The organism is uncultured Bifidobacterium sp. (genome assembly GCF_945269915.1).
In the GTDB taxonomy this organism is placed as follows: domain Bacteria; phylum Actinomycetota; class Actinomycetes; order Actinomycetales; family Bifidobacteriaceae; genus Bombiscardovia; species Bombiscardovia indica.
This window is the reverse complement of record NZ_CALYOY010000005.1, coordinates 1-57,671: the sequence shown is the minus strand read 5'-3', so window position 1 is coordinate 57,671 and position 57,671 is coordinate 1. Positions and strand designations below refer to the sequence as shown.

Here is a 57,671-nt window from a genome sequence, read left to right as displayed (position 1 = left end):
ACCGGGCTGTTCCCATCCGTCTGGACGGTCCTGACTGACCGGGTGTGATTCGTCAGACTCCCCTGTCCGGTCTTCAGGATGGAAGATGGCGGCCAGGAGGAGGGCCTGGGTGGTGGAGGTGTCCTGGTATTCATCCAGGAACACGTGGGTGAACCTGCGGCGGTAGTGGGCGCCGATGGAGGGGAAACGGTCGACCAGTTGGAAGGCGGCCAGGGTGAAGTCGCCGAACTCGGCCATGTTGGCCTGACGCTTGGCTTTCTGGTAGTAGTCGGCCAGGGTCAGGAGCTTCTCCCGGGTCCGGGCGGTGCGGAGCAGACGGTTGGCCTGATAGAGCCGGAAGTCCAGACGCTTCTTCCTCATCTTCTCCAGCTTGAGGGCATAGTCCTCGTCACTGTCCTTCTTCGCTCTTTTGGGACGATTCATGGAGGGATCAGAGGGCTCGGCGTCCGGTATGGGACGGCCGTCGATCAGGGCCTCGGTCCGGTCGATGAAGGCCTGGTCCCAGGCCCGCACCCGGGCCAGCGCCCGGTCGAAGTCCGGGCAGTCCCTGCTGATCATGGAGGAGGTCAGGGCCTGGGTGATGCCCAGGACCTGGTTGACCGTGGTCTCAAAGGTGCCGGACCCCACGTCATCCTGGTCCCCGGCCCTGATCCGGGCCAACCGTGCCGCCTGGTCCGGCCCGCCGACGGTGGCCGCCGAGAACCCCGACAGGGGGTCATCCACGTCCAGACCACCCTCGACCTGGTCCATGACCTCCTGGCGGTCGGGGAAGACCAGGTCGATGTGGTCGGCCACCACCCCGGCGGCCAGCTGGAAGGCCCCGGGTGCGCTCAGGGGCTGGGTGTCCTGGTCCATGCCGACCAGGAGTCCATACTGGCGGACGATGGACTGGAAGAAGGCGTCGTAGGTGAAGACCGAGGGCTTGAGGAAGTTCCTCTCCGGGTCCACCGCTCCGGATTGCGAACCCGGGCGGTTCCTGATGACGGCCGCGGAGACCCTGGAAAGGAGCTCGGAGGCCGCCTTCCGGGTGAAGGTCAACCCCAGGATCTGCTCCGAGGGGACCCCCTTCTCGATCAGTGCGATGATGCGTTGGGTCATGGTCATGGTCTTGCCGGACCCAGCCCCGGCCACGACCAGGAGGTCCTCACCGACCCCGGCATCGATGATGGCCGACTGCTCTGCTGTCTGTCTCATTCCTGATCCTCCAGAAGATTGGGCGCCAGCTGCTCCCAGGCCGCGCAGACCCCATCCCTGCCATGCTTGTGGCAGCGGGAGGGGTCAAAGAGGGCATCGGGGTGGTTGGCCGAGAGTCTGACCCCGGCGGCGAAGAAGATCCGGGCCACCATGGTCAGGTCCCAGGCGATTTGATCCCCGCCGGCATGGTTGCGGACCATGTCCCAGACCTCCTGGTCAACCCCCTGGGGAGATTCGACAGGCAGGTCTTCCAGGTCGGCCAACTTGGAGGGGTTCGGTACTCCGGTCCTGGCCTGGTAGTTGGAAGTGAAGGCCCCATTATGGAAGATGGGCGGCTGGTAGCGGGCCTCCTCGGGTCTGGTCCCCCTGTCGGGGTCCTTGGGAGGTTTTGCCACATCGAAGAGGATGGACTGGCTGATGGGGAGACCACCCCCCTTCCCCGGGTCGGGGGCTCCGGGCAGGGACCAGCCGGCCTCGGCTCCCGCCTGAACCCCCTCCTCGGAGGTCTGGAAGGCCAGTCCAAGCTGATAACAGACCAGCTGAAGGTCGTTGAAGAGCTGGGTGCCGCTGTGAACACGGCCGGTCTTGTAATCCACCAGCCGCAGGTAGTGCCGGCCCTCTATGCACCGCGATTCCAACCTGTCGATCCTACCGGTCAGCCTGACGGCCGTTGCAGGGGTGAGCGCCTCGGGGAAACCACCGACCAGACCGGAGAGGAGGCTGAAGAACCGTTCCCGGCTCAGGGGCCTATCGGGGAAGGTGGCCCTCCAGACCCCGGAGAGGTCGTCCATGGTTATGGTCACGTTGAAGGAACGCTCGCTCTGGACCCCCTCCAGGCTACCTACAGGAACCGGTTTGTTCCCTCCGCACCCGTACCCGTCGGTTGAGCCGTGGACGAAGTAGGAGGCCAGGGTGTCGATGATCCCCTCGACCTGGTGCTCCCGACTGTGGATGTCATAGAGCCCCTTGGGGTCCAGGCCGTCAGGAGGATTCTGGGCGAACTCCTGGTATATATCCAGCAATTCGGCCGATACCCTGGCCTTGCGGTCCGTCAGGGATCGGGCATCCTGACCCAGCTCTCCCTGGTCCGGCTTGTCCAGCCCGCGATTGGTGCCCTCCTGGGCGACCCGGTGGATCAGGGAACCGAAATCGGTGGCCACCCTGCTCGGCTGGGGGCCGGAGTACCGGTCACTCATGACCCATTCCAAGGGGCATTGCCAGATTCTGTCCACGGCGGACGGGGAGAGGGAGACCACCTGAGGCAAAGCCTGATCCGATGCGTCCGGCTCTTGGGCAGGAGACTTCCCCATCGTCGGCACCGATGTCCCGACCTCTCTGATCTTGGATACCGACAAGACCGACTCCGATGCATCGGAAGGGGCACGGTCGTGACCGCCAGGACCCGAATCAGCGAGGTTCGAACCTTCCTCGACGGAATCGACCGAGGGGGATTGCCCTGTCTCGAATTGGTCTGAGCCATATTGACCTGAACCGGACTGGTCTGATCCGGACCGCATTGCCCTGGTTTGGTCTGAGCCGGACCGGTCCGCATGTTCCTCCGCTTCAAAGTCCGCATACAGGAAGGGCCAGCACCTGGGATCGGCCTCCTGCAAACCCGACTTGGAGAGCAGGCGCAGGGTATCGACGGCATCATCGATCCTGGCCTGATCGGCACCATCCTCCCGGAGGGCCTGTCTGGCCAGGAGGGAGCGGGCGGCGGCGGTCAGTCCCCTGGGTGAGACCTCCAGGCCGCCGTATTCCCGGCTCTCCTCGGCACCGGCCCCCACCTGGGTGAAGTCGGCCTGGGCCATGTCGGAGGTCCGCTCATAGAACTCGGGCAGGTAGCCATAGAGAAAGTCCGAGGGGACCGTGTCGTCGTTCCAGACGGCGCTGACCCGCACCTGCTCCCCGGCCCGGGTCACCGCCTCCAGGAACCCCTTCTTCTCGGCGTAGAGGATCGACTGGAGCCTGGGGTCATGGCTGAAGGAGGACCGGTCGGGCTCCCCGATGCGGTTGTGGAGGACCAGGTCGGCCAGGTCCTCGGCCCCGAACATGGTGTCACGGGGGGTCAGGTTGGGCCAGACCCCATCCTGGATGGCCGGAAGCCAGACCAGGGGCCAGACCCTGGCCAGGGCGGCGGCACCGGCCGGGGTGGTCAGGGTGACCGCATGCTCGATGGGGCCGATATGGGCCAGGGAGTCCGCCTCGATCTGCATGCTGCGCACCTGGTCCATGAAGGCCTGGACGGTGCGGAACCGTTGGGAACCGGCCGCATACTGGAAGAGACGCATCAGGGCGTCCAGACGGTCGTTGACCTCCTCGCCCTCCTGGGTGGCCACCAGGGCGCGCCGCTGCCAGTCATCGGCCAGCCCCAGGCTCCGCCAGGCCTCCCAGAGCACGTACTGGGGCTGGGAATCAGGCAGGGCGGCAATCCTGTCGGCGGTGGTCGTGACCACCTTCAGGGCATGGCGGAGGGCGTGAACATCCGGATCCTCCATGCGGCCACCCGCGATGGCGGCCATGACGGCCAGGATCGTCTGCGAGGAATCCTGCGGATCCAACAGGAGCATGGTCTGGAGGGCGTCCACACTCAGACCGGACGCGGAGGTCGGTGCCTGCCCGGTCCCGGAAATCAGGGAATCATCGACCTTGATGCCCCTCTGCCGGGCGGTGTCGGTCTCCTGGGTCCGGATGGCCCGGGCCCAATCCTGCCAGGCCGCGACCAGACCAGGCAGGGCCGACAGGGTCTCCTCGGCGGGATCCGCAGCCGCCGTGGTCGTATCCGTGTCCCGGGAGGATGTCTCCCCGCATGTCGGATCCGAGTCTCCGGAGGACCGGACCCGGGACAGGACGGCCATGGAGTCCATCAGGGATTCCAGGTGTTCCATCCGCACGGGTCGTTCATGCCGACCCTCCCCCACCTTCGCGCTGATCAGGGGACTGACCATCAGGGTGCGCAGATGCCGCCTGACCCAGGAGGCGACTGCGGCGGGGCTGGTTTCGTCGGTGGGCAGTGTGGATGGGTCCTGCACGGCCTGGGCCAGCTCGACCAGGGCGAAGAGCCCCTGGATGGTCGGGTCCTCACTGAGTGGCCGGGTGACCGACGAATATCGGACCGGGACCCCCTGGACCCTGAGTTTGCGGCCCAGGGCGCGAATGGTCGCATTGTCGTGGGCGATGACGGCCATCTCGTTCCAGTCCCTGCCCTGGGTCAGGAACTCATGCTTGACCTGCCAGACCAGGTCGTCCTCCTCCTGGGCGGGGGTATGGAAGAGCCGGGCCCTGACCGAACCGTCGGCAAGGAGGGGGTCGGCCGAGGCCAGGGGTGCCACAGGTCCGGCACCGGGCCAGGCCGGCAACTTGCCTGGTCTGCCGGGAAGGGGCCTGTCGGCCTCCTCCAGGCTGGCGATGCCGAGGGAGATACGGGCGGCCACCAGGTCCGCATAGGAACCGGGACCGTCATGGGATTCCCGATCGGGCAGGGCCGATGCCGAGTCGTCACCTGGCCCCTGACCGGAGGCGGCCGATGTCCGATCCGGACCGGATGCACCAGCTTGGCCGACGCCCCGACCATCCATGTAGGGGACCACGATACGACGCGGTTCCAGGACCATCTGCCTTGCGTCGAGGCAGGCGAAATCATCGGCCAGCATGGGGGCCGCATCCCCCTGGATACGCGCGCTGAGGCCGGTCAGCCTGGTCGCCAGGAATTCCGGATAGGACCCGCGGAAGGATTGGACCGACTGGTCGCAGTTCCCCACCAGAAGCAGACGGCACCCGGCCCGGTTCAGGGTCTGGAGGAATCCCATCCCGGCCAGGGTGACATCCTGCCAATCATCCACGACCAGGAAGCGCGGCAGAGTCAGTCCGTCGACCCTGCCGACTCCCTCGGCCGCCCCGACCATCAGCAGGGACGGGTCCAAACGGAATTCGCCGGGGTAGGTCCGGTCGATGCACTCCAGGTATTCGTCGTTCAGGGCGAAGGCCAACCGCCATTGCAGGCCGAGACGCTCCTTCCGGTCCAGGTCGATGGACTGGGTTTCCAGGGCGGACAGGAGCTGGTCCCTGTCGCCGGAGGTGACCCCCAGCTCGGTCATCCGGGCGAACATGTCGCGCAACTGGGCGATGAACCGGTTGCTGACCCCCTCGACCTGGCCGTCCGCCTGGGTGACCAGGACCGAGGACCAGCCTGATTCGCTTTGGAAGTAGCGCTCCAGGAGCCTGCATACCGCGCAATCATCACCGGCCCGGACATGCTCGATGTGATCGGCCATGACCTGGCGAAGGAGTGCATCCTGTTCTGCCCCGTTCAGAAGTCTGGGAAGCGACGCCCCCTCTTTTCCCGTCAACGAAGCGGCCTGGGTCAGCACCTGGAAGGCCAGGGCCTGTAGGGTTCCCACGGGCCGGGTCCTGCCGGCGCTCCCCCGTTCCAGGATGACCTGGCGGCTGATCCGGTCCGCGGCGGTGCGGCCCGAAACCACCATGAAGGCATCACGGTCACCGAACGTTTCCATGCCGACCAGGAGGGCACGGGTGGCCACGGTGGTCTTGCCGCTGCGTGGCGGCCCGGCGACGACCAGGGTCGAGGTCCCCTCCCCATCGGGGCCCCTGAGCTCGCCGTCGATCAATTCCCGGACCTCGGCAGGGACCTGATCCGCGTCAACCGGTCTGCTTTCGTTCATGCCTTCAGGGTAGGCCCCAGGCTGGTCCTGTCGCGGAACATCAACCGCCCCATGGCGAGGGATGTATCCGCAACCCACGGTCCGTCAATCAGCGACCAGGGCCTTCCTGAGGTCGGCGATGTCGCTTGGGTCGGCACCATTATGGAGGAGGTACTCGCGGACGGAACCGTATCGGGTATCGATCAGGTCCAGGATCTCACGGATCAGGGCGGCCGGGGTGATGGTGATCATGGGCACCAGGCGCTTGGGGAAGTCGACACCTGAGCGGGCGATCATGGCCAGCATGGCATCCTTCCAGGCCCCCGACAGGTTGGCCTGGGAGGAGGCATAATCAGCGATGACCTGGTCACGGTCGGCTCCCGCCATGTCCAGCAGGAAGGCGATGGACGTACCGGTCCGGTCCTTGCCCGCCGAGCAGTGGATCAGGGTTCCGCGCCCCTGCCGGGCCATGCCGGCGGTGCGGTGGAGCACCTGCACATAATCCGGGCCGTTGTGGGCCACCAGGGACAGGTAGGACCTCCGGAGCGTGGCCTCGGCGTCCATCTCCTTGCCCGACTCAATGGACCGTTCCCTGTCGGCGTCGATGGGCATGGCACCGTCCAGCATGGGGATGTGAACGTCCTTGATTCCTGCGAGCTCGGGATCGGGCATGGCCCTGGCCTCGTCATCGGTACGCAGGTCCAGGACCAGCCCTATCGGGGAATCCTCCATCTGGTGCCTTCCCTGGGCGGTCAACCCATACAGGGCCTCGGACCGATAGAGGAGACCGGACCTGATCCGACCGTCAAGGGTCTTGATTCCGCCAAGATCACGGAAATTATAGAGTCCATCAATGTGTTCCATGTCTTCCCACCTTCATCTGCAACATTCCTTGCCCGAATTTAATCAGCAGGCCCCTACCCGGACCTGGGCCATTCCTTTTACCATATCCCGGACCGTTCAACCCGGGAGCTGATTATGCAGGACGCGAGCGTGACGGGACCGACCTCCCCATGCCCCACCACGAGTCACCGACCCCCCGGCTTTCCCCTATACCTGTCGGGCTTACACAATTGCCGATATATTGTGGTGCTATGACGAGCCAGCCTTCCGCAGCCCTGCCGACAGACGTTCCGGACCTGCAGGGATACCGCTATGTCCGTTTCCTGGGCCGGGGCGGAACCTCATCGGTCTATCTCTACGAGCAGGAATCACCCTCGCGCCCGGTGGCCGTCAAGGCGAATGCACACAGTCAGGCCGCCCATGAGCTCTTCCTGAAGGAGGCCGACTACCTGGCCAGGCTCTCCACCCACCCCTACATCCTGACCATCCACCAGGCGGCGGTCAGCGGGGATGGGCAGGATTGCCTGATTCTGGAGTACGCCTCGGGGGGCAGCTGCAAGACGATCATGCACTCGGGGGGGCTGGACCAGGAGCAGACGCTCGACCTGGGGGTGCGGATGGCGAGCGCCCTCTACAGCGCCCACACCAAGGGCATCATCCATCGCGACATCAAGCCCGGCAACTTCCTGATCACCGAACAGGGGCTCCCCGTCCTGGCCGACTTCGGCATCTCGGCCTCCACCTACGGCACCTCCCGGGCCAAGGGGCTATCGATCCCCTGGGCGGCGCCAGAGGTCCTGGCCCATCGGTCTGGAGGATCGGAGGCCAGCGATATCTACTCCCTTGGGGCCTCCCTCTTCGGTATGCTGACCGGACGGTCCCCCTATGAGTACGGGTATCAGGTGGCCGACGAGGACCAACTCGCCCAGGCCATCATCCTCCAGGACCTGCCGACCCTGCTCAGGGGCGAGGCCTCGCCCGAGTTCGAGCGGGTCCTGGACAGGGCCATGGCCCACGACCGGGACGACCGCTACTACACGGCTCTCGACTTCGGGCGGGATATGCAGGAGATACAGCAGGAGTTCTACGGTCATATGACGCCGTTCGTCGGTGATGGGATCGACCCTTTCCCGGACGGGGGCCATGGCGGGCAGGGCACCGGACAAGGGACCAATGCGGACCTGAGCGGCCTGCGGGGCGGTACAGGCGCTCGCGGCAATGGCGGACGGCCCGGAAGGGGGGACCTGCGCGGCGGATCAGACAGACCATCCGCCCTCACGGAGAAGAAGACACCCGGAGGATCCAAGAAGAGGGGGCCACTTTCTCGAGGATGGGCACGTCCGGCCCTGGTGGCGGGTGCGGCAATCCTGGCGGCGGCTCTGATATCCCTGGTGGTGGGGCTCGTCGTCCTGCCCGGCCGCGACAGCATCAAGGCCGGAACGACCACGACCGCGCCCGGGAATGAGACCTCGACGGCGATTCCGGAGGAGCCCGGCACCCGGGGCGATACCGGGGACCACGCCCCGGTACCCTCGGTCGTCGAGGGGAAGGGGACCTACCAGGGGTCTACGGTCACCTTCACCTGGCGCAACCCGGATCCCAAGGCCGGTGACACCTATACCTGGCATCTGCTCGGCGACCAGGGCGGCGGGCACGGATCCAGCGCCCAGACCGGGGAGACCAGGGCCGTGATCCCCCAGGCGGAGGGCGGGCAGACCTGCATCTCGGTCAGTCTGGTACGGGCCGATAGGCGGGTCTCCCAGGAGCCGACGACGATTTGCGCCACCCAGGAGCAGGGATGAGGCCCTGATCGTGGTTCGGCCGGGCATGGTTGACCACATTGTTCTCCGAGCCGATTTTCCCGGGTACGGGAAGTTAGACTCGAATCACCGGGGACCCGAATGGGCGGGCGATGAAAAAGAAGTCCCTTCCGCCAACGCGGGAGCGCCCGGGATGGCACCATGAATGCATATCGGAAGCATCATCACAAGGCAGGAGCAATGATGGGTAGTGGGAGCGGGTCCTCGTGGCTGCACCGGACCAGGCGACGGGTCCGCTCCCTCATGTCCGGGGCGCGCAACCCCTGGGCCATGCCGGTCATGGTTCTTCTGGCCATGCTCCTGATCGGGACCGGGGCCATCCTCCTGAACACGATCAATCGGCGGCAGGTGCAGGTTGATGACGGGAGTGTCTGGATCAGCTCCCAGGATGAACGCAAGGTGGCCCGGTTCAAGCCGGCGATAGGCGAGGCCGACGTGGCCCTGTCAACCAATACGAACAGGTTCGACCTGGCCCAGAGCGGGTACACCACCATCCTGGGGCAGGATGGGGCCATGTCGGCCATCAGGGCCTCGACCGCCAGCATCGGCGACCGGACCAGGCTGGGTGCCCAGGTCGAGCAGATCGTCAACGGGCCCACCGTCGCCCTCTTCCAGAAGACCACCGGCAAGGTCTGGGTGGGCAGGGCGGACACTCTGAAGACCATGGACCCGGATCAGAGACAAGCAGTATTGACCCTGGGCCGGGGCGGGGCCGTGGCCGTCACCCCACGGGGGTCCGTCTATGCCTTCCGCCCCTCCGATGGGGCCGTTCTGGTGGTGGATGGGCCCGACGGGAGGACCCATCATGCCCTGGATTCGATAACCGGCGGCAGGGCGATCAGGGCCGACGGGATGGCCGTGGTCGGCGACCAGGCGGTGGTCCTTTCCGGCAGGACCCTGTACTGGTCCAAGGGGTCCACCCGCCTGCACAGTTCAGGCGATCCAAGGCTGCAGGAGACCCCGGTCGACCAGGACCAGCAGGGTACCTGGGTGGGGGTCGGCGACCAGCAGGGTGTCCACCTGGTCGACCTGGACGCACCCGGCACAGATCCCACCCTGATCGCCACCGGAGGGAGCGGCCAACCTGCCCGTCCGGTCTCTTCGGGGGGCTGCCTCTGGGCGGCCTGGTCCTCTCCGGGCAGGAACTTCACCCGCCTGTGCGGCACCAGGGGTGGCATGCCGGCCGGTCAGAGCCGGGGTCATGGGTCCAGGTTGGATAGCCGTCTGGTCACCCTCCAATCCATCTCCCCGACCACCAACCTGGTCTTCCGGACCAACCACCGCCAGGTCATCCTCAATGACGTCCAGGCCGGGAACGTCTGGAACCCGCGCAAATCCACAAAGATGATCAAGATCCAGTGGCAGACCATGGAGGTCAAGGAGACGCAGGCCTCGAACCAGAAGGAGGACTCGGCCAACAACCAGCAGCGGTTCGCCCCCACCTGCGACACCCGTTCAGGGGCCATCAGGGCCGAAGACGACCAGTTCGGCATCAGGGCAGGGTCCCAGACCATCCTGGACCCCCTGCGCAACGACCACCAGACGGACTGCTCGGTCCTGCAGATCAGTGACGCAAGAACCTCCAGCGGCGAGATCACCCTGGCCCCGGTATACGATGGCCGCTTCCTCCAGGTCGATGCGGCCCGGGCCCATCCCGGCACCGTCAGGATCAACTATTCCATCACCGACGGTCACGGGCAGGTCTCCTCGGCCGGCATCGACCTGGAGATCACCCCGGGCGACATGGGCGGTGAGGACAGGGCCCCGGAGCAGGTCGACACCCCATCCGAGTACGAGGTGGAGCAGGGGGCCACCATCGATGTCAACGCCCTGGCCGGTTTTGTGGACCCCGACGGGGACCCCATGACCCTGGTCTCGGCCAACCCCACCAACTCCGACCAGGTATCGGTCTCCACCCGGACCGACGGCAGGCTGACCCTGGCCGCGGGGTCCGCCACATCAGGCCGGATCAGTGTCAAAGTGACCGTTTCGGACGGAAAACTGAGCGGGGAGGGACTGGTATACTTCTCCATCAGGCCGGCCAACACCCTGAACCCCCTGGTCGACCCGGTCATCCGGCAGGTCCAACCCGGACGGACGGTCAGGATAGGCCTGAAGCAGGCCGTACACGGCAATTCGGCCCAGCCCCTGCAGCTGACCAGGGTCGAACAGCCCAAGGAGACCCGGGTGGAGACCAACACCGAGGACCTCTCCTTCACCTTCAGCTCACAGACGCCGGGCACCTACTACCTGCCCTACGCGGTGGCACAGGGCGACCATGCCACCCAGGGGTTGGCCCGGTTGGAGGTGGCGCATATCAAGGGGGATGCGGCCAAGCCCGTCGCCGTCAACGACGTGGCCCTCCTGGGAGCCGACCAGACCGCGATCGTCGAGCCCCTGGACAACGACCTGGACCCCATGGGCGGGGTCCTCTCCCTGACCTCGGTGTCGGTGGACCCGGCCCTGGGCATCAAGGCGGGCATCGTCAACCACAAGCGGGTCTACCTGACGGCACGCCAGGTACCCACCCGACCGGTCAGGATCTCCTATACCGTCACCAATACAGCCGGCGACGCCCAGGGGACCATCACCCTGCAGCCGCCGCCCCTGGACAGGAGCGCCTCAACCCCCAAGGCGGGCAACATCAGCGCCCAGGTCCGTCAGGGAGGCCTGGTCACGATCAGGGTCATGGACCACGTGACCTACCCCGACGGCACCACGGTCAGCCTGGAGCCCGACCTGGGCAGGGACCAGGGGACCTTCAGGGGGTTGGTCTTCGTCTCCGGCGACACGGTTCGCTACCAGGCCGGGCAGGAGACGGGCGCCTACCCCGTCACCTACACGGTCAGGGACAACCTGGGCAATACCGCCTCGGGGACCATCACCTTCAAGGTCCATGCCGACAACCAACGTGACAAGCCGGCGCCGACCCCCGGTGACGTCCAGGCCCAGGTGGCCGCCGGTGCCAAGGTCCGCATCCCCATCACCCTGACGGGCATCGACCCGGACGGTGACTGCGACACCCTGTCCGGACTGGGAAACCAGGCGCCCAAGCTGGGCAGGATCACCCAGGTGGGAGCCGACTACATGGTCTATGAGTCCTATGCCGACTCCAGGGGAACAGACGACTTCACCTATGCCGTCGAGGATTGGGTCGGACAGCGTGCCCAGGGCCACATCCGCATCGGCGTCTTCCGGGGTCCCACCGGCGGGAACGTATTCAGCCGTGACGACCATGTGACCCTGAGACCGGGGACGGCGGTGGACGTGCCCGTGCTGGCCAACGACATCTCGGGAGACGACACCGTGCTGGACCTGGACCCCCACCTGGAAGCCACAGGGGTCTCCGATGCCAAGGTTGTCGGCGACATGATCCGCCTGACCACCCCGGCCCAGGCCGGCACCTCGTATGTGGTCTATCGGGCCAGGAACCGGGCCGGCATCAGCGACCAGGCCACCCTGACCATCACCACGGACCCCAAGGCGCCGATACAGCCGCCAACCGTCCAGGACTACGACGTGGCCCCTGCCGACACGATCGACAAACGCACGGTCGAGGTCAACCTTGCCGGCTCCATGGCCAACCCCTCGGGGACCATGGATGACCTGAAACTGGAGGTGCACCCCAGCGCCAGCGACCATGCCCGGGTCAAGGGCGGCCCCGGGTCCACCACGCTCAGCATCGACCTGACGGGCCAGGCCAGGGCGGTGCCGTACACGGTCACCAACACCCGGTACAAGATCACCTCCACGGCCTTCGTCAAAGTGCCGGCCTACGGGGTCTTTCCCCCGACCCTGCGCCCCAAGGCGCCCGCCCTCCAGGTCCGGGCCGGGCAGAGCATCACCATCGACATCGCCGACCAGGTGCGGGTAGGGGCCGGCAAGACGGCCAGGATCGCCTCGGCCGATTCCGTTTCGGCGACCAAATCCGACGGGTCCGACCCCTATGTGGACCCGACCACCCTCAAGTTCACCGCAGGCAAGGACTATTCAGGCCCCGCCTCACTGACCTTCACCGCGCAGGACGGGGTCCCCGACGGGAAGACCATCGTCAACTCGGCCGTCCTGACCCTCCCCATCACCATCGAGGGCGGACGCGAGGAGCCGCCCTATCTCTCGGCTCCCACGATCGACCTGGTGGCCGGTGATCCGGCGCAGACCATCTCCCTGAGGGCCCTGACACAGGTTCCAGAGGGGAGCCGGTCCAGCTCGTACACCTATGCCACCAGCGGGGCCAACGGCCCCATCCGGGCCACGCTCACCCCCCAGGGTCAGCTCTCCGTCAGCGCCGACAAGGCCGCCACACCCGGAGCCAAGGCCACCCTCCCCGTCACCATCACCTATGCGGGCGGCAACGTCGGGGGCGGGCTGACCTTCAGGATCGTCAAGACCACCCGTCCCCTGGCATCGGTACCCTTGCGCGCCGTCAGGGCCAAGGCGGGCCAGAGTCTCGATGTCAACGTCCTGGAGGGGGCCATGAATCCCTTCCCCGACACCCCCTTGAGAGTGGTTGGCGTGGTGACCGACGACGCATCCAAATTGACCGCCTCCTCCGGCGAGGACGGCCGGGTAACCATCAGGGCCGACAAGGACATCGGCGCCTCGACCAACACCGTCCTGGTCACCGTGGAAGACGGCACCAGGGACAAGGACAGGCGGGTCAGCGCCGCCATAACGGTCAGCATCATCGACAGGCCACAGGCCCCCAAGGTCCTGGCCGGGTCACCGCGCACCGGGGACGGGACAGTCTCCCTGGCCTGGGAACCGGGGAACGCCAACGGAAGCCCCATTGACGAATACAGGGTCTCCTACCAGTCGGATGCGGGCTCCGGGCAGCAATCCTGTTCGAGGGCCACCACATGCACCGTCACCGGCCTGACCAATGGTCGGGACTACAGCTTCACGGTCCAGGCCCACAACGAGGTCGGGTGGTCTCCGGCCTCCTCCCCCCTTGCCGCCAGGCCTGACGTGATCCCCGGCGGCGTCCGCAACCTGTCGATGGACGGCAGCGCCAAGGAAACCCTGACGGTGAGGTGGGACCAGCCCGAGAACCGCGGTTCGTCCATTGACCGATACTCGGTCCAGGCCAACGGCCCCGGATGCGGATCCATGCGCAATCGCGCACCCACATCGACCAGCGCGGTCTTCTCCGTCGATCATCAGGATGCAGGGCAGGCCTGTTCCGTCACCGTCATCCCCTCCAACATGGCCGGGGCCGGGGCGGCCGAAACCGCCTCCGGGTCCACCTGGTCCCACCCCGACCCGCCCATTTTCGAGAGGGCCGAACAGAGCGACCCCACCGACAATCCCGATCAGGTCGACCTGACTTTGACCCCGGGCGCCAGCCATGGCAAACCCTGCGGGGACATCCTGGTCACCATCGAGGGAGTCGATCCCTCGAGAGCCTCCTGGACGCTGGGATGCACCCTGCAGACGGCCACGGAGCAGATCACCCTTCCCGCCTCGGTGGCCAACCCCGGAGACACCATCCGATTCAAGGCCGTCAGCCGGATCGGCGGCATGGGCAGCGAGGGGATGTCACCGCCCACCACCAGGGAATTGACTCTTGCAGGAGGGCAACCGTCCACGATGCGCACCCTGCGGAACCGTCGAACACCAACCACCCGTAAGACCGGATATGCCCCGTCAGACGCCCGGAACCGCATGGCGGGCCGGGTCATCGGAACCAACCAGGTCTCAGCAGAGGACAAGGATTGACAGACATGAATGACCAATTCCAGGATGATGCCACCCAGGATGAGCGCAGCCCTCTCAATGATGCGACCAGAGTGGGCGGTCCCCGATCCGGATCCGGCCAGATGCCGCCATCCCTACCCGACCCGGACCAGCCCACGGACCAGGCTGACCGGGGCGAAAGGAAGGGAGGATCCGCGGACCTGGAAGACAGCACCAGACTGGGCACCTATCAGGCCAGACCCCTGGCGGACGGCAGGCCCCTGATCCTGGACGACGGGGACGAGGGCCCGGAAGACAGACCCTCACGGTCCAGCCGCATGAAAATCCTGCAACGACAACGCGAGGCCATGCTGGGCGGTCTCGGACACAACCCGAAACAGACCAATGGTCAAAAGCCCCTTGGAGCCGGTGAGACCCAGGCACGATCGATTCCGGCCAGGCAGCAGGATGGAACCGATCCATCCCAGGCCGCAGCAGCAACCAGGAGAGCCCCTTCCCCGAGTATCTTCCCGACGGGGACCAATTCGCCCAGGTCCACGAACGCAAGAGAATCGGCTGGGTCTTCGGCACCGTCCGCGGAACAGTCCAGCCCGAACCTGTCCACGGACAAAACCGGACTGTTCAAGTTCACAGATGACGACAAACCGATTGACGCTCCGGAACAGTCCATGGAACAGTCCGCGGAACAGTCCAGCCCATCCTGGTCCGAGGAAGAAGCCGGTCACTCCCGGTTCACAGGTGGAGCCAGGCCGATCAAGACACCAGGGAGGACCGAAACATCCCTGTCCGACGAGACCTATGCCAGCCCGATCATCGCAACAGGCGAAGCAACCGGACACCATGGCGGGCAAACACCCACAGCCAGACAACCACCTGCAACAGGCGGCCCCACAATGGACCGCGACGACTTTGCCCGTACCTTCCGCTCCATCACCGAGAACGTCGGCAGGGCGGTCGTCGGCAAGGAGAGGACGGTGGAGTTGTGCGTCACGGCGCTGATTGCGGGTGGCCACATCCTTCTGGAGGACAACCCCGGCACCGGCAAGACCCAGCTTGCGCGAGCGCTGGCCAGGTCCATCGATGTCGAGTTCAAGCGGATCCAGTTCACCCCCGACCTCCTTCCCTCGGATGTCGTCGGTGTCACCTTCTACGACCAGGCCGAGGGGAGGTTCTCCTTCAGGCCCGGCCCGGTCTTCGCCTCGATGATCCTGGCCGACGAGATCAACCGGGCATCCCCCAAGACCCAGTCCGCCCTCCTGGAGGTCATGGAAGAGGAGAAAGTCACGGTTGACGGCAACACCTACCGGGTACCCCACCCCTTCATGGTCCTGGCCACCCAGAACCCGATTGAGCAGTTGGGCACCTACAGCCTGCCCGAGGCCCAGATGGACCGCTTCCTGATCCGGACCTCCATGGGGGCTCCCGGTCATGAGGCCAGCATGCGCATCCTCCAGGAGGCCGACATCAGGGACAGGGCCGGACTGGTCACCCCGGTGGTCGGAGCCGACGAGATTGCAGACATGGCCCGGTACGCCTCCAGCGCCTACTGCGACCCATCGATCATGGAGTACATCATCCGAATCATCGAGGCCACCCGCCACAGCAAGGCCATCAGGGTCGGCTCCTCCATCCGTGGAGGCCTGGCCCTTATTCGTTGCGCCCGCATCAGGGCCTGTTCCCAGGAGCGGGATTACGTCATCCCCGACGATGTCAAGGAGCTGGTCGACCCGGTCCTGGCCCATCGCATGGTCCTGGAGACCGAGACCAGACTCTCCGGTGTCGATGAGCACCAGGCACTGGCGAAGGCCCTGGCGACGGTCCCCGTTCCCACGGCGGAGCGCTGAAGACCATGGCCGCAGAGAGTTCAGCCAAGACCTCCAGGCGTATCTCGGAGGCAGACCGGCCGCATTCGGACCGCGTCCCCTTGCGCCAGGCCCTTTCCATGGTGACACCACTGGGATGCTGGATGGTCACGGTCACGGTCATCGCCGGTCTTGGCCTGGCCCTGGTCGGCTGGACCGAGCTTCTGGCCTTCCTCCTGGCCGGTGTGACCCTGGTGGCCACCGGTCTGGTCATGAGCATGGGGAACCTGGGCTGCCGGGCGGAACTCGACCTGGACCAGACCCACCTGAGCGTGGGCCAGGAGTCGGAACTCTCCATAACCCTGTCCAATCCGGGCAGGCGCGCCACCCGCGGCGGCAGAATCGGCATCCTGATCGGAAGCGAGCCCTCCTATCTGGCCCTTCCGGCCCTCTCGCCCGGCCAGTCCGACCATCTGCACCTGAAACTTCAGGCCCTGCACCGCGGCACCATCCCTGTGGGCCCGGTCACCATGGAGACCGGAGACCCCTTCGGCACCATCCTCAGGCAGCGGATCCTGGCGGACGGGGACCAACTCTATGTTCATCCGAAAACCGTTGACCTGACCCCGATCACGGCCGGACTGCAACGGGACCTGGAAGGGCGGGTCGCTTCGGGAATCGTCGATGACGACCTGGAATTCCACGCCCTGCGCGCGTATGAACCCGGGGACGACATCAAGCGCGTCCACTGGCTTTCCACAGCCAAGACCGGCTCCCTGATGGTCCGCCAGTACGAGCCGACCCTCCGCACGGACACAGTCCTATGGATGGATACCGACCCGTCCTCGTATTCCAGCGCCGAGGAATTCGAACTGGCCGTCAGCATCTTCGCCTCCCTGGGGGCACGATGCCTCCTGGACGGCCGCCGTCTGGTGGCCATGGCCCCCCGCGACTTGACAGGAAACCGGTCTGACTCCCCTTCCGGCATACGTTCCACTGACCCCGTGCAGGGTCGACGCACCCAGGAAACCGACATTCTCCGCACCGACTCCCCCCGCGCCTTCCTGGATGATTGCAGCTCCATCCTCCCGGTCGAGACGCCCTCGGGAGAAGGCCCCGACCAGACTTCGGCCGCCTGGCTCGACATGATGGAGACCCAGGTTCCCGATGCCTCCCTGATCCTCCTGGTCTCCGGTTCCCAGACCGATCAGCAGGCAACCCAGACCATGACCGCGGGGGTTCCCGAATCCATCCAAACCATGGTCCTGAACGCCGCGCGAGGAGAACAGCGCTCCATCCAGGGCCAGGGAAGACTGACCCGAGCCCGCCTGGCAGCCCTGGAGGATCTCCCCCTGATCATGGAGACCCTCGCATGAGGACCACCACGACCTGGCAGGCCCAGCCGGCCCCCTCGCCGGTCCATGTGCTTTGGCGAAACCAGCCGATGCCCCTGGAGGGCTCCAGGAGCCGTGCCCTGGGTCTCCTCTCCACCCTGGCCCTGGTACCGCTCAATCTCCTGGCCGCGATCCAGCTGCTCCCCGTGTACGGCGACCTTGCAGGATGGCTCCTGGTGGGGCTCCTGGCCAGCCCGGCCGGAACCCTGATCGCCCTGACCTGGTCCCGCCATGCCCCACGCCCTTGCATCCAGGCCGGGTTGCTGGTGCTGGCCCAGTTCGTCCTGGGCCCGATCATCACCCTGAACGGCACCACCATCCTCCATCTGCTGCCCACCACGCAAACCCTGATCCAAGGGTGGACGGCCACCTTCGGCTCCTTCAAGGCCCTGGTCGCAATCGACCCCCCACTGGGCTGGGAGGCGGGCGGTTTCATGGCCCTGTGGACCCTCCTCCTGTGGACCTCATTCCTGGCGGCCTTCCTGGCGCGGATACGCCCCTACGACCGGCCCAGGCGGCCTGACGGCAGGATTGACCCCGCCCCTATCCTGGCCACCCTGCCGATACTCATCACCATGTCGGCATCGGCCCTCCTGGGCACCAGCCATGGATGGCACCCTGAGATCATGGGATGCTGCCTGTGGGTCCTGCTTCTTCTCTGGGCATCCTGGCGTCTGCACCTGATCCAGTCCGGCAGACCCCTTGCCAAGGCCCTGACACTGGTACTGACCCTGGGCATCGCCCTGGGCGGGACCCTCCAGGTCCCTCTTGACCGCCTGGTTCTCCGTGACCGCTACCAGCCCCCGATCGACCCCTGCCAGTTCACCAGCCCCCTGAGCGACTACCGGTCCTACATCAAGGACCACAAGGATGACACCCTGGTCACCGTACACAACCTGCCGGCCGGCACCCCGGTCCGGATGGCCGTCATGGACCGGTTCGACGGCAAGGTCTGGAATCTCTCCGACAGCGCCACCCCCGGGCAGTCGTCCGATTACCGGCGTATCGGCAGCGCCGTCTCCCCCAGCCGGGATGACGGGGGTGACACCAACCGGACCCAGGGCCCGACCTTCAAGGCCTTGTTCACCATCCACCAGGGATTCGGACGCTCCTGGCTGCCCACGGCCGGTCAGGCCTCCTCCATCAACCCCGGCAGGAATCTGAGCAGGGAGGACCTCTACTACAACAAGGGAACCGACTCCGCCCTCTCGGCGACCCCCCTGGGCGCCGAGACCACCTACACGGTCCAGGGGACCCTGAACGTCAGACCCGACCGGGAGGCCATCAGGAACAGCCAGGTGGGAGCCGCACAGGTCCCCCAGATCTCGGACCCCCCGGATTCCCTTCCCCAGGCGGCGGCCCTGATGACCTCCCTCCAGGACAAGCCCGGCACCAGGGCCCTGGCCATCGAGACAAGACTCCACCAGGACGGCTGGTTCTCCCATGGCCTGGAGGGTGACTACCCCTCCCCCTCCGGACACGGGGACTATCGGGTCAGCCAGCTCCTCCAAGCCCAGGCCATGGTCGGCGACAGCGAGCAGTACGCCTCCGCCATGGCCCTCCTGGCCAGGCAGATGGGACTCCCCTCCCGGGTCGTCCTGGGTCTCATCCCCAAGGACAAGCAGGGAGACATCAGCAAGGCCCGTACCCGCCAGGACCCCGATGGCGGCACCACCGTGGACTTCAGGGGCGGGGATGTTGAGGCCTGGGTGGAAATCAACCTGGCGGGCCTGGGCTGGGTGCCCTTCTACCCCACCCCCCAGGAGACCAAGACACCGGACAAGAACCTGAATCTGACCCCGCCCAACCCCAAGACCCTGGTCAGGCAGCCACCGCCTCCCCTGGTCGATCCTCCCCGTGATGACCAGCGCACCAACGGCAGGACCCGAGTCGGCGGTCAGGATGCCGACCAGACGGCAGGGCCCTCCCTCTGGACACGATTCGGCCCCCTGGTCGGGAGGGTCCTTGCCTACTCCTCACCGGTATGGGGTGTGGCCCTGCTGGTTCTGGCCATCCTGGCCCTCAAGGCCTGGATCCTGAACCGTGCCAGAACGAAGGGTTCCGCCGAGGAACGCATTGAACAGGGGTGGAGGCAGGTCGGCAACCTGGCCTGGCAGTCGGGGCTCAGGCCCCAAGGAACCCGAAGGGAGCAAGCCCGGACCATCGGACGGGACCTCCTCGGCCAAAGCACGTTCAAGGCGGGACGAGACACCGACAGGGACAAGCTGAATCGGCTCTGCACGCTTGCCGACCGGGCCACCTTCGACAATCGCCGCGTATCGGACCAGGATGCACTTGAATACTGGCGCCTGACCGATCAGGTCCGCCGGTCCATACTGGAGGGCCTCCCCCGGTCCAGGCGCTGGAGGACGAGGCTCTCCCTGCGTCACCTCTTCTGAATCCCATCCGGGTTCAGATTCCGACCACACCCGAACAAGACCAGGGGTCCCGTCCGGCATGGTGCCGGACGGGACCCCTGAGTCATCCACCCCTGGCAGGGGGTGGATCTCAACTCACCGAATCATTGATTGGCATCCTGGTCCGAGGAGGAGAAGGTTGCCGCGGTTCCCTGGTCGCCCGTCGAATCATCCCGGGAGGCATCCTGGTCGGTGCCGGGCTGGTCCAAGGACCGGCCGGCATCGCCATCGACCGGAACATCCCCGTTGGCGTCCACGTGGCCCTGGCCACCCTGGTCGTTCAGGAAGTCGTCCGGGTTGAAGTCGTCGCCCAGCTTCAGGTCCCCGAAGTCGATGTTGGAGAAGTCCACATCGTTCAGGTCGGCGTCGCTCAGGTCCACACCGTCGCCACCCAGCCCGAAGTTCGGGTAGATGGTGTCGCGAATTGCCTTGTCGGGCTCCACGGTGGCGTTGCGGTACCTGGCCAGGCCGGTGCCTGCCGGGATCAGCTTGCCGATGATCACGTTCTCCTTCAGGCCCTTCAGGTCGTCGACCTTCTGGTTCAGGGCGGCCTCGGTGAGGACGCGCGTCGTCTCCTGGAAGGAGGCGGCGGAGAGCCAGGAGTCTGTGGCCAGGGAGGCCTTGGTGATGCCCATCAGCTCGGGGCGGCCGGCGGCGGGCTTGCCACCGGCCTTGACGGCCTTCATGTTGGCGGCCTTGAACTTGGCCTGGTCAACCAGCTCACCGGGCAGGAGGTCGGTGTCGCCGGAGTCGATGACCGTGACGCGACGGAGCATCTGGTGAACGATGACCTCGATGTGCTTGTCGTGGATATCCACGCCCTGGGAACGGTAGACCGTGTGGACCTCGTTGACGATGTTCACCTGGGCCGCACGCGGTCCGAGGATGCGCAGGATCTTCTTGGGATCCACGGAACCCTCGATCAGCTGGGTGCCTGCCTCGACGTGCTGCCCATCCTTGACCAGCATGGGGGCGCGCCTGGTGACCGGGTAGGTCAGGGCCTCGACGGAGTTGTCGTCCGGGGTCAGGGTGACCTGACGGCCGCGGTCGGTGTCCTCCACCTTGACGGTGCCGGGGAACTCCGCAATCGGGGCCTCGCCCTTGGGGGTACGGGCCTCGAAGAGCTCGGTGACACGGGGAAGACCCTGGGTGATATCGGAGGCCGATGCCACACCACCGGAGTGGAAGGAACGCAGGGTCAGCTGGGTGCCGGGCTCGCCGATGGACTGGGCGGCCACGATGCCCACGGCCTCGCCCACGTCCACCAGCTTGTTGGTGGCCAGGGACCAGCCGTAGCACTTGGCGCACACGCCGCGGGTGGACTCGCAGGTCAGGACCGAACGAGCCTTGACCTCCTCCACACCATGGGCGACCAGGTCACGCAGGACATCCATGGAGAGGGCATCACCGCGCTTGTAGAGCACGGTCTTGCCGTCGGCCGGGTCGACCACGTCGGAGGCCAGCAGACGGGAGTAAGGACCACCGTCGGCGGCCTTGACCAGCACCAGGTTGCCCTGGTCGTCGCGCTCCGCCACCTGCATGGGCAGACCACGCATGGTGCCGCAGTCCTCCTCACGCACGATCACGTCCTGGGAGACATCGACCAGACGACGGGTCAGGTAGCCCGACTCTGCCGTACGCAGTGCCGTATCGGCCAGACCCTTGCGGGCGCCGTGCTGGGAGATGAAGTACTCCAGGACGGACAGGCCGTCGCGGTAGTTGGACTTGACCGGTCGGGGGATGATTTCGCCCTTGGGGTTGGCCACCAGGCCTCGCATACCGGCGATCTGGCGGATCTGCATCCAGTTGCCACGGGCTCCGGACTGAACCATGATGTTCACGTTGTTGTCCGGGGTGAAATGCTCCTGCATGGCGTCCGCCACCTTGTCGGTGCACTCGGTCCAGAGGTTGATCAGCTCCTGGCGACGCTCCTCGTCGGTCAACAGACCCATGTCATACTGGGAGTTGACCTTGGCGGCCTGCCCCTGGTAGTCGTTGACGATATCGGTACGCTCCGGGGGCACCACGATGTCCGAGAAGGCCATGGTGACACCGGACCACTGGGCCCGGGTGAAGCCCAGATCCTTCAGGGCATCCAGAGTGGCCGCCACCTGGGCTGTGGAGTACCTGGTCGCGATGTCATCGACGATGCCGGCGAGCTTGCCCTTGGCCACCTGCTCGTTGATGAAGGGGTAGTCCACGGGCAGGGTCCCGTTGAAGAGGACACGGCCGTAGTTGGTGGCGAAGAGCCTGGAACCGTCCTTGAAGACCTCCTCCTTGACCACGTCGGGGCTGCCGGGCTCGGGGTCGACGACCTTGAGCTCTCCGGGCTCCCAATCATTGGGCATGACGAAGTCCTCGGGCACACGCAGCAGGACCTTGGCCTGCATGTCGATCTCACCCAGGTCCAGGGCCATACGGGCCTCGGCCAGGCTGGAGAAGATCCGCCCCTGGCCCTTGGCCCCGTCAACGGCGGAGGTCAGGTAGTACAGACCCAGGATCATATCCTGCGAGGGCATGGTGACCGTGTGGCCATCGGCCGGCTTGAGGATGTTGTCGGAGGCCAGCATGAGCGAACGGGCCTCGGCCTGAGCCTCTGCCGACAGGGGCAGGTGGACAGCCATCTGGTCGCCGTCGAAGTCGGCGTTGAAGGCCGCACATGCCAATGGGGGCAGGTGGATGGCCTTGCCCTCGACCAGGATGGGCTCGAAGGCCTGGATGCCCAGACGGTGCAGGGTGGGTGCACGGTTGAGCAGGACGGGATGCTCGGAGATGACCTCCTCCAGGACGCCCCAGACCTCGGCATCGCCTCGGTCGACCAGACGCTTGGCGCTCTTCATGTTCTGGGCGTAGTTCAGGTCCACCAGGCGCTTGATGACGAAGGGCTTGAAGAGCTCCAGGGCCATGGGCTTGGGCAGACCGCACTGGTGCATGCGCAGGGAGGGACCGACCACGATCACGGAACGGCCTGAGTAGTCCACGCGCTTGCCCAGCAGGTTCTGACGGAAGCGGCCCTGCTTGCCCTTGAGCATGTCGGCCAGGGACTTGAGCGGACGGTTGGAGGCCCCGGTGACGGGACGGCCACGACGACCGTTGTCGAAGAGGGAGTCCACGGCCTCCTGGAGCATGCGCTTCTCGTTGTTGAGCATGATCTCGGGGGCACCCAGCTCGATCAGCCTCTTCAACCTGTTGTTGCGGTTGATGACGCGACGGTAGAGGTCGTTCAGGTCGGAGGTGGCGAAACGGCCACCGTCCAGCTGGACCATGGGCCGCAGGTCGGGAGGAATGACCGGGACGACGTCCAGGACCATGGCCTCGGGCTTGTTGCCGGTGTTCAGGAAGGCGGAAACCACCTTGAGCCGCTTCAGGGCCCTGGCCTTGCGCTGGCCGGAGCCTGAGTCGATCTCGTGACGGAGCTCCTTGGCCGCGCCCTCCAAATCGAAGTCCTGCAGGCGCTTCTTGATGGCCTCGGCCCCCATGCAACCCTCGAAGTAGTCGCCGTAGCGGTCCTGCATCTCCCGCCACAGGTCCACGTCGCCTTCCATGTCTCCGGGCTTCAGGGCCTTGAACCGGTCGAAGACCGCCGTGATCCGCTGAATCTGGTCGTCATAGCGCTTGCGGATGGAGGTCATGTCGCGCTCTGCGCCGTTGCGCAGGCGGGACTTGAGGGACCCCTTGGCCTCGTCGGACTTCTCCAGCTCGGCCAGGTCCTCTTCCAGCTTCTTGGCGCGCTTGTCGATCTCCAGGTCGCGCTTCTTCTCCAGCTGGGCGACCTCGGTATCGAACTCGTCCTGGAGGTCGGGCAGGTCCTGGTGACGCTGCTCGTCGTCCACGCTGGTGACCATGTAGGCCGCGAAGTAGATGACCTTCTCCAGGTCCTTGGGGGCGATGTCCAGGAGGTATCCCAGTCGGGAGGGCACACCCTTGAAGAACCAGATGTGGGTGACCGGGGCCGCCAGCTCGATGTGGCCCATGCGTTCACGACGCACGCGCGAACGGGTCACCTCGACCCCGCACCGCTCGCAGACGATCCCCTTGAACCGCACGCGCTTGTACTTGCCGCAGGCGCATTCCCAGTCGCGGGTGGGTCCGAAGATCTGCTCGCCGAAAAGGCCGTCCTTCTCGGGCTTCAAGGTACGGTAGTTGATGGTTTCGGGCTTCTTGACCTCGCCATAGCTCCAACCGCGGATGTCGTCGGCGGTGGCCAGTCCGATTCTCAGTTTGTCAAATGCATTGACGTCCAGCACTCTATGTCCTGTCTCTGATCTTGTAACTGCTGTGAAGTTTCCGTCTTGGTCAGGTCCCCTGGGGGCCGGTGCCTGACGGCCGCCGGCCACGGGGGATCATATGGACACGCTGACTCAGCGATACTCCGGCTCGGGGGCCGACTGGTCGGCCTTGGCCGAGGCATCCGGCCGGGCACCGATGTTGAAGCCCAGGTCGTTGGACGCGGCGTTGGGGTCGTCGTCCTCGTCCTTCATCTCGATGACGTTGCCCTCGGCGTTCAGGACCTCCACGTTCAGGGAGAGCGACTGCATCTCCTTGAGGAGGACCTTGAAGGACTCCGGGATGCCGGCCGCCGGGAGGTTCTCTCCCCGGACGATGGCACCGTAGGCCCGCACACGGCCATCCACGTCGTCGGACTTGGTGGTCATCATCTCGTGCAGGGTGTAGGCGGCACCGTAGGCCTCCAGGGCCCATACCTCCATCTCCCCGAAGCGCTGGCCGCCGAACTGGGCCTTGCCGCCCAGCGGCTGCTGGGTGATCATCGAGTAGGGGCCGGTGGACCGGGCGTGGATCTTGTCGTCCACCAGGTGGTGGAGCTTGAGCATGTACATGTAGCCCACGGAGATCGGCTTGGTGAAGGGCTCGCCGGTGCGGCCGTCATAGAGCACGGCCTTGCCGTCGTCGCCCACCAGGCGCTCACCGTCGCGGTCGGGCAGGGTGGTCCTGAGCAGGCCGTTCAGGGCGTCCTGCCGCACACCGTCGAAGACCGGGGTGGCCACGGCGGTACCGGGATCGGCCTTCTCGGCCCCTGCCGGGATGTGCTTCTTCCACTCGTTCTCCAGGTTGGGGTCCAGGTTGATGTCCCATCCGGAATGGGCGATCCATCCCAGATGGAGCTCCAGGACCTGCCCCAGGTTCATGCGCGAAGGCACGCCCAGGGGGTTGAGCATGATGTCGATCGGGGTGCCGTCGGCCATGAAGGGCATGTCCTCTTCGGGCAGGATCCGGGAGATGACGCCCTTGTTGCCGTGGCGACCCGAAAGCTTGTCACCCTGGGTGATCTTACGGTGCTGGGCGATGTAGACCCGGATCATCCGGTTGACGCCGTTGGGCAGCTCGTCGCCGTCCTCCTCGGCATCCTCTCGGGTGATCTCCTTGACCTCGATGACCGTGCCGGTCTCACCGTGGGGCACCCTGAGGCTGGTGTCGCGCACCTCGCGGCTCTTCTCGCCGAAGATGGCCCGCAGAAGACGCTCCTCGGGGGTCAGCTCGGTCTCGCCCTTGGGGGTGACCTTGCCGACCAGAATGTCGCCGGCCTCGACCTCGGCGCCGATGCGGATGATGCCGCGCTCGTCCAGGTTGGCCACGGCGTCCTCGCCCACGTTGGGCAGGTCGCGGGTGATCTCCTCGGCGCCCAGCTTGGTCTCACGGGCGTCGGTCTCGTACTCCTCGATGTGGATGGAGCTGAGCGTGTCGTCCTGGACCAGGCGCTGGGAGATGATGACGGCATCCTCGTAGTTGTAGCCGTTCCAAGGCATGAAGGCCACCAGGAGGTTCTTGCCCAGGGCCATCTCGCCCTTCTCCGTGGCGGGGCCGTCGGCCAGGACCGAACCGGCCTCAACCCGCTCCCCGTCCTTGATCAGGGGGACCTGGTTGTAGCAGGTGGTCTGGTTGGAGCGCTGGAACTTGGCCAGCTTGTAGGAGGACTGGGTCCCGTCGTCGTTCATGACCCGGATGATGTCGGCGGACACGTAGGTGACCACGCCGGGCTTCTCGGCCAGGATGACGTCGCCGGAGTCGATGGCGGAACGCCACTCGGACCCCGTGCCCACCAGGGGCCTCTCGGACTTGACCAGAGGGACGGCCTGACGCTGCATGTTGGTGCCCATCAGTGCTCGGTGGCCCTCGTCGTGCTCAAGGAAGGGGATCAGGGAGGCGCCCACGGAGACCATCTGCCTGGGCGAGACGTCCATCAGGTCCACCTGGGAGATCGGAACGTCCTTGGCCTCGGCCTCGGCGTCACGCACCAGGGCCTCATCCTCGACGAAGTGCCCGGTATCGTCGATCTCCTGGTTGGCCTGGGCGATCGTGTGCTCGGCCTCCTGGTCGGCGGTCATGTAGACCACATCGTCGGTCACCTGGCCGTCCACTACCTTGCGGTAGGGGGTCTCGATGAAACCGAAGGGGTTGACCCGGGCGAAGGTGGCCAGGGAGCCGATCAGGCCGATGTTGGGGCCTTCAGGGGATTCGATGGGGCACATGCGTCCGTAGTGGGAGGGGTGCACGTCGCGCACCTCCATGGAGGCACGGTCGCGGGAGAGGCCGCCTGGGCCCAGGGCCGAGAGACGACGCTTGTTGGTCACTCCGGCCAGGGGGTTGTTCTGATCCATGAACTGGCTCAGCTGGGAGGTTCCGAAGAACTCCTTGATGGTGGCGTTGACCGGGCGGATGTTGATCAGGGACTGCGGGGTGATGGCCTCCGCGTCCTGGGTGGTCATCCTCTCACGGACCACACGCTCCATACGGCTCAGACCGGTACGCAGCTGGTTCTGGATCAGCTCGCCCACCTGACGGATGCGGCGGTTGCCGAAGTGGTCGATGTCGTCCACGTCCACCCGCAGCTCGATGTCCTGACCATCGCGCTTTCCGGGGAAGGTCTGGTCGCCTGCGTGCAATGTCACCAGGTACTTCAGGGTGGCGATGATGTCCTCGGGATGGAGGCTGCGGTCGTTGTAGTCGGCCTCCAGGCCCAGCTTGCGGTTGATCTTGTACCGGCCCACACGGGCCAGGTCGTACCGCTTGGTGTTGAAGTAGAAGGAATCCAGCAGGTTCTTGCCGGCCTCGGGCGAGGCGGTGTCGGCGGGCCGGATCTTCCGGTAGAGGTCGGTCAGGGCCTCATCCTGGGTCTCGATGGTCTCCTTCTCCAGGGCATCAAGCACCAGGGGGTATCCCTTGAAGGCCTTGCGTATCTGGGGCTTGGTCATGCCGATGGCCATGAGGAAGACAATGGCGGACTGCTTGCGCTTGCGGTCGACACGCACGCCCAGCACATCGCGCTTGTCGATCTCGAACTCCAGCCAGGCACCACGGCTGGGGATGATCTTGGCCCCGAAGACCTCCTTGTCGGAGGTACGGTCCGGGGTGCGGTCGAAGTAGACACCCGGGGAACGGACCAGCTGGGAGACGATGACCCGCTCGGACCCGCCGATGATGAAGGTGCCGTGGGGGGTCTGCAGGGGGAAGTCGCCCATGAAGACGGTCTGCGACTTGATCTCGCCCGTGTCGCCGTTCTCGAACTCGGCGTTGACGTAGAGGGGTGCCGAGTAGGTGTAGTCCTTCTCCTTGCACTCCTGGACGGTGTGGCGGGGCTCCTCGAAGTATGGATCCGAGAAGGTCAGGCTCATGGTCTGCGCGAAGTTCTCGATGGGGGAGATCTCCTGGAAGACCTCATCCAGCCCGGAAACCGTGGGGACGGTGTGGGTCCCGTTGACCTCGTCCTCCTCGACCCGCTTCTTCCAGCGCTCGTTGCCGACCAGCCAGTCGAAGCTGTCGGTCTGGACGCCCAGCAGATAGGGCACCTCGATGGGTTCGCGGATGGAACCGAAGTTCACACGATCCGTTGCCTTGTGCAGCTTGATCTGATCCTCATCAGCGCGTGCGTATGTAGTGGTGGTACTTCTTGCAGCTTTATTGGCAGCCAAAATGGACTTTCCTTATCGCTCGCCGTACTCGATAATTCCTGTTTCCCTGGGAGACACCGAACGGCCGCCATATGCCTATTCGCGGGCATCTCCTCGATGATGCATGCCCGCTATATGACACACCTCATACAAAGAGTTAACTATACAGCCGATAAGGCCTTGACACAAGGGCGTGTCGCCCTTATGCGGGATGTTCACCGACAGCCCAAGGGCAGGCAGGCGGACGGATTCGGCGGCCAGCAGACGATCAGGTCACTGGACCATGACCGGCACCACCTGGGACTTGACTTTCTCGTTGGACTTCAGAACCAACTGTGCCGAGTAGGACCCGGCGTTGACCCTGGGCAGGTTTTCGTCAGGCTGGCACCCCTCCTGGCTGGCGTCCGCGTTCCAGGTAATGGTCTGCACGTCCTTGTCTCCTCCGGCCATCAGGAGGGAGCGGGGATCGGAGGGGCAGGAGTCCGATCGCCAGACGTTCTGGTCCCCGCTCCTGATGATAAGGACCCTGCCGGCGTTCGACCCGTCGATCAGGCAGGAGCCGGTACCCTTGTAGCGCATGGTCGCAGTGAAGTCGATCGACCCGCCCACCCCGGTGGTCGGATCGGGCGCGCTCAGCTCCAGCTCCACATCCGCAGGTCCACACTTCTTGACCCGCGGGGCCTGGGACCGGGCCTTCGCCTCTTCTTTCCCCTCGGCCTTCCTTGCTGAAGCCTTGCCCTCCTCGGACTTCTTCCCGTTTCCGGACCTGGCCTCCTGGGAGGTGGTGGCCTTGCCCTCAGCCGATCCGCCACGTAGAGCGCGGATGCCCACACCGACACCCCAAACGATCCCCGCACAGGCGAGCAGGAGGACCAGGGCCAGGATGGCGGCGACGATCCGACGGCGCCGGTATATGCGCTGCTGCTGCTTGCTGATCTTTCGTTTGGCCATGCTGACAATCCTAAACCAGGAATCCTCCTATTCAGGCAGCTTCAGCGAACCATCCTTCCCGATGACCAGAAGACCGTCCTCATCCAGGGAAGCGATGCACAGATCCAGCTGGATCCTGTCCTGGCAGACCTCCTCCACCCGGACCCGGCTGATCCGACCTTTCTCGGATTGGCGAAGGGCCTGGAGGATCTTCCCCCGGACCTGCCGGTTGGTCCCGGCAAAACGCTGGCGGGGTCGGGTCCGCTTCATGCCCAGGTCGGGCAGACCGGCCTCGAGGAAGCGGCAGTGATCGGCCAGGGGGCAGATTCGGCAGGCCGGTTTCCTGGCCGTACAGACCGTAGCCCCCAGCTCCATGAGCCCCTGGTTCCACTCGGCCGAAGCAGGCTCCCGCCAGGCGGTTGGACGGGCCTGCTCGTCCGCACCCCCCAACCGGCCGACCAATCCCCCATCCCCGGTGCCACCGGACGATCGGGCCTGCGGATCATCCTCCGGCAGGACGCTCCGAGCCAGTTCACGTTCGGCACTCGTCGTGGAACCCCCCAGGGATTCGATGCCCAGGAAGACCCGGGAGAGCACCCGACGGATATTGGTGTCGATGACGGCTATGCGCTCCCCATGGGCGAAGCTCATGACGGCACTGGCCGTGTAGTCGCCGATACCGGGCAGGTCGACCAGCTCCTGGTAGGTCCGGGGCAGCCGATCATCGTATTCCCCGCTGACCACCTTGGCGCATTCCCGAAGGCGGAGGGCCCGTCGGGGGTAGCCCAGCCTCCCCCAGGCCGTGATGACCTCGGCCTTGCCGGCCCCGGCCAAGGAGGCCGCATCGGGCCAGGTCTCCATCCAGTCCGTCCAATAGGGCACCACCCTGCTCATCTGGGTCTGTTGGCTCATGACCTCGGAGACCAGGACCCCCCATGGGGTGGTCCGGCCGAACCGCCATGGCAGATCCCTGGCGTTGCGCTCCCACCAGGAAAAGAGCCGGAGCCGTATCTGCTCGACCGATTCCGCCCGGTTGTCCTCCACGAGCCCCGCCTTTCCTTGCCCAATCCGATCAGTGCCCCCAACACCATACAACCGTTGGCCAGGCCGGACCCTCTCCCTTCGCGGACTTCGCTGCGAGCGCCAAGACCCACCGTCCACGTCCCGGAAGCCAAAGAATTCGGTCATATATTCAGATAATTTTCTATTGCTTTTCTATAATGTTTCCTGATGTGGTGCATGTCACATACCAAACGAGTCAAAGGAGCACAATGGTATACCGGATGATTTTCAACCAGGAAGCCTACTTCGGACGTGGTGCCATCAAGCAGATTCCCGAGGCCGCCAAGGCCCATGGCTTCACCAAGGCCTTCATCGTGACCGACCCGGTCCTTCTGAAGACCGGCACCGTCGCCAAGGTCACCGACGTGCTGGACGCTGCGGGCCTTCCCTATGAGATCTTCGACAACGTCAAGCCCAACCCCCCGGTGGAATGCATCAAGGACGGGGTCGAGAAGTTCAAGACGGCCGGTGCCGACTTCCTGATCGGCCTGGGTGGCGGCTCCCCCCAGGACACCTGCAAGGGAATCGGCATCATCGCCGCAAACCCCGAGTTCTCGGACGTGCTCTCCCTGGAGGGCACCGCCGCCACCAAGAACCCCTCCGTCCCGATCTTCGGCGTCCCCACCACGGCCGGGACCGCCTCGGAGACCACAATCAACTATGTAATCACCGACACCCGGGCGAAGCGCAAGTTCGTGGCCGTCGACCCCCACGACATCCCCCTGGCGGCCTTCGTGGACCCCGACCTGACCGACACCCAGCCCCGGTCCCTGAAGGTGGCCACCGGCCTGGACGCCCTGACCCACGCCATCGAGGGATACGTGACCCCCGGCGCATGGAGTCTCTCGGACTGTCTCTCCATGCAGACCATCAGGATGATCGCCGAGAACCTGGCCAAGTCGGCCGACGGTGACCTTGCGGCCGGGGAACAGATGGCCTATGCCTCCTACATCACCGGCATGGCCTACTCCAACGTGGGTCTGGGCCTGGTCCACGGCATGGCCCACGCCCTGGGTGGTCTCCTGAATGTCGCCCACGGCGTGGCCAATGGCATCCTCCTGGCCCCGGTCATGGACTACAACAAGGACTACACCGGCGAGAAGTACCGCGACATCGCCCACGCCTTCGGGGTCAGCGACTCCTACACCATGCCCCTGGAAGAGGCCCGCAACCTGGCGGTCAGCAAGGTCCACGACCTGACAGTGAGCCTGGGCAACCCCACCACCATCAGCGAGGTGGGCGCCAAGGAGAGCGATCTGGACAGCCTGGCAGCCAATGCCTTCAAGGACGTCTGCACCGGCGGCAACCCCCGCAAGGCCACCCAGGAGGAGATCCTGGGCATATACAAGAGCCTGATGTAGTTCAGGACTCCGGGTCCCTCCCCTGCCCGGCCTGTCTTTTCCGGGCGTTACCTTGAATGGCATGACCACCCAGGAACAGACGAACGAGGCAGGCCGCCGGGGGGAGGACCCCTCCGAGGCCGTCGGCGAAATGTACGAGTATGGGTACCGCAGGTCCAACTACGGACCCGATGAGCTGGTCACCGACGCCCACGGCAATCCGATTTCGGTCACCGAGGCCATGATGAGCGCCAAGGAGGCCGGCCAGGCCGAAACGGTGACCCCCCACCTCTGCTACTACTCCCCCAGGATCCCCGGCAACACCGGGTCGGCCATCAGGCTCTGCGCCGTGACCGGGACCATCCTCCACCTGGTGGAACCCTTGGGCTTCAACCTCAAGGACACCAAGCTGCGCCGGGCAGGGCTGGACTACCACGACATGGCGCATGTGGTACTCCACCCCGACTTCGACGATCTGGTCGCCTCCATGCCGGATTCGCGCATCATCGCCTTCACGGCCCACGCCACCAAGCTCTACACCGAGGTGGACTACCGGCCCAGCGACATCCTCCTGTTCGGACCCGAGCCGGGGAACATCCCCGACCCCATGGAGATCATGGCCGGCCCCCACGTGGCCGAGCAGGTCCGCCTGCCCATGCGCCCCAGCCTGCGCAGTCTGAACCTGACCAACTGCGCCTCCATCGCCATCTACGAGGCCTGGCGCCAGCTGAACTTCAGGGGCGGCCGCTGATCCCCCCCCCCCGACTTCAGTTCTTGAAACTGTGGATGGGTGCGGGAATGCGGCCGCCACGGTTGATGAAGTCGGCACAGGAGCGCTCGTTGACCGGCAGGATGGGGCCGCCGCCCATGAGGCCGCCGAACTCGGCCGTATCCCCCACGCCCTTGCCGATGACGGGAATCAGACGAACCGCCGTGGTCTTCTGGTTGACCATGCCGATGGCCGCCTCGTCGGCGATGATGCCCGAGATGGACTCGGCACTGGTGTCTCCGGGGATGGGAATCATGTCCAGACCCACCGAGCAGACACAGGTCATGGCCTCCAGCTTCTCCAGGGTCAGGCTTCCCCCGGTGGCGGCCTGGATCATGGTCGCGTCCTCGGAGACCGGTATGAAGGCACCGGAAAGGCCACCCACATAGCTGGACGCCATGATCCCGCCCTTCTTGACCTGGTCGTTCAGGATGGCCAGGGCCGCGGTGGTACCCGGGGCACCCACCTGTTCCAGGCCCATCTCACGCAGGACCTCGCCCACCGAGTCGCCCACGGCCGGGGTCGGCGCCAGGGAAAGGTCGATGATCCCGAAGGGGACCTCCAGACGGCGTGAGGCCTCCTGGGCCACCAGCTGCCCCATCCTGGTGATCTTGAAGGCCGTGCGCTTGATGGTCTCGCACAGCTGGTCGAAGCTCAATCCGCGGGCCGTCTCCAGGGCGGTCTTGACCACGCCGGGGCCGGAAACGCCCACGTTGATGACGGCGTCGCCCTCGGTCACCCCGTGGAAGCCGCCGGCCATGAAGGGGTTGTCGTCGGGGGCGTTGCAGAAGACCACCAGCTTGGTGCAGCCGGAGCTGTCGGAATCGGCGGTGGCCTGGGCCACGGCCCTGATGACCCGACCCATCAGCGCAACGGCATCCATGTCGATGCCGGTCTTGGTCGAGCCCACGTTGACGCTGGCGCAAACCCGCTCGGTCTGGCTCAGGGCCCGGGGCAGGGACTTGATCAGGAGGCGCTCGGCCGGAGTCATGGACTTGGAGACCAGGGCCGAATAGCCGCCGATGAAGTTGACCCCGACCTCCCTGGCCGACATATCCAGGGCCTTGGCCACGGCCACATAGTCATCGACCGAATGGCAGGCCCCTGCGGCCACCAGGGAGATGGGGGTGACGGTGATCCGTTTGTTGACGATCGGAATACCGTACTGGTGGGTTATGGATTCCCCGGTCGGCACCAGGTCCTTGGCCACGGAGACGATTTTACGGTGGATGTTCCTGCAGAGCATGTCCACATCGTGGCTGGCACAGTCCAGGAGGCTGATACCCATCGTGATGGTGCGAACGTCCAGCCGCTCCCGGTCGATCATGGCATTGGTCTCTTGGACCTCATCAGGAGTAATCATGACGCAGCCCCCTCAGATCCTGTGCATCCGGGTGAAGATCTCCTCGCGCTGGCACCTGATGGAGACACCGATCTCCTCACCCAGGGCATCCAGCTCGCGGACCAGGTCATCGAACTCCTCCGTGCAGGAGGAGCAGTCGACGATCATCATCATGTTGAAGAACCCGTCGATGATGGTCTGCGATATGTCCAGGACGTTGATGGAGTTCCGGGAGAGGCTGGTGCAGACCCGCCCGATGATGCCGATGGTGTCCTGCCCCACCACCGTGATGATCGCCTTGTTCATGTAGTCCTCCTCAGCCCTGGTGTATGCCTGCGAGCCCACAGGATGGGCTTGGCCCTCCCGGGGGATCATGGCTCCCAAGCTTAGAGGAGGAGGCAGAAAAGGCCCGTGACGGGGCGGGACAGCCAGCCAGTCCGGCACGTGGACGCCGGGCCCGGCCTCAGCACTCCTTCCGGGCGGAGGAGGAGGGCAGGGCGGCCAGGGCCCTGGGCTCGTGGAATCCCCTGGCCTGGAAGCCATCCGCGATCTTCTGGGCCACGTCACGGCTCTTGCCGGCATTGACCAGGGCGATGACGGAGCCGCCGAAGCCGCCTCCGGTCATACGGGCCCCGTAGGCCCCCTCGGCCCGTGCCACATCCACGGCCAGGTCAAGCTCCGGGGAGGTGACCTGGTAGTCGTCGCGCAGGGAGTCATGGGAGGCGTCGAAGAGGCGCCCTGCCTCGTGCACATCGCCCCTGCCGAAGGCCTCGATGAACTGGTCGACGCGGGCGATTTCGGTGATGACGTGCCTGACCCGATGACGGGTGACCTCATCCGGCAGCCTGTCCAGGACCTCCTGGAGGGCGGCCGCGGGATCCCGGGAGGCGCTGACCTGGTCGGCCACCTGGCGGAGGTTATCCACCCCCAGGATCCGGGCCGCCTCCTCACAGGTGCTGCGGCGCTGCTCGTACTGCCCGTCGTTGAGCTGGTGCTGGGCCTGGGTGTCGACGACCAGGAGCTCCAGCCCCCTCTCCTTCAGATCGAAGGGGACCTGGGTCACGTTCTCCATGGCGGTGAGCCCCGGCCGGCAGTCCAACCTCAGGGCCTTCCCGGCCCGGCAGCGCATGGACGCGCTCTGGTCCATCCCCCCGGTGGATGCCCCGGCCATGTCGTTCTCGGCCTTGACGGCGGCCTCGATCAGGGTCACCCTGCCCTGGTCGCTCCCACCCAGTCCGAGGCCGAAGACCTCGTCCAGGGCCAGGGCCGTCGAGCAGGTCATGGCGGCCGAGGAACTCAGCCCAGAGCCGACCGGCACACAGGAGGCCAGGGCCATGTCGAACCCACCAACCTGGTCATAACCTGCTTCGCGCAGGGCCCAGGCCACACCCACCGGGTAGGAGGCCCAACCGGTCACGCCACGGGCCTGAAGACCGTCCAGGCCAACCTGGACGCAGGCATCCGGGGTCATGGAGGAGACCAGGCGGACCTGGTGGTCCCGGCGGGGGCTCAGGGCCACGAAGGTCCGGTGGGGCAGGGCGATGGGCAGACAGAGCCCGGCGTTGTAGTCGGTGTGCTCACCGATCAGGTTGACCCTGCCGGGGGCGCTCCAGACCCCCTCGGGTTCCTGACCGTAGACCCTGCGGAAGAGGGTGACCACCTGCTCCGGCCCCTGGCCGGCCTCTCCCCCGCTCCATGCCTCCAAAAACTGAACCTGCCTCATGATGCTCCTTTGAATCTGCGATGTGGTGAACCCCTGGTGACCCGAACGTGTGTGCCAAGCCGGCCCCGGCCCCTTCCGGGCCGGCACCTCCCCTCCCTGACGGGACGTGTCCTTACCCCTCGATGTCCAGCGGGCCAAGCTGGCGGAACCGCCGGGCGATCAACTCGGGTGTGGTGTCGGAGACCCAGGCGGCCATACCTGATTCGGACCCGGCGAGATACTTGATTTTATCCACAGCCCTCCGGAAGGAGAAGAACTGCATGTTCAGACGGTAGTCCTCACGGCGCGAATCGTGAAGGGGCGCCTGATGCCAGGCGGCGATGTAGGGAAGGTCCATCCCCTTCCCGTCCCCCCTGTCGAAGAAGGCATTGCCCCGCTTGAGGAGGGTGGAGTACATCTGCGCAAGCCCCCAGCGCTCGTCGTCGTCGAGTTGGTCCAGGGTGAGGACCCCGTCACGGACAGGTGCGAGGTGGACCTCCAGAGGCCAGCGGGCCGCGGCCGGCACGTAGGCCACCCAGGTGGCGTTGCGGAAGACCAGACGCTCCCCGGCCTGGATCTCACCCTGAAGGATGTCATGCAGGAGGTTCCCGCCGGTGCGCTCATGGTAGTCATGACACTGGCGCAACTCCTGCTCCATCCGCGGGGCTATGAAGGGGTAGCAGTAGATCTGGCCGTGGGGGTGGGCCAGGGAGACCCCGATCTCCTGACCGTGGTTCTCGAAGGGGAAGATCTGCTCGATGCCGTCCATGGCCGAGATCTCGGCGGTCCGGAAGGCCCAGGCTTCCACGACCGTGCGCAGGCGGGTCACCGGCAGGCTGGCGGGAAGGGCATTCTCGTCGGGGTCGAAGCAGACCACCTCGCATCGGCCGGCGGCCTCGCGGACGGGCCAGAGGGGGTTACCGTCGACCAGCTGGGCCTGGCCTTCGGCGGGAGCCCGTCCGGGGACCTGCATCATGGACGGGAAGCGGTTCTCGAAGACCACCACGTCATAGTCGGTGTCGGGAATCTCCCCGTCCTGGTAGGGGTCACCGGGCTTCCTGGCTGCCAAAGGGTTCCCCTTGGCCGTGGCCTTGGGGCCGGCGGTGATGGGCCGGTTCATCCTGGCCGTGGACATGGGAATCCAGTCCCCGGTCAGGGGGTCACGGCGCATCTGCGGCGGCTGGAAGGGAACCTCCCTGCCCTGGGCGTCCAGGTGGGGGGCAAACCGGTCGGGAAGGTCGCGCGGGTCATCCAGTCGCCTGGTCCTGGTCCCCGACACGTACTCCGGGTCATCGTCCAGGTAGAAGAAGCGACGGCCGTCCGCCAACCTGGTCGGGGTGATGCGGATGTGCTCGGAGGCATAGGCACCAGGAACATAACGCTGGGGCACAAACTGATCTGACTCCATTTTTTCGATATCCACCTTCCATGGCTCTTGACAACTCAAAGATTCACACAGATATACGAGTGCAGGCCCGAATCCGGGCGATCGGCCTCATTCCCGATCGGGGAGGTCCATCGGCTCCCCGAACCCGGAATCATGGACACCCTCGCTCGTGGGCACCAGGACCAGCTCCTTGACCAGCCCCCTGGTGGCCTCGGCCGAATGCCGGTCCAGCTCGTCGTCGGTGATGACCGTATCGACCTGGTCGAACCCGGCGAAGAGGGAGAGGGAGGTGCAGCTCCACTTGGTGTGGTCGGTCAGGATGATGGTCCGGTCGGCTATGTCCATCAGGGCCATGTCAGTGGCCGCCTCCAGGGAGTTGGGCATCAGGAAGCCGCGGGGTATGGAGACCGAGTGGGTGCCCAGGAAGACCGTGTTGACCCTGAGCGAGGAGATGACCTTGTCCGCGATGGGCCCGACCAGGGAGTTGGACCTGGTGATTACCCCGCCGGTGACGATGACCTCGACGTCCTTGCTTTCCATGGCCTGGACCAGCTCGGCCACGGGGATGGAGTTGGTGAGGATGGTGACCCCGGCGCACTGGCGACTTTCCAGGAGATGCTGAGCGAAGACGTAGGCCGTGGTCCCTCCACCGATGGCGATCACGTCGCCCGGGGAAACGTAGTCGATGGCCTTGCGGGCGATGGTGTCCTTGAGGCCCATGTCCATCTGCGACTTGACCGAGAAGAGGGGCTCCGCCAGGAGGGAGCTGGTCGTCACCGCGCCGCCGTGAACCCGCTTGAGCAGGCCCTTGTCGGCCAGATCGGCGATGTCGCGCCGAATGGTCATGGCCGAAACGCCCAGCTCCTTGGACAAGGCCGTGATACGGACGGCGCCACGGGTACGCAACCGGTTCAGAATCAGATGTTGGCGTTGTGACGATATCATTCGAACATTATCGCACACATTCGCCCAATAGTTCAAGTCGGGATTCTTCCCCCGGTCGCTCTTGTCAAGCCGGAAGGGAATAGGCGGTCAAAAGACGCCAGCCGGAACCGACAATCCGGCAATCCAGCCACTGCTCGCCCACCTGGATTCCCACGCCCGCACGGTGTCACCCTCCCGGGAGGGAAGCCCGGGCATCGAAACAGTCGCCAGGAAAGTGAACATCGGTTCTGAAAAACATACCAAAAAGTAACGTCCGTCTCCCGGCCCGGAACCCCGCGGCCGTTCCGGTTGCCCTAGCGGGAGGAACGGCCCAGGATCCGGCCCATTCCCCACCTGGTCACCTGGACCATGGCCTCAAGGACGATGCCGGTATCCATCTTGGAATGCCCCCGTACCCGATCCACGAAGACGATGGGGACCTCATGGACCCTGCCGCCTCCGGCGATGATCCGCCGGAGCATGTCGACCTGGAAAACGTACCCGCTGGAGTGCACCTGCGTCAGGTCGATCCCCGCCAGGGCCGGGGCGCCGTAGGCCCGCAGGCCGGCGGTCATATCCCTGACGGGCATCCCCAGGGCCATCCGGGCATACCAGGATCCCATCCGGGAAATCAGATCCCGGTACCAGGGCCAGTTACGGGTGCTGCCGCCCGGCACCCTGCGCGACCCGATGACCAGATCCACCTCGGGATGCCCCTGCGCATACCGCAGAACCCGGGCCATGTCCCGGGGGCGGTGCGACCCGTCCATGTCCATCTCGCAGATGAGGTCGTATCCCCGGGCCAGGGCCCACTGGAACCCCTCCACATAGGCCGGCCCCAGGCCCTGCCGCTCATGCCTGTGCAGGACCGATATCCGGTCGTCCCTGGCCGCCATGGCATCGGCGACCCCCCCTGTGCCATCGGGCGAATCGTCATCGACCACCAGGACCCGGACCGCGGGGCATGCCTTGAGGAGGCCCCCCAGGGTCGGCCGGATGTTCTGTACCTCCTGGTAGGTCGGCATGACCACCAGGGCCCCCCGCCCTGATTCCTTTCGCAAGGCGTCATTCATGGACATATCCCTTCCCCGGCACAAAGGCCCCTTCAGCGCTTCGTCCCGTAGGCCCCACGCCGGTAGGGCTCGGGATAGGGTATGTCGGCCTTGTCCATGCCCAGCTTGTAGGCGGCCCGGAGCGGCCAGTAGGGGTCGCGCAGGCTGGCCCGCCCGATCTCCACCGCATCGGCCCGGCCCTTGCGGACGATCCTGTTGGCCTGCTTGGCCTTGGTGATCAGACCCACGGCCGTAGTGGGGATCAGAACCTGGCTGCGAATCTGGTAGGAGAAGGGCACCTGGTAATCGGGCTTGGCGGGGATGGTGACCCCGGGGACGATGCCGCCTGTCGACACGTCAATCAGGTCGACCCCGTGCAGTTTCAGCACCTTGGCGGTCTTGATCGTCTCCTCCAGGCCCCAGCCGCCGGTGGCCCAGTCGGTGGCCGAGATCCGCACCAGGAGGGGCATGCCCGCCGGAATCACGTCCCGTATGGCATCGGTGACCTGGATCAGGGCGCGCATCCTGCCGATCAGCCCGCCACCGTACTCATCCAGACGCTGATTGGTCAGGGGGTCCAGGAATTCGGAGAGAAGGTACCCATGGGCGGCATGGATCTCGATGCCCTCGAACCCGGCCTTGACGGCCCGCATGGCGGCCGAACGGAAGTCCGCCACGATGGTGGCGATCTCGGTCTTCGACAGTTCGGCCGGGGTCTCCATGTCACCGAAGGCGACGGGACTGGGGGCCAGGGTCTGCCACCCACCCTCGGAGGTCGGCACCGTGGCGTTGAGATAGCCGACGGATGCACACCCGGATGACCCCTTCCGCCCGGAATGGTTGAGCTGAATGAAGGGCTGGGCGCCGGCGGACTTGATGTCGGTGACGATCCCCTGCCAGGCCCTGGCCTGTTCATCGTTCCAGATACCCAGGTCGCAGGGTGATATCCTCCCCTCCGGGTTGACCGCGGTTGCCTCGGAGATGACCACGCCAAAGCCGCCCAGGGCCCTGGAAACATAGTGCTGATAGTGGAAGTTGGTCGGGATGCCGTCCTGGCGTACGGAGGAATAGGTATCCATCGGGGGCATCCAGACCCTGTTGCGAATCTTCAGATCACGCAGCTGCATAGGCTCGAAGAGGTCCGGAATGCGCCGGCCACCCTCGGTCTCGTCCCGGTCATGCTCCGCCGGGATATCCCCATGCGCTTTACCCTGGCTCATACCGCCTGCCTCTCTGTGGCATTGCAGGGACCCGGGTACAAGGGTGCAATCACTCTTCGCAACCCGTACCGGTCGCCACCTCAATGGCCACTTCCATGAGCTTCCCTATGCCTGTCATTGTAGGCATGGGGGCCGGATGGCGGGACTACCGGGCCTGCGGCCGCGCCGGAGCCACGGGCTCCTGGGGGTTCTGTGGCTGCGGGGTGGTCCTGCCCTGAGGGGCAGCGCCCCCGGCGAACCTGGGGTCGGGATTGCCGTACCCATTGTCGGGCTGGATGTTGGCCGCGGCCAGGTAGGTGTTCATGAAATCCTTCCAGGCCGGGGTGGCGATGTACATGCCGTACCAGGTGCCCATGGACCTGCCGTTGATGGTCTTGCCGGTGAAGGAGACCTGGCCTTCGGCGTTGCCCACGGTCACGAAGGAGGCCACCTGGGAAACGAACCCGCCGGTGGTCATGTACTTGTCCTCGTGGGTACCCGTCTTGGCAAAGGTCTTACGGCCTCCGTCCAGCTGGGTCGTGGCCGCCTCGCCACCTGGTTGGACCACACCCTGGTTCAGGGCATAGGCCACGGTTTCGGCAATGCCCGGATCGATCGCCTGGTGGCAGTTGGCCTTGGGCACCTTCAGGGACTTGTTGTTCTTGTCGACCACCCTGGTCATGGCGATCGGCGTGCAGGCCATGCCCTTGGCCGCGATGGTGGCATAGACGTTGGCCATGGTCAGGGGGGAGGCCTGAACGGAACCGATGGTCATGGGCGGCTGGAAGGAGTTGGCCGAATGGATGTCCATCTGGTCCTTGGGCGAATTGTGGTAGCCCATGTCCTTGGCCGTGTCGGCGATGGCGCAGAGCCCTATCTGCTGGGCCATGGAGGCCTGGGTGGTGTTGTGGGAGCGGATCAGACCCTGGAGGGGCGACTCTGGCGAGGTGGTGCCGCCGCCGGAATTCTCCACGTGCCAGTTCCCCGAACCGAACCCGTAGGAGGTCCCGTCCGGTTCCTGGCAGGAGAAGGCGGACTGATTGTAGTTGGTCGATGTCCGCAGGGGTTCGTTGATGGACTTCCCCGCCTTCATCCAGGCGGCCAGGTTGATGGGTTTCCAGGTCGATCCGACCGGGAAGCCCCAACCGCCTCCATCCACCTGGTCAACCGCGTAGTTGATGGCGGTACGGGTGCCGCCGCCGGAATTCTGGGTGGCGTCGTAGATCCTGTTGATGCCGAAGCCCAGAACCTCGCCGGTGCCGGGCTTGATGGCCGCCATGGTCACCTCGAAACCGCTGGGGTCATCGACGGGAATCGTGTTCCTGGCCGCCTGCATGGCCGCCGCATTGGCGTTGACGTCCATGGTGGTGTAGATATCGAGGCCGCCCTCCTTGAGGAGTTTGTTGCGATCCTCCTGGGTCTTGCCGAACTCCCGGGAATTGAGGATCTGCTTGGTCACGTAGTCACAGAAGAAGGCGGCATCACCGGCGGCCTGGCAGCCCGCATCGACGCTCTGCACGTGGAGCATCTGCTCCAGGGGCTTCGCCTTGGCCTCGTCATGCTGCTTCTGGCTGATGTAGTCCTCCTGGAACATCAGGTCCAGGACGATGTCGCGCTGCTCCTGGGAGGCCTTGACGTCGACGGTGGGATCGAATCTGGCCGGGTTCTTGGTCACGGCCGCGATGGTGGCCGCCTCCCCCGGGTCCAGGTCCTTGGCCGACTTGTTGAAGTAACGCCTGGCGGCCGTCTCCACCCCGTAGATGTTGGTGCCGAACTGGGCGATGTTCAGGTACCCCTGGAGGATCTCGGGCTTGGAGTACTTCTTCTCCATCTGTACGGCGATCAGCATCTCCCGCATCTTACGGGCGATGGTCTCCTCCTGGGCGTGGTACTCGGCGATGGGGTCGTTGTTCTCCTCGGCCTGGTTCATGAGCACGTTCTTGACGTACTGCTGGGTCAGGGAGGACCCGCCCTGGGTGTCGCCCTGCTTGATGTAGGTCTGGATGAAGGCCCTCAGAACGCCCTGGGTGTCCACGCCGGCATGCTCGAAGAAACGACGGTCCTCCCGCGCCACGACGGCCTTCTGCATATAGCCCGAAACGTTCTTGATCGGCACCACGATCCTGTTCTGGGCATAGAAGGTGGCGATGACCGTGTGCCCGTCGGAGGCGTAGAGCCTGGACTGCTGGGGCAGATCGTTCACATTGAAATCGATGTTCTCGGTCTTCAAAGCCGGCATCAGGTTCTTGGAGGCCACATTGGCGCCGAAAACGGCAGGGAAGAGAAACCCCGAGACCACCACACCGCCTGCCACACAGAACAGGAGGTAGGCCAGGAGCAGGGTGAAGAAGCGGCGTACCGTCATGGACTTCTTTTTTTTGGGCATGGACTCCATACTAGAACTTCGGCTCTACCGACCAGGCGAGTCATGTCGACTTGTTCATGGGGTCCCTACATGCGCGAGCGCCGGATCAGGGCACCGGGCTGGTAGATGATGATGGTGCGGCCCTTGCGCGATATCCATCCCCGGTTCGAGAAGTCCATCAGGGCCTTGTTGACGGTCTCCCTGGAGGCCCCCACAAGCTGGGCCATCTCCTCCTGGGTCAGGTCGTGGGGAACCATCAACCCCTCCTCGAAGGGCTCACCGAAGCGGGTGGCCAGGTTGAGGAGGGTCTTGGCCAGACGGGCCGGAACATCCATGAAGACCAGATCGGATATGCGTTCGTTGTTGGTCCGCAGGCGGTTGGCCAGGACCTGGAGCATGTCGACGGCCACCTTGGGATGCTGGTTGAGCCAGTCGAAGAGGGCGTCATGGTCCAGGGCGGCCACCTTGGTCCGGTTGACCATGACCACGGCCGAGGCCGTCCGGGGCCCGCCCGTCGGGTCGAAGACGGGAATCTCGCCCAGGATCTCGCCACGCCCATAGATGCTGAGGAGCTGGATGCGCCGGTCGGCGGACTGCCGCACCAGCTTGACCCTCCCCTCCTCGATCAGGTACATGTGGTGGTCCGTATCGCCCTGGCGGAAGATGGTGGACCCCTTGGCCAAGGTGTATTCGTTCAGGCTTCCCAGGAGCTGATCCGCCTCATCCTGTGGCACCTGCTTGAACAGGGCGGTCTGCCTCAGCGCGTTTCCCTCTTCGGGAATCTCATTGGGCTTGTGAACCGCCATGCTTCTCCTCCTTGTATCACCAGGCAAGTCGTCATCGACCTCGCACCTGTATGGACGTGTCATCGACCACGCACCTGTATGGACGCTGGCAATGGGTGTGTCTGACTGTGAATGATTATAGTCACACTCATTCGATGGTCCCTGTCCAGCCGGGTCGTGCGTATCGCTCCTCGGCAAGTCGGCTGGCACGGTCCTCCATGTCGGGCCCGGGTTCCCCCATGTGCACACCCCCCACCAGGGAGGGCAGGGTTTGCAGGATTTCCTCGACCAGGGTCTTCCGGTCCAGACGCGTCTGTCTGCTGATCGGGTCCACCCGGCTCCTGGCCGATTGTACGGCCTTGTCGCTGATCTTCTCCTGTGAGGTGTTCAGTACCTGGCCCATCAGTCGGGTGTCGATCGAGTGGGAGAGGGTCACGTGGTGGAGGATTCCGCCGGGCCCGCCACCCTTGCCGGGGAAGCGGCGCTGGGAGGCACCGCCGATCTTGCCCCGGGGGGAGGCGATGTCGTTGATCCCCTCCCAGCCCGCCTCTATTCCCTGGGAGCGCAGGGCGCGAATCAGCCAGAGGTCGCAGAGGCGGTAGGAACGGATCGGGTCCAGTCCCCGCACAAACCCTGCGGGCATATAGAGGGAGTAGGTGATGACCCTGTCGGCCTCGACGAGCATGGTGCCCCCACCCGTGCAACGCCTGACCACGGTGAAGCCCAGCTCCCGGGCCCGGTCCAGGTGCACCTCGTTGGCCAGGGACTGGAAACGCCCCAGGACCACCGCCGGCGATGCCCACCTCCAGAGACGGAGGGTGGGCGGCTGGGTCCCCGCGGCCACCGACTCGGCCAGGGCCTGGTCCATGGCCATCTGCATGACCGGGTCCCGGAGACGATCCCTGATGACCGTCAGATCCAGGCCCGCCCAGCGCCTTAAGGCCTCATCCTGGTCCAGAACCTCCAGGTCGGCCCCATGCCTGTAAGAGTCGTCGGTATCCGAGAGACCAGCCCCGGCCTCGTTCTCGGTGCGGACCTGCCCGGGAGGGAGGGCGCGGACCAGGGCCCTGACCAGGGACCGCGAGGATATACCCAGCATCCGTTCGGCATCATGCCTTTCCATGACCGCGTCCAGGGCGGCTGTTGCCCGATCGGGATCGAGGGGAAGCCGCAATATGGTCATGGCCGACTCCAGGTCGGTCAGCAGTTCGTGCGGAGCCCGCCCATCCAGGTCGTAGTCGATGAAGAAATCCCCGTCAATCCTGCAGGACTCCAGGCAGGCCTGCCCCTTTGCGTTCCGACCCATGCCCACGGCGACGGCCACCAACTTGCCACCGGGCTCCTTGCATTCCCCGCGAAGAACGGATGACATTTAATCAATCAGCTCCTGCCCGTAGGCGTCTCGATGCCAGCGGGAGCCGGGTGAGGAAGTCAGGATCAGCACTCCTTCGATCACCCCCCAGACCACGGAGAGGATGGGGCCGGTGAAAAAGAAAAAGAACCCGATCAGGCTGAGCATGAGCTGCCCCATGCCCTGACCTGTCCGCCCAAGATAGAAGTTCCCGATGCCGAAGATGCCCAGGAAGATGCTGAGCAGACCGGCCGTCAAACGGGAGTGCCGCGTGGGGACGACCGCATAGGGCGCCGGTTTTGCATACACGGGTTGCGCATAGGGCGAATAGGGGTATCCGGGATAGACCGGGGCCGGATGGGCCGCAGCTGGCACCGGCCCGTATGGCTGATGGGGCTGGACCCCGTAATACGGAGAATACGGAGCGCCTTGCACCTGGACCGGATAGGTCTGACCACCGCAGGGCTGTGCGAGGTTCGACTGAGCAGGATAAGGCTGGGCCGGATAGGTCTGACCGGCATAGGGCCGCGAACCATAGGGCCGACCGTCGTAGGGCTGCCCACCGTACTGCTGCGAATCATCAATCCGCGGGAAATCGGGTTGCCATCCGTGAGGTTGCGAGCCACATGGCTGCCCACCACCAGACTGGCCGCCATAGGGCTGCGAGCCATAGGGCTGACCATCGTCGTAAGGCCGGTCCACTTGACCCTGATTCCCCCGAGGCCGGGCAGCATCCGTCCGACCACCATAAGGCTGGGCCGCGGGGGGCTGGGCACCGTATCCCATAGCCCCATCCGGCTGGGCGGATGGCTGATTGGCCGGGTGCGGCTGGCCGAAAGAGCAAGGCCGATCCGCATACCGCTGCTGGCCCCCATACGGACCGGCGGCCTCTGAAGGACCATCAGCTGCGGGAGCCCCGCCGAATTGAGAATCGGCAGGGATGGTGCTGGGCGAATCCGCCCAACCTGCCACCTGTCCACCGGCGCCGGATCCCACGTTCCGGTTCTGATTGGCATCCTCTTCGGACTGTCGATAATCGTCCATAGTCATGCTTTCAAGCCTAGCCCAGAGTCCATAAAAGCCCTGGCGGCGAAAAGGCCGTTCAGAGTCTGGCCAGGATGTCTTTGCCGATCCGGCTGGTGGAACGGGTGGTGGCCCCGAGCTCGGCTATGTCGTCCTCAACGGCCCTGTCGATTCGCGCCGCCTCCTGGTCGAAGCCCAGGTGGCTGAGCAGCATGGCAGCCGAGAGGATGGCAGCCGTGGGGTTGGCGATGCCCCTGCCGGCGATGTCGGGGGCGGACCCGTGGATGGGCTCGAACATGGAGGGGTAGGTGTTGCTGGCGTTGATGCAGCCAGAGGCCGAATACCCCACGCCGCCCACCACGGCACCGGCCTCGTCGGTCAGGATGTCGCCGAAGAGGTTGTCGGTCACGATCACGTCGAAACGGCTGGGCTCGGTGACCATGAAGATGGTCGAAGCGTCGATGTGGAGGTATTCGCGCTCGACCCGGGGGTACTCCTCCCCCACCTGGTCGACCAGGCGCTGCCACATGTCACCGGCATTGGTCAGAACGTTCTTCTTGTGGACCAGGGTCAACTTCCTGCGGCGCTTCATGGCAAGCCCGTAGGCATAGCGGATGACCCGCTCGGCCCCGAAGGCGGTGTTGATGGAGACCTCGGTGGCCACCTCCTGGGGTGTGCCCCGGCGGATGGAGCCACCGGCCCCGGCATAGAGCCCCTCGGTTCCCTCACGGACCACCACGAAGTCGATGTCGCCCGGGTCGGCCAGGGGGGAGACCACGCCCTTGTAGAGCTTGGAGGGGCGCAGGTTCACATACTGATCAAGCTCGAACCGCATCTTGAGCAGGAGGCCGCGCTCCAGGATGCCGGCCTTGATGCGGGGATCGCCGATGGCCCCCAGGAGGATGGCGTCCTGCTGCCTGAGCCTGTCCAGTTCCTCGTCGGGCAGGATGGCCCCGTCGCGCAGATAACGCTCGGCACCCAGGTCGAAGTCCACGTATTCGAAGTTTGCCTGGCCCTCGGTCACCTTCTCCAGGGCGGCCTGGGCCTCGGGGACGATCTCCTTGCCGATGCCGTCCCCGGGAATGACGGCGATGTGATATGTCTGCTTCTTCGTATCAGTCATACACCGAGCATAGATAGGGTTGTCGGGGCCGTTTCAGGAAGAGACCGAATCCCGGACAGGGGTTTGGTCGGGGACCATGATGGACAGGCACCAGGCGTTCTCGAAGGCCAGCTCCTCCCACTGCCTGTAGCGGCCGCTGATCCCCCCGTGCCCGGCCTCCACCTCGATCTTGATCAGGGCATCGGCCGCCACGCCCGGCTCCTGGAGCCGGGCCACCCACTTGAGGGGTTCCACGTAGAGCACACGCGTGTCGTTCATGGAGGTGGTGACCAGGATGGCCGGGAAGTGCCTGGTGCCGTGGCAGCGCAGACGGTCCTGAGCATCCTGCACGTTCTCGTAGGGGGTGTAGGACTTCATGTACCGGTAGACCTCCGGGTCGTGCAGGGGGTCGCCCCACTCGTCCCACTCGGTCACGGTCAGGGGGAGGTCCGGGTCCAGGATGCTGGTCAGGGCATCCACGAAGGGCACGTCGGCCTCGATCCCGGCATAGAGCTGGGGGGCCATGTTGGCCACGGCACCCATGAGAAGGCCGCCTGCAGAACCGCCGTTGGCCACCGTGTGGAGGGGGTCCGCCCACCCCTTGGCCTGGAGGGCCGCCGTCACGTCGACGAAGTCCTCGAAGGTGTGCTTCTTCCGGAGCCTGCGCCCCTGTTCGTACCAGGCGCGGCCCATCTCGCCACCGCCACGGACGTGGGGGACGGCATAGAGCACCCCCCTGTCCAGAAGGCTCAGGCGACCGGTCGAGAATCCTGGATCTGAGCTGATCTCGTAGGCCCCGTACCCCGTGATGAACATGGGGGCCCCACCGGGATGGACCCAGGGGGCGCCACCCTGGTCACCGGCCCAGGCCAGGTGGCCGGGGTCGGCCGGGGCCTGGATGACCTCATCGCCCAGGCCGGTCCTCCCCTCGGCATCCAGTGCGGGGACCATCCCCCGCCGCCAGACCAGGGACACGGGAACCCTGGCCCCGTCGCGCACACCTACCCAGAGGCGGCGCTCGGCATACCTGTCCGGGTCGAAGTCGCCCAGGACCCTGGCCCGCTTCAGGAGCCTGTCATCACCGGTCGCCGGATCCAGCTCATGCAGCTCCGAGGGGGTGGTGTAGCTGCTGAAGATATAACGCATGGTCGGGGCATCGTAGGAGGGGTTGTCGGAGGAGGCGATGCTGTAGACCCTCCCCTGTCCGCCTTCCTGTCCGTCCGAATCGGCCAGGCCCAGACCGGGTACCACCTGGCGGAAGCGCCAGGGCCTGCCGGCACGGAGGTCCTCGATGGCATCCCCCTTGGGGATGACCGCCAAGTGGGGCAGGCTGTCGGCCCGATAGGTCATGACCACGAAGTTGCGATGGATGCCCATCCCCTCGATGCCCAGCCCGCGAGCGCCCTGGAGGATGGACGGGTTGGCGGGGTTCCGGTAGGGGGTGTCAGGGGAGCGGTCAGCCTCGACCCCGCCCTGCTCGCACCCGCAGGGGCTCCCCTGGGCTATGCACACCCCCTGACCCAGGCGATAGGGCGGCCTGTCAAGGCTCATGTCAATCAGGTCTACCTGGAAATTCGGGTTGAGCACGTTGTGGTAGACCACCGCCACCGGCAGGTCCTCCCCGTCCGGCCCGGCCCCCTCCAGGCGGCTCAGGCTGACGTCATACTCGACCCCCTCCTGGCGGGGGATGAAGGGGATGAAGTCACCGGTCGGATCCTCCGTCGAAAGCATGAGGACCTCGCTGGTGGTCTTTGAGGATGACCCGATCATCAGGCTGGACTCGTCAAAGCTCAGCCCCACCCCCACCCAGAAGCGCTGGTCAGGCTCCTCGAAGACCCTCACGTCTTCCTCCCGGGGCTGGCCTACCCGGTGACGCCAGACGGCACAGGGCCTCCAAGCCTGGTCCAGGGTCGTGTAGAAGATCCAACGCCCATCGGGGGTCAGCACAGCCCCGGACGACACCTGGTCGATCCGGTCGGGCAGGTCCCGGCCGGTTGAGAGGTCGCGGATGCGCAGGTCGTAGCGTTCGTTCCCGCTGGTATCCAGGCCGTAGAGCATCCACCGCCCGTCGGTGCTCAGGTCCAGGCAGCCCAGGGCGAAGAAGTCATGCCCCTGGGACTCCTTGTTGGCATCGAAGATGACCTCCTCACCGGGCAGGGAGCCCGGGGCGCTCCCCTTGTCGATCCGGGGCGGGCCCCAGTCCCCCCGGCTCCGGATGGGCAGGCGGCATTGCAGGCCGTACTGGCTCCCCTCCAGGGTCCTGCCGAAGTACCAGTAACCGTGGATTCGGGTGGGCACGGTCATGTCGGTCTCCTGGATCCGGGCCTTGAACTCGTCCAGGAGGGTCTTGCGCAGTCCGGCCAGGTAGGCCACCCGCTCCTGGCAGTACCGGTTCTCCTGGTCCACGTATCGGCGGGTGCGGGGATCCTCCTTCTGTCTCATCCACTCGTACCGGTCCTCGAAGACGTCGCCGTGGAAGCACCGCCGGGTCGTCTCGGACGGCGCCTGGGGCGGGGTCGGTCGGGTCATGGGGGAATCGCCGCAGTCACTTGCCGAAAAGCTCATGGGGCGATTATAGCCACGACCCGGAACCCCATCGGGCCGGGGTCAGTGGGTGGCGGCCAGGTAGGGCAGCATGGTCCGCATCAGGTTCGCCCCGGTCGTTCCGTAGAAGACCGGCACGTCCGTGTCCGGGGCCGGCCGGGAGGCGGTCCGGTTGATGATGCCCAGACCGGCTTCCCTGGGACTGAGCTGGCGGATGCCGATGGCCAGGACCCTGCCCGGGTAGTGTCTGACCACCTCGGCGAAGGTGGCGGGGTCGCTCTGGCCGTCATCTCCCATCAGGACGAAGCGCATGTGGGGGAAGTCGGCCATCAGTTGATGGATGAACTCCATCTTGTGCTGGACGATGGAGGGGACGAAGGTCTTGGGCCTGGGGTCCAGGTCGCGCAGGAGGAGGGGTCCGGGCGGGAATCCATGGTCGCGGATGAACCCCCGGATGGCGGCCTCCACGTTCCACGGAGAGGCCGAGAGGTAGAAGAAGGGGGCCATGGGGTCCAGGTCGTGGATCCGGTTGTAGAAGACCGACATCCCCGCCACCGAGGATCGGTAGTGGGGGTTGGAGAGGAGGAAATTCCAGGCGGCCTTCCACATGGTGGGCACCTGGCTGACCATGATGGTGTCGTCCACGTCGGAGATGATCCCGAACCTGGTCTCGGCCGGGATGATGTAGAGGGGCGCCGTGACGGTCGGCCGCCCCTGCACCGCATAGGAGACCTGGTGGATGCCGGGGCTCAGGTGGTGTTCGGCCACCATGTCCAGGTAGCCCGACCGGTCGGAAAAGGCGAATTCACTGCTCTGGTTGCGGCCGGGGTCCACGGCGTCATAGGAGGCGGAGTCCCCGACCTGGACCGTGCTCAGGTAAACCTGATCGATGGCCAGGGCCACCTTGGTCCTGGGAGCGGGGACGGTCAGGAGCCCCCTGATTCCGCGCACGACCTGGTCCGACCTGCCCTGGAGGTCGGATAGAACGGTCCGGCAGATCAGACGGGAGTACGTCTGGGTCCCATATCCGACATAGGGCTGGACCCGGGGGAACCAGCCGATCCTGTCGGTAAGGTTGGTGGAAAGCCTCACCCAGAGCTCGAAGAGACCGGTCATGAGGCGACGTGCCAGGCGGATCGGAGCCGGTCTGGACTCGATGCCCTCACCGGGTACGGCAGCGTCGAAGGCCGTGCTGACACTGGTGACCTGTATGGGCCGCCCCCGGTCGCCCCCATCCCGGATTCCGTGACGTTCCCTGTCAGACACCATGCCCCCTCAGGACGAGAACCTCCGCCTCAGCCCAGGTTCCTGAGCATCTGGCTGTACTGGTCCGCCGAGAGGAGATCGGGTTCGTCATCGTCCAGGGTCATCTTCATGATCCACCCCTCCCCGTACGGGTCGGAGTTGATGACAGCGGGATCGTCCGAAGCGGACCGGTTCACGTAGGCGATGGTCCCCGAAAGCGGGCAGACCAGGGGTTCCACCGCCTTGGATGACTCCAACTCCACCACCTCGTCGCCGGCCTCGACCTGGGTCCCCGTCTCGGGCAGGTCCAAAAAGACCAGGTCACCCAACTGGTCCGCCGCATACTCGGTTACACCGAGCACGGCAGGCTCCTGGGAGGTATCGATCCAGACATGGTCCGGGGAGTACTGCAGGTGGTCGGGCACGTCCAGTCGTGGGGTGCCTTCGCTGTTTTCTTCGCTCATGGTTCCAGCCTACTCTGCTCTGGGCGGATACGGGTCCTCATCGGCACCTGGGTCCGGGTCGTGCGCCAGGCGCGGATGGAGGTGCCTACCGGACCGCACCGCTGGGCACCTGACCGGAAACCCTGACCATGGTGCCGACCGGAGCATTGTCGTAAATCCACTTGGCATCCTGCTCGTACATGTTGATGCATCCGTGCGATCCGTTGTGCATGGGGTCGCCCCTGGCGATGCCGTCATAGTTCCAGTCGGCAGTGTGGAAGCCCTCGCTGCCGTTGTAGTAGGAGACCCACCTGACGTCGGGTGAGACGTAGCCCGGGCCCCGCATGGTCTGGACCTGGTAGCGGACGTTGATGAAGAAGGTCCCCGTGTCGGACCCGTCACCGTCGTAGGGCTTGCCCGAGCATATCAGGAAGGTCTGGACCGGGGTGGTGCCGTGGTAGGCGGTGGCGGTCTGGTTGGAGAGGTTCACGTCGATCCAGGTGTCGCCGTCCGGCACATCGTAGCGGGCGGTCCTGGTCTGCTCCTTGTGGGGGGTCACATCGGCCTGGGCCTTGACCGGCGCCATGCTCCCGCTCTTCAGCACCTGGATGACCTGGTCTGCGGTGGCGTCGAAGTCCTTGACCTTGACCCCGTCCACACCCTTGGTGGTCTCGGCCACCACTTCACCCTTGGTGTTCTTGACGTTGACGGCCGTGACCATCTCCCGGTCCAGACCCTTGGGGAGTTCCCGGCTCAGATAGGAGGATACGGCGGTCTGGTCGAAGTCCAGACTCATGGTCCCCCGCTTCAGGTCCGTATCCGGCTTCACCCAGGAGGCCACGACCGGGGCCGGGACCTTCATGGTGTCATCGTCGGCCCCCTGGATGACCAGGTCCTTGCCGATGCGCTGGTTGGCCTCACCGGCCACCCTGGAGGCCACCTCCTTGCTGATCGGCATGGGCACGTCGTAGAAGGAGACCTTGGCCCTGACCTGCTGGCCGGGCTCCTGGACCAGGGCGGAGACCGCATCCTTGACAGGATCCAGCCTGGGGGCCTGGCCCCCGCGCCCCTCCTGGACCGTGAAGGCGTGCAGGCCCTCGTCGAAGACTATGGAGGAGGGGACGGAATGCTCGCCCCCGTCGACGAGCCTTCCGGTCAGGTACCGGTCCATCTTCAGTTCGTCGTCCTTGGCCACCAGGGGTACGGATACCCGCTTGAAGGGGTTGAGGCGGGCGAAGTCGCCCTGGCGCTTGCTCTCCATGAGGTCCTTGGCGGTGCGCTCCTCGTCGACGGAGACCCCCAGGTCGCTCAGACCCGCCGAGACCGGCCCCCTGCCCGGGGCGTCCAGCTCGACCTTGGAATCCTTGACCTTCCGGCTGACGATCTGCCTGACCTGGGCGGCGTCCTTGCCCATCATGCTTTGCCCGGCGAAGCTGACGCCCGGGGCCACCCTGTCCTGGAAGTACTGACGGGCACCGAGGAACCCTCCCACCAGAACAACCGCCAGGAGGAAGACGACCGCCAGGGTGATCCAGATGGCCTTGTGGGCCCCGAACCACGACCGCTTTGCGATGGCCTCCTGTCCGAAGGCCCTGCTGGCCGCCTCATCATCAAACAAATCAACCGGTTCCGGTGCCCCGACCCCGTCCCGGAAAAGATCAACCGGCCCCTCAGCCGCAGTCCCGTCCGCGGGAGACCGAACAGGCTGCATGGCTATGGTTTCAGCCTCTTCGACGCCCCCTTCAACGTGAGGAATCTGCGATTCCGATTGCCCTTCCACAGACATAGGCCACCTTTCCGCGTGTTCTCGCCTTGGAATATCCTACCCTGCGCCTTACCCAGATTCCCTATTCCTCCAGGCCCTTGCCGTACCATTCCTCGATCATGGCCCGGGCTATGGTCGCCCGCTTGGGCATGCGGATGGTGCCGGCCGCCATACTGGCGCTCAATTCGTCACGGCTGAACCAGGCGGCCTCCTTGGTTTCCTGACCGTCCACCCGAATACCGGTCATCATGGCGCGGGCCTTGAAGGCCACCATCAGGGAGGATGGGAAGGGCCATGGCTGGGACCCCATGTAGTGAACCTCCCCCACCGGGACCCCGACCTCCTCCATGGTCTCGCGGCGTACGGCGTGCTCAAGGTTCTCGCCGGCCTCGACGAACCCGGCGGTCACCGAATGGAAATCAGGTCCCCAGGCGCTGTTGTGCTGGAGGAGGAGCCGATCCCGGGAATCCACAACGGCCATGATGACGGCCGGCTCGATCCGCGGGAAAAGGGTGTGACCGGGGTCCGCGCCCAGGCAGCGTTGGGCCCATCCACTCATACAGGGCTTCACCGGGGCGCCACAGGCGGGGCAGAAGCGCTGCCGGTTCTGCCACATGGACAGGGAGACCGCGCTGGTGGCCAGGCCCACCTGCCGGGGTGTGCCATGGGGGGCGAACTCCCGGAGCCCAAGCCAATCGAACCGTTCCCCGGCCGATTGCCCCAGCCCGCCGTCTACGGTCCGGCCATCGTCGGCACCCTGCCCCAGCAGGGCCAAATCCAGGGCCAGATAGTCACGGCCGTCCTTGGAGCCCAGATAGTACAGGGGCCAGGATTCCCGGTCCTCCCCATCAAGCATCCCCGCCAGGTAGGTGGCGGGCAGCATGGCCAGGCGGATCCTGGCATGCCGGCGGCCGGCGGTGCCGCCCTGCCCCTTGGGAACGGCCAGGTGGTCACGGTCCACCAGGATCACGTCCACGGCCGGGGATCCGGTCAGGTCCCGCATCAGGTCGGGCCGGCTGCGGCGGGCGACGTGGTAATCCACATCCCCCTGCGCCAGGGGAAGAAAGGGAAGGACCTGGGTCAGGGCCAAAGGAGAGAAGGCGGAACGGGGGGAGAGGGCGGAACGGGGGGAATCACTCATCGTGGCCCGCCCCGGTTTCGTCGGCCCCGCACGATGCCTGAACATCGGCCACCAGGTCGACCAGGGCCGAGGCCACCGCCTCGGGATGCTCCACGGCGCTGAAGTGGCCGCATTCGGGGACCTGCACGAACCTGACCCCGCCGGGTGCCGAGGTGGCGGCCCGGGCCAGGGGGCGCATGGTCCGGGGTGAACTGGAGGGATCCAACTCCCCCGAAACCATGGTCAGGGGAACGTCGATGCCGGGCAGCAGACCGGTCTGGTCAGGGCGCCCGGCGGCCATCCGCTCCCTCCAGGCGATGCCCTGGGGCGACTGGGACCTGATCCACCCGGTCATGGTCTCGATGAACTCCGGAGAGGTCTTGATCCTGGAATCACCCTCCTGGGGCCGGGCGAAGTGCATGACCCCATCAACCGAGCCGGTCTCCAGACAGTCCTGGGCCACGTCCAGCCGGTTGGCCCGGGACTGCGGGGTATCGCCCCTGGTCGTGGTGTCGCAGAGGGCCAGGCCGGCCACCGCCTCGGGGTGGAGCCGCCAGATGGCCTCCACCAGGTATCCTCCCATGGAAAGGCCCACCCATATGGCCTTCCGGTGCCCGAGTCCGGCAACCATGTTGACGAAGGCGTCGGCCATCCGGTCCAGGGCCTGGGGGTAGGCGCCGTCCGGGGCCACCTCGCCGTTCTGCCCGGCCTCGGGCAGGGGGCAGTCGCCCGCCCCGGGCATGTCCGGCGCATAGACCGGGAAGGGGACCAGCCCACGCCGGTCGGCCCGGTCGATGAGGCTGGACGCACACCTGTTCCACATCCGATGATCCACCGGGAAGGCATGGCAGAGGACCAGCGGCAGCCCCCTCCCCCCACGATGAACGGTATTGGTGATGGTCATGGTCATCGGCCTCGGACCGCCTTTCCTGCTGCTGGTAGTGCACTGGTATGCAAAATCGGAACTCAGAGAACCCCGGCCCATGACAGGGCCGTGCGGAGCACCCGTCCGTGCCCGTTGGGCATCTGGCTGATGAAGGTGTCGAGCATGTCTCCCCTGGGGTCGACCCATTCCACGTCCAGGGTCTCGTCCTGGGGCTTGCAGTCGCCGGCCACGGGAATCAGGTAGCAGAGGGCGATGGCATGCTGGCGGGGATCATAGTATTCGGATACGCCGGGCGTGGGGAAGAACTCGGCCACGGTGAAGGGTTGGAGCCCGGTGGGCAGGACGGGCAGGGCCAGCTCTCCCAGGTCCTTGGCGATGTTCCTGGCCAGGGCCTCCCTGATGGTCTCGTGGTAGAGCACCCGTCCGGTGATCAGGGTCCTCTCTATATTGCCGTCATCACCGACGCAGAGCAGGGAACCCACCTGGGATACGCCTCCCAGATCGTCCGCCCGGACCGGCACCACCTCGACATAGGCCATGGGCAGTTCCCTGCGGGCCTGGTCGATCCGGTCCTTGTCCAGCCACCCCGGGGGGTTCCCCCGCGATGTGCCACGGACGAAGTCCTCGGGGGTGATGTTCGAGAACTCGCCCCGCTTCCGATCGGCATCGAAGTCATCGTCGTCGGGTATCTCGTCATTCAGCACTGGCATACACCCCATTATCGATTCCCGGCTTGACCGGTCCAAACCGCCCGTCCATATCTACACCCTGAGCTGATTCCGGGGCTTTCTCCAGCCATGATGGAATGCTGATGGTAAGGGATCGGTTGTCTTGCAGTCACCTGACCAGATCCCAACATGATTCGTAAGGAGCACGAGTATGGCCACTACGACTATCACCTCAGAGAACTTCGAGCAGACCATCAGCGGGAACGACCTGGTACTGATCGACTTCTGGGCCACCTGGTGCGGGCCCTGCAAGGCCTTCGGCCCCATCTTCGACAAGGCCTCCCAGGAGAACACCGACATCGTCTTCGGCAAGGTCGACATCGACCAGAACCAGGACCTGGCTGCGGCCGCGGGAATCCAGGCGGTCCCCACCCTGATGATCGCCAAGCAGGGCCAGATCATCTTCAAACAGGCGGGGGCCCTGAGGGCTTCCGATCTGGATGACCTGATCCAGCAGGCCCGACAGGCCGACATGGGCGTGACCTCGGAGACCTGATCTCAGGAGCCCCCTCCCCGCCCGTGTTGGCTCGGTAGGGACAAGGGTCTATAATGGTCAGATATATGTTCCAGCGCCTCTTTCGGTATGCCCGGATGAGGGCGGGCGCGGATTGAGTCCGGTCTGCATGTCGCTGAGGATCTGTTGGCCAAACAGAGGAGTGTAATGGCGAACCATCGAAGAGGGCGGATGGCCGCGGTCAAGGCCCTGACCAGGCGTCAGTGGCTGCGGTTGGGCGCAGGCGTCACCGTCATCGGCATGGTCATCGGTGCGGGATTCATCTCCCGCGACTTCTATACATCACAGGGCGGCAGCCCCACCCAGGGCATGACTGCATATTCCGCCACCCAGCAGGGCAACCTGGAGGTCTCACGTAGCTCCACCAGGCAGGCCCTGCGCAACGGCGAGGGCGGGTCAACCGCCAACACCTCCTATGTCACCGTGCAGATCAACGGGAAGAACAGGGTGGTCCTGGGCAACCACTTCACCGACGTGAAGTCCGTTCTCGAGGCCGGCGACATCACCCTGGAACCCGGTGACCAGGTCAGCCCGGCCCTGACCACACCGGTCAGCGAGAAGACCGTCATCAGGATCGACCGGGCCGACGCCCAGGTCGCCACCGAAGAGTCCGACATCCCCTTCAACACCATCGAAGAGAAGACCGACTCCCTCCCCGCCGGAACCACCAAGGTCAAGACCGAAGGGAAGAACGGCGTCATGGAGACCACCAGCCTGGTCACGGCGGCCGGCAGGAAGAACCTGTCCAGCAACGTCTTCGCCTCCTTTGTCAAGTCGGCTCCGGTAGACAAGGTCGTCCTGGTCGGCACCGGCAGTGCCGGCAGTGCTGGCTCGTCGGTCTCGTCCGGCCCCGCCACGACCACGGCACCCGTCGGCGAGTCCCAGAGTGTCGCCCACGAACTGGTCACCTCACGAGGGTGGGGCGAGGACCAGTTCACCTGCCTGGTCCAGCTCTGGAACAAGGAGTCCGGCTGGAGAACCAACGCCGCCAATCCTTCCGGTGCCTACGGCATCCCCCAGGCACTGCCCGGCAGCAAGATGTCGTCGGCCGGAGCGGATTGGCAGACCAACCCCCGCACCCAGATCACCTGGGGCCTCGGGTACATCCAGGGACGGTACGGCACCCCCTGCGGCGCCTGGTCCCACTCCCAGGCAGCGGGCTGGTACTGATCCGACAGACCAAGACCACTCAGGATCCCCCACAGGCGTCAGCCGGTGGGGGATCCTTCCATATCCATGAGCCTCCCTGGCCAAGCCGAACACCCTCCCGTGGATACAAATCACACAGTTTCCGCCGACCCCGCTACGACATGGGGGGGGGGGGATCGGCCCCAGCCGTCTGGCGCCTTTCCGTGGGTCACGGCCCGACCAGGGCCGACGTTTCCTCACTTCAGCCTGCGTTATTCTTTTCCCGATATGGCGACCCTGGTGTGTCTGGGTATCGGGAAGGTGCTGCTGCGCATCGGGGCGGCGGCACCACCGTCATTCTGACCCCGCCTGCACCCTGCGGCATCCCCACACCGGGCCGGATTGATACCTCACCCCAGGTGTCCCCACCTCCGTCAGGTTCGGCGCATCAACGGGCACCGGCCCTGCTGCGAACGCTGACCACACCTGGATGGTGACCACGCCGGCCCACGAGCCAGGCCAGGTCGTGATCACCATCGACTGAACGCACGGTGGTGTCGTCCAGGCCTCGGACACCGCAACCTGTACGAGTTCCGCCGCATCGTCGTCCTGCCCCGGGCTGGGGGCGAGGGCATCCTTCCCCCTCTTTACCGAGCAGCTCGTCATGGCCGCCGCCCTGGCGGGACACCACATTCTGACTTCATCAGAATAGATGCCCCCGGGGCTGCGGAACAGTTCCCCTGACGACCTATCCCGCCCGACCGGATGTCCCCGAGGAGGCCTTGGTCTTCCTTCCGCTGGCCGGGCAGGCCGGGTTATGTCTTTCTGCCTGGTGGGTGTGTGCTGGTTGTGTGGTATAATGTTCGGCGATGGACTGGGGGGTCCATCGCGTGTGCAGGGTGCCGGGGAGGGCACCGTGGCGCACGTGGGGTTGCTTTCCCGCCGGTTTGAGACGGTGGGATGAGTTTGGGGGAAAGAAGTCCGTAGCTTGCATCGTCTCGCATATTCACCGCGGCTGGTCCTTGCCGTCATGCTCATGGCCGCCATGATCCTGCCCACGGCAATCCACGCCCCGGCCGCCGCCGACGCGGCACCCACGGCCATGGCCATGACGGCACAGGGGGGTCGATCCCCCCGCACGGCCGACAGGCAACAGACCCGGCCCGCCACACCAGCCGCCACACCCACACCCACACCAACCACATCACCATCCGACGGAACACCGGCCGG

At 65.6% G+C, this 57,671-nt stretch carries 36 protein-coding genes (1 of these 36 running past the window's edge); 10 read left to right on the top strand and 26 right to left on the bottom strand.

Going from position 1 to position 57,671, the window contains the following annotated elements; genetic code table 11:
• The 3 genes from Q0K62_RS01815 to Q0K62_RS01805 all read right to left on the bottom strand — a co-directional run.
• Positions 1 to 1,194 carry the 5' end (the start) of an ATP-dependent DNA helicase gene (locus Q0K62_RS01815; protein ID WP_297316278.1) on the bottom strand. The gene continues 3,237 nt to the left of window position 1, outside the view, so 1,194 of the gene's 4,431 nt are visible here — the first part of the coding sequence; it begins with the start codon at positions 1,192 to 1,194; its stop codon lies off the left edge, out of view.
• A complete protein-coding gene (locus tag Q0K62_RS01810; RefSeq protein ID WP_297316277.1) occupies positions 1,191 to 5,876 on the bottom strand; it encodes a PD-(D/E)XK nuclease family protein in 4,686 nt (1,561 codons plus the stop codon). The genes Q0K62_RS01815 and Q0K62_RS01810 overlap by 4 nt, the downstream gene beginning before the upstream one ends.
• 84 nt (positions 5,877 to 5,960) lie before the next feature.
• Entirely contained in the window at positions 5,961 to 6,719 is a 759-nt protein-coding gene (locus Q0K62_RS01805) for a tyrosine-protein phosphatase (RefSeq protein ID WP_297316276.1), read from the bottom strand.
• 230 nt (positions 6,720 to 6,949) lie between these two features.
• On the opposite strand from Q0K62_RS01805, the gene Q0K62_RS01800 reads away from it, so the two are divergent.
• The 5 genes from Q0K62_RS01800 to Q0K62_RS01780 all read left to right on the top strand — a co-directional run bounded on the left by Q0K62_RS01800 (position 6,950) and on the right by Q0K62_RS01780 (position 19,810).
• A complete protein-coding gene (locus Q0K62_RS01800; RefSeq protein ID WP_297316275.1) occupies positions 6,950 to 8,500 on the top strand; it encodes a serine/threonine-protein kinase in 1,551 nt (516 codons plus the stop codon).
• A gap of 198 nt (positions 8,501 to 8,698) precedes the next feature.
• A complete protein-coding gene (locus tag Q0K62_RS01795; protein WP_297316274.1) occupies positions 8,699 to 14,236 on the top strand; it encodes an Ig-like domain-containing protein in 5,538 nt (1,845 codons plus the stop codon).
• Between the two features lie 5 nt (positions 14,237 to 14,241).
• Positions 14,242 to 16,059 carry a MoxR family ATPase gene (locus tag Q0K62_RS01790; RefSeq protein WP_297316273.1) on the top strand — a complete coding sequence of 606 codons (1,818 nt, stop codon included), beginning with the start codon at positions 14,242 to 14,244 and terminating at the stop codon, positions 16,057 to 16,059.
• A gap of 5 nt (positions 16,060 to 16,064) precedes the next feature.
• Positions 16,065 to 17,393: a DUF58 domain-containing protein gene (locus Q0K62_RS01785; protein ID WP_297316272.1), complete on the top strand. Its 1,329-nt coding sequence runs from the start codon at positions 16,065 to 16,067 to the stop codon at positions 17,391 to 17,393.
• On the top strand, positions 17,390 to 19,810 hold the full coding sequence (locus Q0K62_RS01780) for a transglutaminase domain-containing protein (RefSeq protein WP_297316271.1): 2,421 nt from the start codon (positions 17,390 to 17,392) through the stop codon (positions 19,808 to 19,810). Before Q0K62_RS01785 ends, Q0K62_RS01780 begins: the two co-directional genes overlap by 4 nt.
• A gap of 122 nt (positions 19,811 to 19,932) precedes the next feature.
• On the opposite strand, the gene Q0K62_RS01775 is transcribed toward Q0K62_RS01780, so the two are convergent.
• The 4 genes from Q0K62_RS01775 to Q0K62_RS01760 all read right to left on the bottom strand — a co-directional run bounded on the left by Q0K62_RS01775 (position 19,933) and on the right by Q0K62_RS01760 (position 29,709).
• Complete coding sequence (locus Q0K62_RS01775) at positions 19,933 to 24,075, bottom strand: DNA-directed RNA polymerase subunit beta' (protein WP_297316270.1); 4,143 nt, start codon at positions 24,073 to 24,075, stop codon at positions 19,933 to 19,935.
• Between the two features lie 114 nt (positions 24,076 to 24,189).
• Positions 24,190 to 27,756, bottom strand: coding sequence for a DNA-directed RNA polymerase subunit beta (rpoB, locus tag Q0K62_RS01770; RefSeq protein WP_297316269.1), 3,567 nt, complete (start codon positions 27,754 to 27,756; stop codon positions 24,190 to 24,192).
• A 252-nt stretch (positions 27,757 to 28,008) separates the two neighbouring features.
• Complete coding sequence (locus Q0K62_RS01765) at positions 28,009 to 28,686, bottom strand: hypothetical protein (RefSeq protein WP_297316268.1); 678 nt, start codon at positions 28,684 to 28,686, stop codon at positions 28,009 to 28,011.
• A 27-nt stretch (positions 28,687 to 28,713) separates the two neighbouring features.
• Positions 28,714 to 29,709 carry an A/G-specific adenine glycosylase gene (locus Q0K62_RS01760; RefSeq protein WP_297316267.1) on the bottom strand — a complete coding sequence of 332 codons (996 nt, stop codon included), beginning with the start codon at positions 29,707 to 29,709 and terminating at the stop codon, positions 28,714 to 28,716.
• A gap of 227 nt (positions 29,710 to 29,936) precedes the next feature.
• On the opposite strand from Q0K62_RS01760, the gene fucO reads away from it, so the two are divergent.
• Positions 29,937 to 31,088 carry a lactaldehyde reductase gene (gene fucO, locus Q0K62_RS01755; RefSeq protein WP_297316266.1) on the top strand — a complete coding sequence of 384 codons (1,152 nt, stop codon included), beginning with the start codon at positions 29,937 to 29,939 and terminating at the stop codon, positions 31,086 to 31,088.
• A gap of 61 nt (positions 31,089 to 31,149) precedes the next feature.
• Positions 31,150 to 31,818 carry a tRNA (cytidine(34)-2'-O)-methyltransferase gene (locus Q0K62_RS01750; protein WP_297316265.1) on the top strand — a complete coding sequence of 223 codons (669 nt, stop codon included), beginning with the start codon at positions 31,150 to 31,152 and terminating at the stop codon, positions 31,816 to 31,818.
• A gap of 16 nt (positions 31,819 to 31,834) precedes the next feature.
• Here Q0K62_RS01750 and Q0K62_RS01745 read toward each other — a convergent pair whose 3' ends face one another.
• The 19 genes from Q0K62_RS01745 to Q0K62_RS01655 all read right to left on the bottom strand — a co-directional run bounded on the left by Q0K62_RS01745 (position 31,835) and on the right by Q0K62_RS01655 (position 54,781).
• Positions 31,835 to 33,199: a PFL family protein gene (locus Q0K62_RS01745; RefSeq protein WP_297316264.1), complete on the bottom strand. Its 1,365-nt coding sequence runs from the start codon at positions 33,197 to 33,199 to the stop codon at positions 31,835 to 31,837.
• A 12-nt stretch (positions 33,200 to 33,211) separates the two neighbouring features.
• Entirely contained in the window at positions 33,212 to 33,484 is a 273-nt protein-coding gene (locus tag Q0K62_RS01740) for an ACT domain-containing protein (RefSeq protein ID WP_297316294.1), read from the bottom strand.
• Positions 33,485 to 33,641: 157 nt separating this feature from the next.
• Complete coding sequence (galK, locus tag Q0K62_RS01735; protein WP_297316263.1) at positions 33,642 to 34,901, bottom strand: galactokinase; 1,260 nt, start codon at positions 34,899 to 34,901, stop codon at positions 33,642 to 33,644.
• A 112-nt stretch (positions 34,902 to 35,013) separates the two neighbouring features.
• Positions 35,014 to 36,288: a galactose-1-phosphate uridylyltransferase gene (gene galT, locus Q0K62_RS01730; protein ID WP_297316262.1), complete on the bottom strand. Its 1,275-nt coding sequence runs from the start codon at positions 36,286 to 36,288 to the stop codon at positions 35,014 to 35,016.
• 87 nt (positions 36,289 to 36,375) lie between these two features.
• Complete coding sequence (locus Q0K62_RS01725) at positions 36,376 to 37,212, bottom strand: DeoR/GlpR family DNA-binding transcription regulator (RefSeq protein WP_297316261.1); 837 nt, start codon at positions 37,210 to 37,212, stop codon at positions 36,376 to 36,378.
• A 293-nt stretch (positions 37,213 to 37,505) separates the two neighbouring features.
• Complete coding sequence (locus tag Q0K62_RS01720; RefSeq protein ID WP_297316260.1) at positions 37,506 to 38,270, bottom strand: polyprenol monophosphomannose synthase; 765 nt, start codon at positions 38,268 to 38,270, stop codon at positions 37,506 to 37,508.
• A 26-nt stretch (positions 38,271 to 38,296) separates the two neighbouring features.
• A complete protein-coding gene (locus Q0K62_RS01715; protein WP_297316293.1) occupies positions 38,297 to 39,436 on the bottom strand; it encodes an NADH:flavin oxidoreductase/NADH oxidase in 1,140 nt (379 codons plus the stop codon).
• A 172-nt stretch (positions 39,437 to 39,608) separates the two neighbouring features.
• Positions 39,609 to 41,828: a transglycosylase domain-containing protein gene (locus Q0K62_RS01710; RefSeq protein WP_297316259.1), complete on the bottom strand. Its 2,220-nt coding sequence runs from the start codon at positions 41,826 to 41,828 to the stop codon at positions 39,609 to 39,611.
• 65 nt (positions 41,829 to 41,893) lie between these two features.
• Entirely contained in the window at positions 41,894 to 42,613 is a 720-nt protein-coding gene (locus tag Q0K62_RS01705; protein ID WP_297316258.1) for a Crp/Fnr family transcriptional regulator, read from the bottom strand.
• Between the two features lie 127 nt (positions 42,614 to 42,740).
• Positions 42,741 to 43,964 (bottom strand): biotin/lipoate A/B protein ligase family protein, encoded by a 1,224-nt coding sequence (locus tag Q0K62_RS01700; RefSeq protein ID WP_297316257.1) that lies wholly within the window; start codon positions 43,962 to 43,964, stop codon positions 42,741 to 42,743.
• Positions 43,965 to 44,987 carry a TM2 domain-containing protein gene (locus Q0K62_RS01695; RefSeq protein WP_297316256.1) on the bottom strand — a complete coding sequence of 341 codons (1,023 nt, stop codon included), beginning with the start codon at positions 44,985 to 44,987 and terminating at the stop codon, positions 43,965 to 43,967.
• A 58-nt stretch (positions 44,988 to 45,045) separates the two neighbouring features.
• Positions 45,046 to 46,089, bottom strand: coding sequence for a 3-isopropylmalate dehydrogenase (locus Q0K62_RS01690; RefSeq protein ID WP_297316255.1), 1,044 nt, complete (start codon positions 46,087 to 46,089; stop codon positions 45,046 to 45,048).
• Between the two features lie 33 nt (positions 46,090 to 46,122).
• Positions 46,123 to 48,597, bottom strand: a complete 2,475-nt coding sequence (locus Q0K62_RS01685; RefSeq protein ID WP_297316292.1) for a S9 family peptidase — start codon at positions 48,595 to 48,597, stop codon at positions 46,123 to 46,125.
• A gap of 78 nt (positions 48,598 to 48,675) precedes the next feature.
• Positions 48,676 to 49,881: a phosphatase domain-containing protein gene (locus tag Q0K62_RS01680; protein WP_297316254.1), complete on the bottom strand. Its 1,206-nt coding sequence runs from the start codon at positions 49,879 to 49,881 to the stop codon at positions 48,676 to 48,678.
• A gap of 26 nt (positions 49,882 to 49,907) precedes the next feature.
• Positions 49,908 to 50,321 (bottom strand): glycine cleavage system protein GcvH, encoded by a 414-nt coding sequence (gene gcvH / locus Q0K62_RS01675; RefSeq protein ID WP_297316253.1) that lies wholly within the window; start codon positions 50,319 to 50,321, stop codon positions 49,908 to 49,910.
• Between the two features lie 85 nt (positions 50,322 to 50,406).
• Positions 50,407 to 51,918, bottom strand: coding sequence for a L,D-transpeptidase (locus Q0K62_RS01670; RefSeq protein ID WP_297316252.1), 1,512 nt, complete (start codon positions 51,916 to 51,918; stop codon positions 50,407 to 50,409).
• A 229-nt stretch (positions 51,919 to 52,147) separates the two neighbouring features.
• Positions 52,148 to 53,206, bottom strand: a complete 1,059-nt coding sequence (gene nudC / locus Q0K62_RS01665) for an NAD(+) diphosphatase (RefSeq protein ID WP_297316251.1) — start codon at positions 53,204 to 53,206, stop codon at positions 52,148 to 52,150.
• On the bottom strand, positions 53,199 to 54,095 hold the full coding sequence (locus Q0K62_RS01660) for an alpha/beta hydrolase (protein WP_297316250.1): 897 nt from the start codon (positions 54,093 to 54,095) through the stop codon (positions 53,199 to 53,201). The genes nudC and Q0K62_RS01660 overlap by 8 nt, the downstream gene beginning before the upstream one ends.
• 56 nt (positions 54,096 to 54,151) lie before the next feature.
• Positions 54,152 to 54,781 carry an NUDIX hydrolase family protein gene (locus Q0K62_RS01655; RefSeq protein ID WP_297316249.1) on the bottom strand — a complete coding sequence of 210 codons (630 nt, stop codon included), beginning with the start codon at positions 54,779 to 54,781 and terminating at the stop codon, positions 54,152 to 54,154.
• A 169-nt stretch (positions 54,782 to 54,950) separates the two neighbouring features.
• Between Q0K62_RS01655 and trxA the strand changes: the two genes are divergently transcribed.
• The 3 genes from trxA to Q0K62_RS01640 all read left to right on the top strand — a co-directional run.
• Positions 54,951 to 55,295, top strand: a complete 345-nt coding sequence (gene trxA / locus Q0K62_RS01650) for a thioredoxin (RefSeq protein WP_297316248.1) — start codon at positions 54,951 to 54,953, stop codon at positions 55,293 to 55,295.
• Between the two features lie 165 nt (positions 55,296 to 55,460).
• The gene (locus Q0K62_RS01645; RefSeq protein ID WP_297316247.1) at positions 55,461 to 56,483 is read left to right on the top strand and encodes a G5 domain-containing protein; all 1,023 of its coding nucleotides are present in this window, start codon (positions 55,461 to 55,463) and stop codon (positions 56,481 to 56,483) included.
• A 946-nt stretch (positions 56,484 to 57,429) separates the two neighbouring features.
• Positions 57,430 to 57,671, top strand: a 242-nt coding sequence (locus tag Q0K62_RS01640) for a hypothetical protein (protein ID WP_297316246.1), incomplete at its 3' end; no start/stop codon positions are given.

Excerpts from the sequence above, each read along its gene's own strand:
- Q0K62_RS01810 (WP_297316277.1), bottom strand. The coding sequence starts at position 5,876 with ATGAACGAAAGCAGACCGGTTGACGCGGATCAGGTCCCTGCCGAGGTC.
- Q0K62_RS01805 (WP_297316276.1), bottom strand. The coding sequence starts at position 6,719 with ATGGAACACATTGATGGACTCTATAATTTCCGTGATCTTGGCGGAATC.
- Q0K62_RS01800 (WP_297316275.1), top strand. The coding sequence starts at position 6,950 with ATGACGAGCCAGCCTTCCGCAGCCCTGCCGACAGACGTTCCGGACCTG.
- Q0K62_RS01795 (WP_297316274.1), top strand. The coding sequence starts at position 8,699 with ATGATGGGTAGTGGGAGCGGGTCCTCGTGGCTGCACCGGACCAGGCGA.
- Q0K62_RS01790 (WP_297316273.1), top strand. The coding sequence starts at position 14,242 with ATGAATGACCAATTCCAGGATGATGCCACCCAGGATGAGCGCAGCCCT.
- Q0K62_RS01785 (WP_297316272.1), top strand. The coding sequence starts at position 16,065 with ATGGCCGCAGAGAGTTCAGCCAAGACCTCCAGGCGTATCTCGGAGGCA.
- Q0K62_RS01780 (WP_297316271.1), top strand. The coding sequence starts at position 17,390 with ATGAGGACCACCACGACCTGGCAGGCCCAGCCGGCCCCCTCGCCGGTC.
- Q0K62_RS01765 (WP_297316268.1), bottom strand. The coding sequence starts at position 28,686 with ATGGCCAAACGAAAGATCAGCAAGCAGCAGCAGCGCATATACCGGCGC.
- fucO (WP_297316266.1), top strand. The coding sequence starts at position 29,937 with ATGGTATACCGGATGATTTTCAACCAGGAAGCCTACTTCGGACGTGGT.
- Q0K62_RS01750 (WP_297316265.1), top strand. The coding sequence starts at position 31,150 with ATGACCACCCAGGAACAGACGAACGAGGCAGGCCGCCGGGGGGAGGAC.
- Q0K62_RS01745 (WP_297316264.1), bottom strand. The coding sequence starts at position 33,199 with ATGATTACTCCTGATGAGGTCCAAGAGACCAATGCCATGATCGACCGG.
- Q0K62_RS01740 (WP_297316294.1), bottom strand. The coding sequence starts at position 33,484 with ATGAACAAGGCGATCATCACGGTGGTGGGGCAGGACACCATCGGCATC.
- galK (WP_297316263.1), bottom strand. The coding sequence starts at position 34,901 with ATGAGGCAGGTTCAGTTTTTGGAGGCATGGAGCGGGGGAGAGGCCGGC.
- galT (WP_297316262.1), bottom strand. The coding sequence starts at position 36,288 with ATGGAGTCAGATCAGTTTGTGCCCCAGCGTTATGTTCCTGGTGCCTAT.
- Q0K62_RS01725 (WP_297316261.1), bottom strand. The coding sequence starts at position 37,212 with ATGATATCGTCACAACGCCAACATCTGATTCTGAACCGGTTGCGTACC.
- Q0K62_RS01720 (WP_297316260.1), bottom strand. The coding sequence starts at position 38,270 with ATGTCCATGAATGACGCCTTGCGAAAGGAATCAGGGCGGGGGGCCCTG.
- Q0K62_RS01710 (WP_297316259.1), bottom strand. The coding sequence starts at position 41,828 with ATGCCCAAAAAAAAGAAGTCCATGACGGTACGCCGCTTCTTCACCCTG.
- Q0K62_RS01705 (WP_297316258.1), bottom strand. The coding sequence starts at position 42,613 with ATGGCGGTTCACAAGCCCAATGAGATTCCCGAAGAGGGAAACGCGCTG.
- Q0K62_RS01700 (WP_297316257.1), bottom strand. The coding sequence starts at position 43,964 with ATGTCATCCGTTCTTCGCGGGGAATGCAAGGAGCCCGGTGGCAAGTTG.
- Q0K62_RS01695 (WP_297316256.1), bottom strand. The coding sequence starts at position 44,987 with ATGGACGATTATCGACAGTCCGAAGAGGATGCCAATCAGAACCGGAAC.
- Q0K62_RS01690 (WP_297316255.1), bottom strand. The coding sequence starts at position 46,089 with ATGACTGATACGAAGAAGCAGACATATCACATCGCCGTCATTCCCGGG.
- Q0K62_RS01685 (WP_297316292.1), bottom strand. The coding sequence starts at position 48,597 with ATGACCCGACCGACCCCGCCCCAGGCGCCGTCCGAGACGACCCGGCGG.
- Q0K62_RS01680 (WP_297316254.1), bottom strand. The coding sequence starts at position 49,881 with ATGGTGTCTGACAGGGAACGTCACGGAATCCGGGATGGGGGCGACCGG.
- gcvH (WP_297316253.1), bottom strand. The coding sequence starts at position 50,321 with ATGAGCGAAGAAAACAGCGAAGGCACCCCACGACTGGACGTGCCCGAC.
- nudC (WP_297316251.1), bottom strand. The coding sequence starts at position 53,206 with ATGAGTGATTCCCCCCGTTCCGCCCTCTCCCCCCGTTCCGCCTTCTCT.
- Q0K62_RS01660 (WP_297316250.1), bottom strand. The coding sequence starts at position 54,095 with ATGACCATGACCATCACCAATACCGTTCATCGTGGGGGGAGGGGGCTG.
- Q0K62_RS01655 (WP_297316249.1), bottom strand. The coding sequence starts at position 54,781 with ATGCCAGTGCTGAATGACGAGATACCCGACGACGATGACTTCGATGCC.
- trxA (WP_297316248.1), top strand. The coding sequence starts at position 54,951 with ATGGCCACTACGACTATCACCTCAGAGAACTTCGAGCAGACCATCAGC.
- Q0K62_RS01645 (WP_297316247.1), top strand. The coding sequence starts at position 55,461 with ATGGCGAACCATCGAAGAGGGCGGATGGCCGCGGTCAAGGCCCTGACC.